Below are 43721 nucleotides of genomic sequence, written 5' to 3' on the forward strand. Positions count from 1 at the left end.
GTTTTATCTGATATTTTAGGTGATGAAGATCATTTAGGAGATATGGATTTCAAAGTAACTGGAACTTCGGAAGGAATTACAGCTTGTCAAATGGACATCAAAATTGACGGATTGAAATATGAAATCATGGAGCAAGCCTTGGCTCAAGCTCGTGATGGACGTTTACATATCTTAGGTAAATTGATGGAAACATTAGAAAAACCAAATGCTGAAGTTAAAGTTCATGCGCCAAAAATTATCATGAGAACAATTCCTGGTAACTTTATTGGAGCTTTAATTGGACCTGGTGGAAAAGTAATTCAAGAATTACAAAAAGCTACGGGTTGTACTATCGTTATTAACGAAGTTGACGAGCAAGGTGTAGTTGAAATTTTAGGTACAGATCCAGATGGAATTGCTGCAGTATTGGCTAAAATTGATTCTATCATTTTCAAACCACAAATGGGAGAAGCTTACGAAGTAAAAGTAATTAAAATGTTAGATTTTGGTGCGGTTGTAGAATATACTGATGCGCCAGGAAACGAAGTTTTATTACACGTATCTGAATTAGCTTGGGAACGTACTGAAAACGTTACGGATGTAGTAAATATGGGCGATGTATTCCAAGTGAAATACTTAGGACTTGACCCAAAAACTAGAAAAGAAAAAGTGTCAAGAAAAGCACTTTTACCAAGACCTCCAAGAGAAGAGAAAAAAGAATAATTTATTTATTTATAGTTTACCAATAACCCCAATTTATAATCTAAATTGGGGTTATTATCTTTAAACATGTATAAATTTGAAGTTTTTTGTTAGTAATTGGTTTTTTTATTTATAGGAATTTTTTAACTTTTGTTATACTTTTAACCTTTAGTAAAAAATTAATTTTACGTCACTATTTTATTTAAATATAATGACAAAAACCGTTTGTATAATTGGAGCTGGAATTGGTGGTCTTGCATTGGCAATTCGACTGGCTAATCAAGGGTTTAAGGTAACCGTTTTTGAAAAAAATAGTTATCCTGGAGGGAAATTGAGTGAACTAAATATAAATGGATTTCGGTTCGATAAAGGGCCATCTTTATTTACAATGCCTTCGTTAATAGATGAATTAACTAGCTTACAAGAAAGCACTCATCAATTTGAATATCAGAAATTAGATGTCATAACTAATTATTTTTATTCGGATGGAACGCAACTAAAAGCTTCAGCTAATTTAGAAGAATTCGCACAGGAAGTACATTTAAAACTTCACGAAAAAAAAGAAACCGTTTTAAAATACATCAAACGCAACGCTTTTTATTTTAAAACCACAGAAGATTTATTTTTAAAGCAATCGCTTCATCAACTGAAAAATTTTATTAATTTTAAGACGTTAAAAGGGATATTATTTTCTCCATTTTTAGGATTATTCAGTACGATGCACGAAAAAAATTCGCAAACATTTTCCAATCCAAAAACGGTACAGTTATTTAATCGATTTGCGACTTATAATGGTTCAAATCCCTATAAAGCGCCGGCTTTGATGAATATGATTTCGCATTTAGAGTTCAATCTTGGGGCTTATTTACCTAAGAAAGGCATGCATCAAATTACAACACATTTGGTTAATCTCGCTGAAGAAGCAAATGTAACTATCAATTATAATGCAGCTGTTGAAACCCTAGTCGTAGGATCTAATAACCGCATATCTGCAATTAAAAGTAGCGGAGTCAGTTATCCTTTTGATATTGTTGGGAGTGATGTAGATATTCATGTGCTTTACAAGTATTTATTGCCAAAATCTTATACTCCTAAAAAGCTAATTAAACAAGAAAAATCAAGTAGTGCTTATGTTTTTTATTGGGGAATTAATAAAGAATTTGCGGCGTTAGGACTACATAATATTTTGTTTAGTGATGATTATAAAAAAGAATTTGATCATTTGTTTTCAAAACAATTTCCAACTGATGATCCTACGATTTACATCAATATTACATCAAAATATTGCAAAAATGATGCGCCGGAAGGTTGTGAAAACTGGTTTGTAATGGTCAATGTACCGCACAATAAAAACGAAAGTATAGATTATGCAGCAACTATTCGAAAAAATGTTGTTGCTAAAATTAATGCGATGTTGAAAACTGATATTGAAAAATACATCATTTCAGAAAGTACGCTAAGTCCCATTGATATAGAAAACCAAACCTCTTCATACGGCGGATCGCTTTATGGCAATTCGAGCAACAATAAATTTGCAGCATTTTTAAGACATGCTAATTTTTCATCAAGCATTAAAAATTTGTTTCTTGTGGGAGGAAGTGTACATCCAGGAGGAGGTATTCCATTATGTCTTTTTAGTTCAAAAATAGCCAGTCAACTTATAGTAGAACAAGAATTGAAATGAAAGAAACGTACAAATCCTATTTTTTATATTTCTTGATTCTGGTCTATGTTTCAGGATCAATTGGATTTGTAATGAATCCTGCTTTTTTTAGCCCTTTTACACCGTACACCTTATTGCTTACTTGTTTAGTTTTTTTAATTCATACTCCGTTAGCCGATAAAAATTTCATAATAGCCTTTTTTTCTATTGCTTTATTAGGTTTTATTATAGAAGTAATCGGTGTGAAAACGGGATTGATTTTCGGAAAATATTCCTATGGCGATGGATTAGGAATTAAATTACTTGAAGTCCCACTAATCATTTCTATCAATTGGGCAATGCTTATTTGTGCTGGTATTAGAATAGTAAGTAGTATCTTTGCAAACAAAATAACAGTATTGGCTGTAGCTGCTTTATTAGTTACACTAATTGATTTGCTTATAGAACAAGTAGCACCAAAACTCGATTTTTGGCAATTTGAAAGTGGACTACCAGGTATTCATAATTACTTGGGTTGGATTGGAGTTGCTTTTTTTATATCTTACTTTTTTTATCCTATCCTAATTAAAAGTAATCGAACGGTGTCTTTGATTATATTGATTTTACAAATTATATTTTTTACTTCATTATTTATATTTATTTAACATGGAAATACTAATTAATTGTAGCATTGTTTTAGTTACATTTATTCTAACCGAATTTTCGGCTTGGGCAAACCACAAATACATTATGCATGGCTTTATGTGGTATTTTCATGCAGACCATCATAAAAAAGACCATAAAAGTTGGTTTGAACGAAATGATTTGTTTTTTATCATATATGCCGTGCCAAGTTGGCTACTTATTATGTTTGGAATGATGAACCAATATGCGTGGTACACTTGGGTTGGTTTTGGAATCTTGCTTTATGGTTTGGCTTACTTTGTGGTACACGACTTAGTAATTCATCAACGTTTCAAGGTGCTAACTAAAACAAAAAATGTCTATGTTTTAGCGTTGCGTAGAGCACACAAAATGCATCACAAAAATATAGGAAAAGAAGGTGGCGAAAGTTTTGGAATGTTGATTATTAAGAGAAAATATATTCAAGCTGCCTTAAAACAGACTAAAATCGCAAACGCATAAAACAGCAAGCATCTGAATAAATATCTTAGTTTATTGCATAAAGTTTTATATTTTACTTTGGTTTATTCTATGTGTTTTTCATAAGCTGTTCATAAATTAAACTATCGAATGGAAAATATAATTGCTGCCAATTGCCCGATTTGTAAAAAAACCGAAAGTTCTTTTTACCTATCTACAAATGCGCTAATGCATGAGCCAAATAATGAGCTTTATACATTTGATATTTGTACTAATTGCGAAGCTGTATTTTTAACAAATCCAGTATCTCCTGAACAATTAGAGCATTATTATACAGCCAGTTACTTGCCTTATAGAGGAGCCGAAGCCTGGGGAAAGTACAGTTCATTTGTAACCAATAGTCAAAAAAAATTAGATTTAAAACGTGTTACTCTTGTAAAAAAACATCTTAAAAAAAACAATCCTAACCTTAATGTACTTGATGTAGGATGTGGCAATCCAAGTTTTTTGGAAATTTTAGAACAAAAATCAAAAGCAAAATGCACTGGAATTGATTTTTCAGATTCAGGCTGGAAAGATAAAAGTTTTCCCAACTTAGAACTTAAAAAAATCGCAATTGAAGATTATGTTTCTGATAAACAATTTGATGTAATTACACTTTGGCATTATTTAGAACACGATTATAACCCGAGTCAAACCATAGAAGCGCTCTATAATTGTCTTAAATCTGGAGGAAAATTAATTATTGAAGTACCTGATTATACTAGCATTAGCGCAAAAATTCAAAAATCATATTGGCAAGGTTGGCATAGTCCAAGACACATTTCGTTACTAACCAAAAAAAGTTTTGACCTTTTGTTTCAAAAAGACAAATGGGAAATTAAAAAACATTTACGATACGGAACTCTTGATGCGTTTACCCTATGGTGGCTTGGCAGAATGCAAAAAAAAGGAGTTGATTGGTCTGGCAGTATGTCTAAACATTTTTGGTCGCTTGTGTTTTTAAAAGTGGTTACATTTCCAATTTTTGCATTTGAAAAACTAGTTCCAATGGGCGTACAAATAGTTGTGGTTGAAAAAAAATAATCTAAATCAGGATGCTAAATCCTTCTAAAATATAATATAAACTAATGAGCCAAATAACCACTTGTACTTTTTTTAAATTGGAAACTTTTTCCAATAAACTTTGGGCATTTTCGCAAATGCAATTAGGTCATTCACATTTCAAAAATATTGAAGGATTAGTGTTCTACAAACTATTAGGCTCAGGTGCTGAAAATGGTTTTAGTTCAAAACCAAACTTTGGTACGTATGCCTTATTATGCATTTGGGAATCAGAAATAAAGGCTACTGCTTTTTTTGAAAACAATTCATTTTTCAACAATTATAAATCGAGAAGCGCCGAGTCATTCACAGTTTTTGCACACGCAGCGGAAGCGCACGGAATATGGGATGGAAAACAACCCTTTGTTTCGAGTGCCACTTTGGCTTTAGATAAGCCAGTTATGGTTTTAACAAGAGCCAGTATTCGGTTTTCAAAATTGATTTCTTTTTGGAGAAAAGTAGGCCAAGTAAGTAAAAGTTTAGAAGAGTACGATGGATTAGCGCTTTCAATAGGCGTTGGCGAATGGCCTTTAATCCAACAAGCTACTTTAAGCATTTGGAAAACGCAAGCTGAGATGATTGATTATGCCTATAAAAACGAAAAACATAAAGAGGTGGTTCGTCTTACCAGAAAACTAAAATGGTATAAAGAAGAACTATTTGCAAGATTTATTCCTTATAAATTTTTAGGGAAGTGGAATGGTAAAAATGTTGGCAATTTTTTAGAAATTTAATTATTTAATGTCTTAATTTATTGTAATCAATAGATTTAGAAATTGATTTATGAGTTGATGTTTAACTTTTTGTTATTTTTTGTAACTTTTTTATTTTTCTTACGTATAATAAATAGAACTAATAAATTGAGGGGGAAATTCAATGAGACAACTTAAAATAACCAAGCAGGTAACCAATCGTGAAACGGCTTCATTAGATAAATACTTACAAGAAATTGGTAAAGTAGATTTAATTACTGCCGATGAAGAAGTAGAATTAGCACAACGTATTAAAGCCGGCGACCAGCGTGCTTTAGAAAAATTAACGAAAGCGAATTTACGTTTCGTAGTATCGGTTGCCAAACAATATCAAAATCAAGGATTAACGTTACCCGATTTAATTAACGAAGGAAACTTAGGTTTAATTAAAGCCGCACAACGTTTTGATGAAACACGTGGTTTCAAATTCATTTCATATGCAGTATGGTGGATTCGTCAATCGATTTTACAAGCGTTAGCAGAACAATCTCGTATTGTACGTTTGCCTTTGAACAAAATTGGTTCTATCAATAAAATCAACAAAATGTATGCTTTGTTAGAGCAATCTAATGAAAGACCACCTTCTGCTGAGGAAATTGCAAAAGAATTAGATATGACCGTAAATGACGTAAAAGAGTCTATGAAAAACTCTGGTCGTCACTTATCAATGGATGCACCACTTGTAGAAGGAGAAGATTCTAACTTATACGACGTATTACGTTCAGGTGAATCACCAAATCCAGATAGAGAATTAATTCACGAATCACTTCAAACTGAAATTGAACGTGCTTTAGAAACGTTAACTCCAAGAGAAGCAGACGTAGTGCGTTTGTATTTTGGCTTAAGCGACCAGCATCCAATGACGTTAGAAGAAATTGGCGAAACTTTCGATTTAACTCGTGAGCGAGTTCGTCAAATTAAAGAAAAAGCAATTAGAAGATTAAAACATACTTCAAGAAGTAAAATATTAAAAACATATTTAGGATAAATTTAGTCGTAAAGTCTAAAGCCGAAAGTCTTAATGTTAAAACTCCGGAATCACTTTCGGAGTTTTTTTTAAAATATACATTTTTGCACAAACAATATACTTAAATGAAAAACACACTTATAGCTCCTTCGATTTTAGCAGCAGACTTTGCTAATTTACAACGCGACATTGAAATGATTAATGCCAGTGAAGCCGACTGGTTTCATATTGACATTATGGATGGCGTTTTTGTACCGAATATTTCTTTTGGAATGCCCGTTTTGCAAGCTATTTCAAAACACGCTACCAAAACTATAGATGTGCATTTAATGATAGTAGATCCTGACAGATACATAACTACTTTTGCTAAATTAGGAGCGAATGTATTAACAGTTCATTATGAAGCTTGTAATCATTTACACCGAACGCTTCAGGCAATTAAAGCAGAAGGTATGAAAGCTGGAGTTGCTATAAACCCTCATACAAGTGTGAAAGTTTTGGAAGACATTATTCAAGATATTGACTTAGTATGTATTATGAGTGTAAATCCAGGTTTTGGCGGACAAAGTTTCATTGAAAAAACGTATGACAAAGTCAGCCAATTAAAAGAAATGATACAAAGATGCAAAGCCAACACCATTATAGAAATTGATGGTGGTGTAACCAATAAAAACGCAAAACAATTAGCCGACACAGGAGCCGATGTTTTAGTAGCTGGAAGTTATGTTTTTGGTGCACAAGACCCAATCGCAACTATTGCCGATTTGAAACAAATTACAAAATAAGATTAGATAAAATATATGCCACAAAACTTTTGAAGTAAAATATCGACTAGTTTTACTGTTGGGCAACTTATTATTACAGGAATTTTAGTAGCCTTATACACGGTTTTCTGGTAAACGCAACTAAGCAGAAAAACAAAAACCTTTGCTGAATAAATTGGCAAAGGTTTTTTTATTTTTAACTGCCACGCAAAAGGATTCGCTTTCGGCGGTGCAGGTCTTTTTTATTCGTTCAGTCTGTTTTTCAAATCCATTCGTCCGTGTAAAATTCTGATAATTTCAATTTCGTTTTCATTAATTAAATGATAAAAAATGATATGTCTTCCAGAATGTAAACCAAATAAATTTTTGCTTATAGTAATATATTCTTTTCCTATTTCAGGATTTTTTCCGATTTCTTTACAAGAAAATTTCAGCATTTCATAATATTTGTCCGCTTGATTTTCAGACCATTTTTCAAAAGTATACTCCCAAATAGCATTCAAATCGTCAATGGCTTCTTGTTTTAAAATAACATTAGCCATTTTTTCTTTTTGCTGCTTTAAGTTGTTTTAAATTCTCTTCAAAGTCAAAATTTTCAACTCTTGGACTTTCCAACCCTTTTTGAATTGCATTTTTCAAAGCAATAGCTTTACTTTCTTCATCTTCTAAAAGTCGAAGTCCTGCACGAATCACTTCACTTACATTTTTATAGCGTCCCTCTATTACTTGACTGCTCACAAATTGGTCAAAATAATTTCCGAGTGATATTGATGTGTTTTTCATTTTTTTAAACTTTAATCAAAGTTACCAAAAATTGGTAAATGTGCAAATTTTTAGTTTCATTTTTTGGATTTGAGTGTTTTTTTTGCCTTTGTGTGGCGCAAAGTCAGGAGACTTTGCGAAGCGGGGTGACTACATATTTTCTAATTAAGTTAAAAGTTCAATGCGAAACGGCAATTCCACTAAATCCTTACATCTTGTGTAACGGCTGTTAGCCGTTCATTCTTTTTTTTATTCGTTCACTCTTTATTCTTTCTGCTTGTTCAAAAGCTTCAATTCTTGCTTGTTCAATTGATAATGAATTTTGTCGCAATTGCATTTTTGCTACTTCTTCAAATACTTTTCTTCTATTTTCAGACCATTCTTCACTAATTAATATTTTTTGCTTTTCAAATATTTTTTCAACCAGTATTTCATTATTTTCTTTTAAATTTTCGTTTTTCATTTTAAAGAATTTTCTAAAAGTAACTTTAAACCATTTTCAATCGAATTTATTACATTTTGCTTGTTTTCTGCCAAGTAAAAAGTTTTATAACTATCAATTATTTCCGATAATTCCAATCCACTATCTTTCGCCTTTTTCAAGATTTCAAGTTTTTCATCAATATTAGTTTTGTCATATTCACTTGAAAAAGGATCAAATACAGTTCTTAAAGTTCTATGTTTCCATAAACTTCCTTTACCAAAAATTGCGTCTAATTTTTCTTGATAATGCATAATTATATTTTGTTGAATTCTCTAAATTCTTCTAAAATTGGAATTTTTCCTATGTTTCTTTTTCGAAAATCTTGTTGATACCAAAAATATTCTTCATAAGTTTTGATTTTACTCCAAGCTGGTAAATTTTTATTAAAAAATCTTTCTTGAATGATACTATCAATTGGAATGTGGAAAAATTTAGAGTTGATTTCAATTTTCGGTATTTTACTCTCTCCAAACAAAAGCCAATATTTCAAAGACATATTTATCCATTTTTGAGCTTGTCCGAAAGTAAGTTCGTTCCATTCAGATATTAATTCACTACACATTTTTTTGTGCAACTTATCAAATTCAGTTTGTGTCAAATTTGAATTTTTTATAAGTTCAATTAATTTTGTTCTCAAAAAAAGTTCAGTTTTAGCTCTTTTAGCATTTCGTTCTTCTGTTTTGCAGTTTTCAGGCAAGACTAATGTTCTACTAAAATCTAAATATGCTCTTTTAATTCCAGCAATTTCAAAATCTTTATCCGTTTTAAAATAAAGTCTGATTAGAAAATTTTCTCTTTCTTGTTCCGTTAGAATTGATTTAATTTAATATGTTTTGTTTTTAGAATGACGGCAACCCCCTGGCTGCAGTGCGAATCCTTTCGGTGGGTTAACTTGTGGCTATATATTATTTTATTTGATAAAACATTTAAAAATTTAATTTCTAAATATTTGTTAATATTTTGTTTGTATAACCACGCGAAAGGATTCGCGTGGGAGCAGGGGCTGGTTATAATTTCACTCTACAGTTTTAACTACTGTACCATACATTTGAAAGTAAAAATATGCAAAACCGTTTGTGTCAAGGTCAATATCTTGACGCATATTGATTATAGCATTACCACCTAGCATACGAGCTCGTTCTTTCATCTCCTCAACGGCAACAAAAAATGCTTTTTCAAAATCATTTTGCCCTACAGACCATTCTCCCCAAAGAAAACCCCAGTCAGCTCGTTCTCCTGAAATAGAACCTGATTTTTTCTGATCGTCAATTTGAGCTTTGTATTTTTTTACTAGTGTACCTAAAGCACTACCAAACATACCCTTATTTGAAACTTGAAAAAACACAGGGCCAATTATTTCATAATTAGTTTTTAAATCTCCTGTAGTAACAGTAACGTCAATTTTATTCATAGTATTAGTTTATTTTGTTTTAGATGCACTAGTGAAATTTTTGTTTTCGCTATTATAGAATTCAAGGTCACCACTTAAATTTAGTATAAAGTATTCTCCATTAAATCCACCTTCTTTATAGAAATACTTAACTCCATTTTGAACTTTGAGGTCTGTTAACTCTTCTTCAGAAGTTTGACCATTTTTAAATGTTGATTTTAAAAATGTTCTGTTTTCTTTAATGTAGATAATGTAATTAGAAGAAGTATATTGCTCTTCTATCCATTTACCAATTACTTCACCGTCAATTTGTTCGCTTGAAATTTTGTTTGAATTTTCATCCTCTTTTGAAGTTGAACCAATTATTTGTATATCTAATTCTGGGTCAAAATGGCTCGTTGCCCAAGTACTTGAGCCATTCTTCATTCCCGAAAGTATATAGAAAATGTAAAACCTTCGCTGATTGTTTTTTGATTTAAGAAGTTCTTCGGCAAGTGTAGCTATTTGCCCCTCTGTCAATTTTTGTTTGATTTCAAGTGTTAATTGATTTTTTTCAAGAGCATCACTACTTTTGTCTTCAATTATGTTATAAGAAAAGTTGTCGGGTAAAGGCTCTTTTTGATACTTGCCGATTTTTCCGCCATCGCAAGAAACTAAAAGAAAAAGTGTTGTAAAGATTGTAAAGATTAAATTTTTCATTTTTCTATTTTTTAAATTATTTTTTCTGAGTTTTATCTGATAAAATTACCTCCAACGTTCTTAAACTTTGAGTGTGAATAATTTTATAATGTTATATTTTGATTTGTGTAGCTCAAAGCCAGGAGACTTTGCGCAGCGGGTTAATTAATTAAAGATTTTCTGTAACACTAATTAAATTATAGTTTTTGTCACTAACAACTTTTGAACTACCTATAATTAAAGCATTAAATTTGTTTTTCGCTCTGTATTCTATTTTGAATTCTATTTGATTTTCTGGCAATTTTAATTTTTCTGTCGCCTTCAAATAGCTATTCTGATTTAATATTTCTTCTTTATTATTTGCTTTCTCTGCTTTTTTAAGTTGATTTTTAATGTCTGCAATTCTTTGTTTTATGACTTCTCCACCAAAATTATCTTCTTAAAAACTAACAAATTCATAACTTGAAGGATTGTTGAGTCTTGAAATGACTTCTTTTTCGGCATCTTCTTGTAACTTTTCAATCGGTTTTTTTGGTTCGCAACTAATTATTACAAATAAGGTAAATACAATTAGGATAATTTTCTTCATAGTGAAATTTTTATTTATTATTGCTTTTTTTCAGATTTTTAAAAATTATTTGTTTTAGAGATATCAATTTTAAGGTTTTCCACATTATTTTAGAAGTTCGGCGGTAAACTGGCTAACTCATTTATATTTATGCCAAAACCATACTTATTTAACCAATTCTGTTTGTATCTACTATCCATTTATATTTTAAAACCATACAGTATTATTTAGCAATATTTTATAAATCTAACTACTCTCTTTTAAACTAAGTAATCGATAATTAATATTCCCTATCGAATAGTCGCATTATTTTCATATTGCACGAAAACCGAATGTTTAACAAATTAATTTTTAAGTTTTTTTGCTCTTCCCAAAGTTAAATATAAAAAATCACTTTTATCTGTAGAATGATTTCTACAAAAGAGGTGTAGGGTTTTAGGTAAAGGGTAAAAGGAAAAAGGGTAAAAGGAAAAAGGGTGAAGGGAAAAGGGAAAAAGGAAAAAGGAAAAAGTGAAAAGGAAAAAGTGAAAAGTGAAAAGTAGAGAATCTAAAATTCAAAAGATATTAGTGAGTTTGTTTCTTAATTTGAAGAGCAAAATACATTTAAGAAATCTTATAATTATATTTTTTTAAGGATATAACCTTAATTTTATTTTTTTATTTCAGGGTATAACCTTAAAAAACCTTTGCCAATTATTTTGACAAAGGTTTTTTTGTGACCTCGGCAGGGTTCGAACCTGCAACCAACGGAGCCGAAATCCGTCATTCTATCCAGTTGAACTACGAAGCCGATTGTTTTTAGATTTTTAGATTGTTAGATCTTTAGACTGGTTAGATTTTTGGATTTTTAGACTTCTTAGAGTATGGTCTTTTAGAAATTTAGATAAAAACAAAGTCATCTAATCTGTTTAAGAAATCTAACTTTTCTAACCTATCTAACTTGTCTAACCTTTCTAACTTGTCTAACCTTTCTAACTTGTCTAACCTTTCTAACTTGTCTAACTTGTCTAAGAAGTCTAATCTATCTAAACCAATAATTTCTTAACAATCGTAGAAATGGTTTTTCCTTCTGCTTGTCCGCCAATTTGTGCTGCGGCTAAGCCCATAACTTTTCCCATAGCAGCAATACCTGACGCACCGGTTTCTTCAATAATTTTAGCTACGATAGCTTCTACTTCTGCTTCTGATAATTGTGCAGGTAAAAACTTTTCGATAACTGCAATTTGCGCCAATTCTGGTTCGGCTAAATCGGCACGGTTTTGTGCTGTAAAAATTTCGTAACTGTCTTTACGCATTTTTACTAATTTTTGTAAAATTTTAATTTCATCTACTTCTGAAATTTCTTCTTTAGAACCTGAGGCGGTTTGCGCTATTAATATTTCTGATTTAATAGCACGTAACGCTTCAAGAGCCACTGTGTCTTTGGCTCTCATAGCGTCTTTCATGCTATCCATAATTTGTGTTGCTAAGCTCATATATTTTTATTTTAAGTAGTAAATTATTTATTATGCGAAAGTAATAAAAAAATCCCGACTCGTTTATAACTTGTCGGGATTTAATAGTATTTGGTTGGTTATTTTAGATTAATCTACATTATCGTGTAAAAACGAATTGTTTGAACGCAATTGCACGTCGTCATTACTATCCATTCCTAAAGACATACGCGATGGCGGGTTTTGGTTTGGCATACTTGTAACGTCTAATCCTAAACGACGAAAAGCAGGTTCTTTTTCTAAATCGTCAATTCGGTTTGGATTGTTGAATTTATGATTGAAGTTTTTCAATTTGCTTTTACGTTCTTCTGCTCTTGATTTTAAAATTTCTTCAATTGACATTTCTACTGGAGAAACACCATCAAAGCTAAAATTAGGATCAAAACTAATAGGTGCCGCAACTGGCTCTTTTTGTTTGATAGTGAAATTAATTTCTTCATCAATTGGCTCTGCTGCTACTTGAATACTTGCAGCTGGCTGAATTGCTTCTTCAATTTCTTCTTCTAATGTATATTTTATTATTCCTTCTTCTCCAAGTTCGGTAACTGGAAAAAACTGAACCGCTTCGTTTACTTTGATATCTTTAGTTTCTTCGCTTAATTCGAATACCACTGTGTTTTGTGTTGTTTCTGCTTTGGTATCAAACAAATCTAAAGAAAAGTTGAAATCATCCATACCTACAACAAATTCAGGATCTATTACTTCAATTTCTCTTACCGAGTTTGAAATGATTTCAAATTCTTGTACCGGTTGAACGGCTTCAACTACGGGTTGTACCACTGGAGCTGCTGTATTGTAAACAGGTGTAGCCACAACTGGTGTTTGAAATTCTGCTGATACATTTTCAAAAAACACATCTAAATTTTTAATATAATCTGTTGTTGGAATTAAATCTGAAACCGGAGCTTGTACAATTTGTGGTTGTTCCACTTCTAAATCATTTAATTCAAAAACAATTTTAGCAACGGGTTCAGTTACTACTTCCTTTGGTGTTTCTGCTTCAAAAGTTACATTAGTAGCAATTGGCTCTTGAAAAGAAAAGTTAGGAGTAGAAACAGCATTTGGTGTTAAATTATGTTCTACTTTTTGCTCCCCATCTAAAGAATGAATAATCTTTTTTGGTTCTGCATTTACGATTTCTATTTGTTGTTCGATATTAAATCCTGTAGCAATAACGGTTACTGAAATAGAGTCGCCTAATTTTTCATCTTCACCAATTCCCATGATGATGTTTGCATTATGCCCTGCTTCGTTTTGTATGTATTCGTTAATTTCACTAATTTCATCGATAGTAATTTCATCAGAACCAAATGTGATAAGCAACAACACATTTTTAGCACCTGTAATTTTATTATCGTTTAATAATGGAGAATCTAATGCAGATTGAATCGCAATTCTTGCTCTATCCGCACCTGAAGCAACATAAGATCCCATTATGGCTGTTCCGCTATCACTTAAAACTGTTTTAGCGTCTTTTAAATCAATATTCATGGTTAAGTGATTGGTAATCACTTCTGCAATACCTTTTGAAGCTGTAGCTAACACTTCATCGGCTTTAGAGAAACCTGCTTTAAAACCAAGATTTCCGTATACTTCTCTTAATTTGTTATTATTGATAACAATTAATGAATCTACTTGTTTTCTTAATCTTTCCACACCTTCCATAGCTTGGTCGTAGCGATTTTTACCTTCAAACTGAAAAGGAATGGTAATAATTCCTACGGTTAAAATCCCTCTTTCTTTTGCCAATTGAGCAATTACTGGCGCTGCACCTGTGCCGGTACCACCACCCATACCAGCTGTAATAAATACCATTTTAGTATTTACGTCTAGCATTTTTTCAATTTCTTCAATGCTTTCTAAAGCGGCTTGTTGACCGATTTCTGGCTTTGCTCCTGCTCCTAAACCTTCTGTTAGATTTACACCTAATTGAATTTTATTTGGCACTGGACTTGTTTGTAAGGCCTGAGAATCTGTGTTACACACCACGAAATCAACTCCAATGATTCCTTGTTTGAACATGTGGTTGATGGCATTACTCCCTCCGCCACCTACTCCGATTACTTTTATTACGTTTGATTGATTTTTTGGCAAATCAAATGTAATGTTTCCAAATTCGTTGTTGCTTTCCATATATTTGGCTTTGTTTTTTTGTGTTATTTGCTACTTATAACTTTATTCTACATTATCTAAAAACTCTTTAATTTTACCTAAAAGGTTATTAAAGTCGTATTTCTTTTTTCTTTCTGTTGGTTCGTTTTCAACTGGTGTTGAAGCAGGTTCTTCATTTGCTACATTAGTTTCATCTACATCTACTAGTTGTGGTGCAGCTACTACTGGTTCTGGAATTTTCATTTCTACAAACGGAGTAGCACTATTGGTTTGGTTACGTAAACTTTCCATAACTAAACCTACAGATGTAGCATATAAAGGGCTTGATAATTCTTCGCTTGAATTACCAGCTAAATGCTCATTTGGATATCCAATTCTGGTGTCCATACCGGTAATATATTCTACTAATTGTTTAATATGTTGTAGTTGCGAACCACCACCTGTTAACACAATCCCTGCAATTAATTTTTTCTTTGGCTCGTCATGACCGTATAATTTGATTTCAGCATATACTTGTTCAATAATTTCCACTACTCTAGCATGAATAATTTTTGACAAGTTTTTTAATGAAATTTCTTTTGGTTCACGACCTCTTAATCCAGGAATAGAAACAATTTCGTTGTCTTTATTTTCTCCTGGCCAAGCCGATCCGAAACGTGTTTTTAATAATTCGGCTTGTTTTTCGATAATAGAACAGCCCTCTTTGATATCTTCTGTAATTACATTTCCACCGAAAGGAATTACAGCTGTATGACGAATTACGCCGTTTTTAAATACTGCTAAATCTGTTGTACCACCACCAATATCGATAAGTGCTACACCTGCTTCTTTTTCTTCTTCACTTAAAACCGCATCTGCTGAAGCTAAAGGTTCTAAGGTTAAACCCGTTAATTCTAAACCTGCGTTTTTAACACAACGTCCTAAATTTCTTATTGAAGCCGCTTGTCCTACCACGATATGAAAGCTTGATTCTACTCGAGCACCATACATTCCAATAGGCTCTAAAATTTCAGATTGTCCGTCAATTTTAAATTCTTGTGGTAAGGCATGAATAATTTCTTCACCTGGAAGCATGGATAAATTTTGAACTTGACACGTTAATAGTTCAATATCATTTTCTCCAATTACTTCTTCAGGGTTTTTTCTACTGATATAATCGCTATGTTGTATGCTACGAATGTGTTGTCCAGCAATTCCAACCACTACATCATTAATTCGATATCCTGAATTATTTTCTGCTTCCAAAATAGCTGCTTGAATAGACTGAATGGTTTGGGTGATGTTATTGACTACACCGCGATGTACCCCTAAACTTTTAGATTTTCCTACTCCTAGGATTTCTAGCTTACCGTACTCATTTTTCTTGCCGATCATAGCTACAATCTTAGTTGTACCTATATCCAAACCTACTGCAATACTTTCTTTGTTCATCATCTATTCATTATTTTGAACACACTACCTGTTGTGTGAAAATTAAATTTATTGATTTGTACTTGTCAATTATAGAATCTTTCGAAGCGAATTGATAAAACGCTTTATAATTTTTAAATTTCTTTTCGATTAAAATGGGTTTTCCAAAATTGATATCGTAATCGTGTTCTCTTGTTAGCATGTTCATGCTTCCGTTTTTTTGAACTGTGATTGCAATGATATGTTTTTTTAAAAAATCATCTTTCTCAATGGTCTTAAATGTCTCTATGAAACCTTTTTTAAATTCGCCTTCAATATTTCCTTGAACAATAGGAACTCTTGACGAAAAATTATCCGACAATTGAAAAATACTGCCATTTTTATCAACATACAAAACGCGATTTTCATTAACAACTCTTGCGACTGGGGACTTCTGCAAAATTTTAGTTATTAACATACCGTCTTCTGAAATAAACACTTCAGCATTTTCGATAAATGATTGCTTTTTTAAGGCACTTTCCAATTCTTTCAAATCTACTTTATCTTTTTCAATTGAGGAAGTACCTCCCAAATTTTGTATTAACAAGTTATTAACCATCTCATTTGTTAAAAACATTTTGTTATTACCCTGAAAATCAACTTGTATTTTACTAATTTTTCTGTTTTTGCTTCTACTTTGTGTAAAAGAAAACAGAAAAATTAGTACAAAAAGCATCAATACTAATCGAATATTTTGCCAATTAATTTTTTTCATTTAGTACTTTTTTAATATCCTTAACCATTTCACCAATATCTCCTGCACCTATCGTAATATATACTTCTGCAGCGGAATTTTTAAAGCATGTTAATAACTTTTCTTTGGTTACTAACTGTTTCTTTTTTGACGTAATTTTATCTAATAACCAACTTGAATTTACGCCATCAATAGGCAATTCTCTAGCTGGATAAATTTCCAATAACAGTATTTCATCAAACTGCGACAAACTTTCTGCAAAATTTTCAACAAAATCTTTTGTTCTACTATACAAATGAGGTTGAAAACAAGCTATTATTTTTTTGTTTGGATATAATTCTCTTACGGCTTGGTGTACTGCATTTATCTCTGTTGGATGATGAGCGTAATCATCAATATATACTAATTTTTCGTTTCTAATTTGAAATGAAAAACGACGTCTTACGCCTTGAAATGTTGCTAATGCCCTACTGATTTTTATATTTTCTACACCATACGACTTTGCCATAGCAAAAGCCAGTAAAGCATTTGTTAAATTGTGATGACCTGGTAAGCCAAATTTTATATTTTCAATTAATTCAGTATCGGTTTTTACATCAAAAACATAAAAACCATTTTCAATTCTGATATTTTGAGCAACGAAATCAGCGTCTACATTTACAGCAACTGTCTTTCCTTCTAAAGGCAATCCTTTGACAATAAATAAATTATCAGAAGGTACTTTATTTGCAAATTCTTTAAAAGATGCTTCAATAGCAGCGACATCTCCGTAAATATCTAAATGATCGGCATCTATAGAAGTAATGCAAGATAAATTGGGATGTAAATGTAAAAACGAACGGTCAAATTCATCAGCTTCTACTACTGTAACTGTTTTTCCTGTACCGATTAAATTAGAATCGTAACCTTCAACAATTCCGCCTAAAAAAGCAGTAACATCTACACCACTTTCATACAAAATATGTCCTAAAATACTTGATGTTGTTGTTTTTCCGTGTGTTCCAGCAACAGCAAAACAAAACGTATCTTTTGTGATGATTCCTAAAACTTCAGCCCGTTTTTTTACCGTAAATCCATTATCTAAAAAGAAGTTCCATTCGGTATGATTTTTCGGAACTGCTGGCGTAATAACCACTAATGTGTTTTCAGTATTTTTAAAACGTTCTGCAATTAAATTTATATTGTCTTCAAAATGAATTTTAATACCATTTTCTTGTAACTCGGATGTTAATTGTGTTTCTGTTTTATCATAACCCGCCACATTTTTTCCAAGGAACTGAAAATAGCGTGCCAAAGCACTCATTCCGATACCACCGATACCAATAAAATAGACGTTATGTATTTGGTTTAAATTCATTATTTGTTTTTGTAATGCAATTGTGCTTAATTTTTTAATACTTTTTTTATTTCTTCCACTATGGCTTTAGTGGCGTTTGGTTTTGCTAATTGTTTGATATTTTCTGTTAGGTTTTGCAATTTCCCTTGATCTTTAACTACCGCTTCGAATACAATTTTAAATTCGGAATCTAAATTTGATTCTTTAATTAAAATGGCGGCACCTCTTTCTACAATTGCTTTAGCATTTTTAGTTTGATGGTCTTCAGAAACATTAGGCGATGGAATAAAAATGGTTGGTTTCCCAACGATACATAACTCGGAAACTGAAGACGCCCCAGAACGAGAAATTACCACATCAGCTGCTGCATATACCAAATCCATTCTGTCAATAAATGCAGTTACTTGCATGTTTTCTTTTTCGTTATGTTTTGAATATTCATTTAAATAATGCTTTCCGCATTGCCAAATAATTTGAAAATCTAAACTCAATAAAAAATCTAATTCTTTTTCAATTAGTTGATTTATTCTTCTTGCGCCTAAACTTCCTCCTAAAATTAAAAGTGTTTCTTTAGAGGCGTCTAATTTAAAATGAGCAATTGCTTCTTCTTTTTTACTGGCCACTTCCATTAGATCCTGACGAACTGGATTTCCAGTAAAATGTAATTTATCTTTTGGAAAAAAGCGTTCTAAATTTTCATATGCAACACAAATAGAATTGGCTTTTTTGGCTAATAATTTATTTGTAATTCCAGGATACGAATTTTGTTCTTGAATTACCGTTGGAATATGCATTAAAGTTGCCGCCTTAAGAACTGCTCCACTTGCAAAACCACCTGTTCCAATTACCACATTAGGTTTAAACTTTCTTAAAATAAAATACGAGTTAATTAAACTTGAAGCTAATTTTACAGGAAACATTGCATTTTGTAACGTAAGTTTTCGTTGTAAACCTGCAATCCAAAGTCCTTTAATTTCATAACCCGCTTGAGGCACTTTCTGCATTTCCATTTTATCCTTTGCGCCCACAAATAAAAATTTAGCGTCTGGAAATTGTATTTTCAATTCGTTCGCAATAGCAATAGCTGGATAAATATGTCCACCTGTTCCACCGCCGCTAATGATAAATCTTTTTTCCATTACTTTTTATTTATAACCGCATTCATTGGATTTTGTCCGTTTACTAAGCTATCTCCTTTATTATCTAATTCGTTTTCTTGTTTTAAAGATTCACGAATAGAATACTTAATATCATTTATTTTATGCTCGTCTTGCGAAAGTGTTTCTTCTGAATTTTCAGCTTTCATTACCACAACTTCTCTTTCGATTAAACGCTGTAAAGCAGCTTCTTTATCTTGAAAATCTTTTAAATCAGCCGCAATTTCATCTTCTCTTTTGGTGACACTTAATATTATTCCTAACGACAAACACGTCATCCAAATAGAAGTTCCACCACTACTAATTAGAGGCAATGGCTGACCGGTAACTGGTAATAATTCAACCGCTACACCCATATTAATTAAGGCTTGAATTATAATTGGAAAACCAAGTCCGATGATTAATAATTTTCCAAACAAATTAGTTATTTTATTGGCTCGAATTAAAAATCTAAAAAACAACAGCATATAAAAAAACACTAAAACATACCCGCCAATTAAACCGTATTCTTCAATAATAATGGCGAAAATAAAATCGGAAGACGATTGTGGCAAAAAATTCTTTTGAATACTTTTTCCTGGTCCTACACCATTAATTTTTCCAACGGCAATGGCTATTTTTGCATTTTCAATCTGATATTTATCTTCATCTGGTTTATCTGAGGTGAAATTTTCAATTCTACTCACCCAAGTATTTACACGACTAAAGGTTTTATGTTTTGGAAAAGCTTGTGCTAATACGAAAAAAAGCGCCAGTAATGCCACTCCAGAGGCCAACACAATTCCTAAATATCTTAAGGGATACTGGCCAATGTATAACAACATAAAAACCATAGCAAACATTAAGGCTGCTGTAGAAAAATTTGATGGCAAAATGAATATTAAAACTGCACCAACTGGTAACCATATTTGAATAACCGAGTCTTTAAACGTGTATTTGGTTTCGTTAATTTTGGTAAGCGTTCTAGCTACATATACCATTAAAATTGTAAAGGCAAGTGTTGAGGGTTGAAACGAAAAATTAATGAAAGGGATTTCCAACCAACGACTAGCATTCGCGCCACCAATTGTTTTTCCTTGTAATAATGTAAAAAGTAACGCTGGAATAATTATCCAAATCGCAAAAATGGAATATTTTTTAAACTTTTCGAAATGCAATTTATGTATTAAAAATACTATAACTACTCCTACAATAACATGTAAAAAATGCTTTAGTAACAATACTAATGTTGAGCCTTTTCCATTACCAACTGTATATACCAAGTTTGTACTCGCACTATATACAGGTAAAAAAGATACCAAGGCAAGTAAAATTATTACTGCCCAAATGGTTTTATCTCCTTTAAGTTGGTTAATGATTTTGTTCATTTCTTATTAGTTACTTTGATTAAAAAATCAATTATAAATTTTGTACCGCTAATTTAAATTTACGACCTCTGTCTTCGTAGTTTTCAAACAAATCAAAACTAGCACAAGCTGGAGAAAGCAAAACGGTGTCTCCTTTTTCAGCCATTTTATTAGCTATTTTTACTGCTTCAGACATCGAAGTTGTTTCCATAAACATTTCTACTAAACCTTCAAACTTATCGGCTAGTTTTTTATTATCAATTCCTAAGCAAATGATCCCTTTTACTTTTTCGCGAACTAAAGCCATTAATTCATCATAATCATTTCCCTTATCTACACCACCAACAATCCAAACTGTTGGCGTATTTATACTATCTAAAGCAAAGAATGTAGCATTTACATTTGTGGCTTTAGAATCATTAATGTATTGTACATTATTAATTTTCAATACTTTTTCTAATCTATGCTCTGCACCCTGAAAATTAGATAAACTTTCTCTAATAGTAGCTTTTCTAATGTTCATTAATTGCGCAACGGTTGTTGCTGCCATAGCGTTTTTTACGTTATGTTTTCCTTCTAAAGCTAGTTGATGTATTGGCATAATAAAATGATTTTCGTTAAGGTTGATATTTATTTCGTTGTTATCGGTTATGCTTCCGCCTTTGTTTAATTTTTTTGAAATTGAAAAAGGCACTTTGTTTGCTTTTGTATGATGTGAGGCAAACCAATTTGAAATGGCATTATCATCATCATCGTATATTAAATAATCTGTTTCTGTTTGATTCATTGTTATTCTGAACTTTGAATCGATATATAAATTGTAATCGTAATTGTACCTGTCCAAATGATCTGGACTAATATTCAAAATAATTGCTATATCTGGCTTGTAATTAAAAATTCCATCTAATTGAAAACTACTTAATTCTAACACATAGCAATCGTGTTTGTTTTCGGCCACTTGCCAGGCAAAACTTTTACCAATATTACCTGCTAATCCAACATTTAAACCACCTTGTTTAAGTATATGATAGGTTAACAAAGTCGTAGTAGTTTTACCATTACTACCTGTAATTCCGATTGTTTTTGCTGTGGTAAAAGGCGCTGCAAATTCAATTTCTGAAATTACTGGAATTTTCTTTTCTAGTAACTTTATAACTATTGGCGCTTTATCTGGAATTCCAGGACTTTTCATAACCACATCAGCATTCAGAATTAAATCTTCTGTGTGCTTTTCGTCTTCCCAAGCAATTGCATTAATACTAAGAACTTCTTTATAATTTTCTTTTATTTTTCCAAAGTCGGACACAAAAACATCATATCCTTTTTTCTTTCCCAGAATTGCCGTTCCAACTCCGCTTTCTCCACCGCCTAATATTACTAATCGCATTTTATCTTAATTTTAAAGATACTAATGAGAAAATTGCTAAAATGATAGCCACAATCCAAAAACGAGTTACAATTTTACTTTCGTGATATCCCTTTTTCTGATAATGATGATGCAATGGTGACATTAAGAAAATACGACGTCCTTCGCCAAATTTCTTTTTGGTATATTTGAAATAGGCTACTTGTAACACTACTGAAAAGTTTTCGGCTAAGAAAATGCCACATAAAACAGGAATCATTAATTCTTTTCTAACTGCAATTGCAATTACAGCTATAATTCCTCCGATAGTTAAACTTCCTGTGTCGCCCATAAATACGCTAGCTGGATAGGTGTTGTACCATAAAAATCCAATAAGTGCTCCTACAAATGCAGCTATATAAATTGTCATTTCACCCGAATTTGGGATGTACATAATATTTAAATAGTTAGAGAAAATGATGTTACCCGATACAAATGTGAAAATACCTAAAACCAATACTGAAATGGCGGAAGTACCTGCAGCTAAACCATCAATTCCGTCCGTTAAATTTGCACCATTTGAAACGGCTGTTATAATAAAAATTACTACAGGAATAAAAATTATCCAAGCCCAATTTTGATAATCATCACCCATAAAAGATACTAATTCCGCATAATCAAACGTGTTGTTTTTTACAAATGGAATGGTAGTTTCCATTGATTTCACCTCTGGTGAAGTAGATTTAATTACAGTTTCTATTCCTTGCTTTTTAAGCACTACGTCTTCTTTTATTGTTACATTTGGATGAAAATACAATGTTACTCCAACAATAATTCCAAGTCCAATTTGTCCAATAACTTTAAATTTTCCTTTTAACCCTTCTTTGTCTTTTTTGAAAACTTTAATATAATCGTCTAAGAAACCAATACTTCCCATCCATATGGTAGTCACTAAAAGTAAAATGATATAAATATTATCTAATTTTGCCAATAGTAATACGGGAACTAACGTAGCCAAAATAATAATTAATCCACCCATTGTTGGGGTTCCTGCTTTTTGTACTTGACCATCTAAACCTAATTCGCGAACAGTTTCACCTACTTGTTTGTTTCGTAAATAGTTGATAATTCTTTTTCCATATACGGTAGAAATTAACAACGATAAAATCACCGCAATTCCAGAACGGAATGTGATATATTGAAACAAACCTGCACCAGGCAAATTATACGCTTCGTCTAAGTATTTAAAGATGTAGTATAACATAATTTTGGGTTTAAAAGGTTAAAAGTTTATGAGTTTAAAAGGTTTTGGCAGTTTATCCGCACCAATTACACTCCTTACTATTCACTCTTTACTTTTTACTATTTTTCTAATTGTTTTAATATTTCTTGTACGATTTGCATATCGTCAAAATCCTGACGGACTCCGTTTATTTCTTGATAGGTTTCGTGACCTTTTCCTGCAATCAGAATAATGTCGCCTGAATTAGCCATTTGACAAGCGGTTTTTATGGCTTGTTTTCTATCTAAAATAGCTACTGTTTTTTTATAATTCTGAGCCTCCACACCTGCTTCCATTTCATCAATTATGGTTTGAGGATTTTCGGTTCTTGGATTGTCCGAAGTAAAAATGGCTTTATCACTAAAAGATGCTGCAATATTTGCCATAATTGGTCGTTTCGTTTTATCTCTGTCGCCACCACACCCTACGATGGTAAATAATTGTTCGTTTTTAGTGCGAATATTTTCTATTGTTTTCAACACGTTTTCTAACGCATCTGGCGTATGTGCGTAATCCACAATTGCTGTAATTTTGTTAGCAGAAACCACAAACTGAAAACGACCTGAAACACTTTCTAATTCAGACAATAATCTTAATGCTTCTGTACTTTCTATTCCTAATTCTAGTGCAACACCGTAAATGGCTAAAATATTATATGCGTTAAACGAACCAATTAGTTTCGTCCAAACTTCTTCGTTATTGATTTTTAAAACCAATCCCGTTAATTGATTTTCTAATATTTGTGCTTTAAAATCGGCATACGTTTTTAAGGCGTAAGTTTTTTTTCTTGCTGCCGTATTTTGAAACATAACTTCGCCATTTTTATCATCAATATTTGTGATAGCAAAAGCAGATTTTGGCAATCCATCGAAAAATGATTTTTTTACATCTCTATATTCTGCAAATGTTTCATGATAATCTAAATGATCGTGTGATAAATTAGTAAACACACCACCTTCGAAATGTAAAGATTCGGTACGTTTTTGATGAATTCCGTGTGAGGAAACTTCCATAAAACAGAATTCGCAACCAATTTCAACCATTTCATCTAAATATTTATTAATAGTTAGCGAATCTGGTGTGGTATGAGTAGCTTTATATGCTACCTCATCAACCATAATTTTTACAGTTGACAACAAACCTACTTTATACCCTGCTTTTTTAAACATTTGATACAATAACGAGGCGATTGTGGTTTTTCCATTGGTACCTGTAATCCCAACTAATTTTAGCTTTTCTGACGGATTATCGTAATAATTTGCTGATAAAAAGGCTAATGCTTGATTAGAATTTTGCACCTTCACATACGTACAATTTTCTGATAATGTTGTTGGTAAAACTTCACAAACGATAACCGAGGCACCCAATGAAATGGCATTGTCAATAAATTGATGTCCGTCTGAAAGTGTTCCTTTAATAGCTACAAAAACATCATTTTTAGACACTTTTCTGGAGTCGAACTCGATTTTTTCTATAGTCAAATCAGTAGAGCCGTGAACGGATTCAATTGTTACTTTGTATAATATATCTTTTAATAAGCTCACGATAATTCTATTGTTATAATTTGATTCTTTTTAAATACTTCACCAGGATTGATGGATTGTTTTTTTACTTTTCCAACTCCAATAAATTTTACTTTAAAACCTAAATTTTCTAATAAAGAAACCGCATCCATTCCTGCCATTCCTTTTACGTTTGGCACTTTGTTTGTATTTCCTTGCGATTTTTTTTCAAATTCACGATATAAAACTTCTTGTTTTGGACTTTTTAAATTTATGTTTTTAAATTTATTTGTGCTTGGCACATCTGTAAATATTTTTTGTGCAATTCTTTTGAATACTGGTCCTGCCACATCGGCACCATAATATCCTTTTGACTTGTCTGGATTATGAACCACAACAATGCAAGAATATTTTGGTTGATCAGCAGGGAAATAGCCAACAAATGAAGAGGCATAAGACATTTCTGCTTTACCGTAATTTACCTGAGCAGTTCCTGTTTTACCAGCCATTGAAAAATCTGCAGAATATAAGCCTTTACCCGTTCCGTTTTTAACCACATTTTCCAATACTTTTCTAACTTTTAACAAAGTTTCATCAGAACATATTTTCGGATTAATAACTTGTGGATCGAATTTTTTAATAGTTTTATTCCATTCTTTTATTTCACTTACAAAAATTGGTTTTACCATTTTACCATCATTTGCTACCGCATTATACAAGGAAAGTGTTTGTAAAGGCGTCATAGAAACACCATATCCAAATGCCATCCAAGGCAACGTGGTGCCATACCAATTTTTAGCTCCTGGTTGTGGAATTACAGGTTGTCCTTCTCCTTTAATTTGTAAACCCTGTTTTTTATTTAATCCGTAACTATTGATTCTATTGATAAATTGCCAAGGATTATTTTTATAGGCCTGATAAGTTGCTTGTACTAAAATGGTATTTGATGACACTTCAAAACCTTTTGCTAATGAGGCAATTCCGTATCCGTGATGATTTGAATCTTTAACAGGTCTGCCTTGAATCATAACTATACCACCATTAGAATTATAAACAGAACTGGTATCTGCTTTTTTATCATCAATTAAGGCAATTAAATCCATTAATTTAAAGGTAGAGCCCGGTTCGTGAGATTCCGTTAGTGCATAATTTTGAGTTTCGAAATACGAACCATCTTCCGATTTTCCTAAATTAGAAATAGCTTTAATGTAACCCGTGTTGGTTTCCATAACCACTACACATCCGTGGTCTGCTTTGTAAAACTCTAATTGTTTTAATAATGCGTGATGTGCGATATCTTGAATAAAAACATCAATAGTTGAAATTACATCGTACCCATCAACTGGATCTAATTCATTAACGTCAGAAATAGGTTTCCACTGGTTTTTAGCAATTTTTTGCATCCAATGGTGGCCGTTTGTTCCGTTTAAATAGTTACGAAACGCATATTCTAAACCTTTACCTTGATTGCCATCGCGTTCATAACCTATCGTTCTATTTGCAATTAATCCAACTGGATGTTTACGCACCGTTTGCTGCTCGGCAATTAAACCACCTTTATTTGCGCCTAACTTGAATAACGGAAAGTCTTTTACACGCATGTATTCTGTAAACGTTAATTTTTTAGCAACTAAAAAATACCTATTTTTTGTATTTTTAGCTTTTCTTAAATCTCTCTGAAACTCGCCAGAAGATTTTCCTACTAACTTGGATAACGAATCCGATAAACCAACATAATATTTCTCAAAATTTTCATCTGATGGTGTCACCGCATCAAAACGAATGGTATATTCAGGAATAGATGTGGCTAATAAACTTCCATCAGAAGAGTAAATATTTCCTTTATTGGCAGGGATTTCGAAATTTTTAACGGTGCGTTGTTTGGCTAAATTTCTATAATACTCGCCACCAACCCATTGAATATTGAATAATTTAATTGCAATCGCAAAAGAAAACGCAACAACGCAAACCACCACAAATGCTAGTCGGTAAGAAATTATATTGTCGTTTTTTATTGCCATTTTTTTAATTTATCTACAAAACTTTTTTCTTCAGGTTTTCGTATTACAATTTTTTTTGGTGGAACGGTAGAAGGTAAAATTTGCCTTGCTTCCATTTTTTTGGAAACGGTGGACTCCATTTTTAATTTCATTAGTTCAGAACGTGTGTCTACAAATTTGGAACGTAATTCTTTTACTTCATTGGTTAAACTTGTAATTCTATAATTTTTTTCATCGTAGTTATGATTAAAATAGACCATTAACATAGCTAATGAAAAAACGAAAATTATAAATTTCCAAGTTTTTAGTGCATCATCATCAATTAAGAATTTTGCTTTTAATAGACTATATATACTATTTTCTTTTGCCATTATTTTTTTTCTGCTACTCGAAGTTTTGCACTTCTAGCCCTATTATTTATTTCAATTTCTGTTGCTGAAGGCACAATTAATTTTTCAATACTTTTAAAAGGCACTTCAAAATTCCCAAAAAAATCACGTTCAGGTTCGCCTTCAAACATGCCGTTTCTAATAAACCTTTTTACCAATCTGTCTTCTAATGAATGATACGAGATTACACTTAGTCTTCCTCCAGAAACCAATAATTCTTCCGTTTGCATTAAAAATTCTTTTAAAACTTGAATTTCCTGATTTACTTCAATACGAATGGCTTGATAAATTTGAGCTAAAATTTTATTTGCTTTATGCCCTGGCAAAAAACGAGACAAAACCTCTTTTAACTGCTCTGAATTTTTAATTTTTTTATCCGCTCTAGCGGCAACAATAACATTTGCCATAGCGCCACCATTTTTCAATTCGCCAAAATCAACAAAAACACGTTTTAGTTCCGTTTCTGCATAATCGTTTACTACTTCATACGCAGAAAGTGTATCATTTTGGTTCATTCTCATATCTAAAGCGGCATCAAAACGAGTAGAAAAACCTCTATCTGCCACATCAAATTGATGAGAAGAAACTCCGAAATCGCCTAAAATTCCATCTACTTGTTTTACGCCGTGAAAGCGTAAAAACCTTTTAATAAATCTGAAATTTTCATTAATTAATACAAATCGTTCGTCATCTATTGCATTAGCTAACGCATCTGTATCTTGATCAAAACCAAACAATTTTCCGTTTGGTCCTAAATGTTTCATTATTTCTCTAGAATGTCCGCCGCCGCCAAAAGTGACATCAACGTAAATTCCGTCTGGTTTAATATTTAAACCCGCAACTGTTTCTTTTAAAAGTACTGGGTTATGATATTCCATCTTCCTCTTCATTTTGGTTCCCCATTACTTCTTCGGCTAAATCTGCAAAATCAACCATTGCATGATCTAATGCAGTCTCATATACATTTTTGTCCCAAATTTCAATAATTGAAACCGCAGATGACAATACAATATCCTTATCAATTTTTGAAAACAACACTAAATCTTTCGGGATTAACAACCTTCCTGTTGCATCAATTTCAATCATTCTTACACCAGCAGTAAACGCTCTAATGAAATCATTGTTCTTTTTTACAAAGCGATTTAATTTATTTATTTTCTGCATGACTTTATTCCATTCCTTCATGGGATACAATTCCAAGCAAGGTTGAAAAACGGAACGCTTTAATACAAAACCTTCTTCAAAATTACCCAGCTGTTTTTTAAGAGGCGCAGGCACCATTAACCTTCCTTTTGCATCAACTTTGCACTCGTATGTTCCTAAAAATGTATTCAACTTTTATAAATGAATTATTATTGAGACAAATTTAAAAAATATTTTACCACTTTTTACCACAAAATACCACTTTGTTAATAAGTTTTTGATTAAAATAGATAGAATTACCACTTAGATGCTGAAAATAAAGATATTGACAAAGAAATTAAGTTTTTAACTACAGAAGAAATTATTGAAAAAAAGCTGTTAATTAGGTAGATGTTATTCAAAACAAATTGAAAATTAGGGTTTTAGCTAGGAAACAATTTAATAATCTTTAATAGTAAACAAATGTGAAAAAAAAATGTATTTTTGTAAATATTAGATGATTTGATCACGAAGACGTTTTTATGATAAAGAAAGAAAAAAAATATACTTATTTTGAAGCGGGTGAAGGCACGCCAATAATTGTTTTACATGGTTTGATGGGCGGCTTAAGTAATTTTGACGGCGTGGCTAATTTTTTTCCAAGTAAAGGATACAAAGTAATTATTCCTGAATTACCGATTTATAAGCAAAGTTTATTAAAAACTAATGTAAAAGCTTTTGCCAGATATGTAAAAGACTTTATTGTTTTCAAAGGATTAGAACGTGTAATTTTGGTTGGAAATTCTTTAGGTGGACATATTGGTTTGTATTTTACGAAACAATACCCCGAACTAGTTAAAGGATTAGTAATTACTGGAAGTTCGGGATTATACGAAAGCGCAATGGGTGAAAGTTACCCTAAACGTGGTGATTACGAATATATTAGAAAAAAAGCTGAAGATGTATTTTATAATCCAGAAGTGGCAACAAAAGAAATTATTGATGAGGTTTTTGCAACCGTAAACGACAGGATTAAATTGTTGAAAACGTTAACCATTGCCAAAAGCGCCATTCGTCATAATATGGCTAAAGATTTACCAAAAATGCATGTGCCAACTTGTATTATTTGGGGGAAACAAGACAAAGTAACGCCTCCAGAAGTAGCAGAAGAATTTAAACAACTGCTTCCAAATTCTGAATTATATTGGATTGACAAATGTGGCCATGCGGCTATGATGGAAGAACCAAATCAATTTAATGATTTATTGTTTGGATGGCTTAGCGAGAAAAAATTATAAATTCTCTTTTTAGATAAGATAAAAATATCCTACGTCAATCTTTTGAGTAGTTTAAATACTGTAAATCAAATGAAAATTAATACCGCCGAATTTGTAGTTAGTAATTCCGAAGTGGAAAAATGTCCGAAAGACAGAATTCCAGAATATGCTTTTATTGGACGCTCAAATGTTGGAAAATCATCGTTAATTAACATGATTACCAATCATAAAAACCTTGCTAAAACTTCTGGAAGACCCGGTAAAACTCAATTAATCAACCATTTTTTAATTAACAAAAACTGGCATTTAGTAGATTTACCTGGTTATGGATACGCAAAAGTTTCAAAAACCACTAAAGCAAAATTTCAACAATTTATTACTGATTATTTCGAAAGCAGAGAACAACTTATTTGTGCGTTTGTTTTAGTAGATATTAGACACGAACCTCAAAAAATTGATACAGAATTTATTGAATATTTAGGTGAAAGTGAAATTCCGTTTTGTATTGTTTTTACAAAAGCAGACAAATTAGGAAAAACGCATATACACAAACACGTGGAAGCATACAAGAAAAATTTATTAGCCAACGATTGGGCAGAAATGCCTCAATATTTTATTACCTCAGCCGAAAGTGCTTTAGGAAAAGAAGAAATTTTGACTTATATAGATGAAGTGAACCAGAATTTATTTACGGGTTCTGATTTTTAAAATAGGTATACGGATTTTCGGATTATTATAAATTTATTAAACCCTCCAATAGTTTTGAGCTTTTGGAGGGTTTTTTATTTATTTCACCAACAACGAGTGCTGCGTCATCACTTCTGGCTGAACAATTCCCATTAAATCTAAAATTGTTGGAGCAACATCACCTAAAACACCTGATTGAATGTGTATTTTATCGTTATCTACTAAAATTACAGGTACAGGATTGGTTGTATGTGCGGTATTTGGCGAACCATCTGGATTTATCATGGTTTCGCAATTTCCGTGATCTGCAATTACGATTGTAGTGTACTGATTTGCTAAAGCGGTTTCAATGATTTCTTTTACACAAATATCAACAGTTTCACAAGCTTTTATGGCTGCTGGCATACTTCCGGTGTGACCAACCATATCGCCATTTGCGAAATTTAAACACACAAAATCAACCTCTCCTTTTTGTAATTCTGGTACTAAGGCATCTTTTAATTCGAAAGCACTCATTTCGGGTTGTAAATCGTAAGTGGCTACTTTTGGTGAGTTTTTTAAAATACGTGATTCACCATGAAACGGCTCTTCTCTTCCACCAGAAAAGAAAAAAGTTACGTGCGGATATTTTTCAGTTTCTGCAATTCGGATTTGTTTTTTTCCAGATTTAGAAAGTAGTTCGCCTAAGGTTTCAGTAATATTATCTTTATCATAAATTACGTGAACGTTTTTATAGGTATCGTCATAATTGGTTAACGTAACATAATACAATGGCAATTTGTGCATATTTTGTTCATGAAAATCCGATTGTGAAAGCGCTTCAGTAAGCTCTCTACCTCTATCGGTTCGGAAATTAAAGAAAATTACCACATCATCAGGTTGTATTGTTTTCCCTTCTGAAGAAAACAAGGGCTGAATAAATTCATCTGTAACGTTTTCATCATAACTTTTTTGAATGCTTTCTGCCATATTTGATGTTGTTTCACCAATTCCTTTTACTAATAAGTTGTATGCTAATTTTACTCGTTCCCAACGTTTGTCTCTATCCATTGCGTAATATCTTCCAATTACTGATGCTAATTTAGCCGGAGTATTCGATAGAAAATTTTGTAAATCTTGTATGTATTTTTTTCCTGATTTTGGATCAACATCTCGCCCATCCGTGAAAGCATGAACAAACATATTTGTTACACCATTTTCCTGAGCTGCTTCAATTAATCTTCTTAAATGTGAAGTATGAGAATGCACACCACCATTTGAAAGCAACCCTAAAAAATGAACGTTTTTATGATTTATTTTTGCATAATTAAAGGCATCAAGTAACGGTTTTTCATTTTTCAACGTATGATTTTGTACTGCTAAATTTATTTTGGCTAAATCTTGGTATACTATACGACCTGCACCTAAATTCATATGGCCTACTTCTGAATTTCCCATTTGACCTTCGGGTAAACCTACGTGAAGTCCATCTGTACGCAATTCAGCATTTGGATAATTTTTATATAACGAATCTATAAATGGTGTATTGGCATTATCTATGGCTGAAACTTTAGGGTCTGGAGAATGTCCCCAACCATCTAAAATCATTAAAATTACTTTTTTGTTCATCACTATTGTATTTAAGATACGAAGTTACTGATTTTTTTAACGCCGACTTAAAAAAGTTAGTAACGAAAAGGTTTTCTTAATTTAATTGTAGAAAAATAGTAGTGTTATTTTAGAGCATTCTTGGCTTGGTTGTAATCAATAAAATATCGAATACTGATAGAAAATGTATGATTTAAATCTTCATGATTAAATACTTTTTTAGTATTATAAACAAAATTTTTATCTATTGCATTTTGAAAAATACCGGAGGCATTTCTATACAAAAACGACATTTGACTTCCTGGTGCAAACCACCAACTATAAGACAAATCAAAATTCCACAAATTCAAATTTTGGTTGGCATTATCTTTATAAGAATACGCTTCAGTATATCCGTTTTCTAATAATTTATAGTACGAATTGTTTTCCGAAAACGACCAATAATGTCTTAATTTTAATCCAAAATTCATTTTTGCAGTGATGGAATATTTACCTTCTAAACTCGTTTCTAAAGTTTGATTGTCTCTTTTTGCGAAAATAATATCATTTCCTACTCGATCTACGCGACCTAAGTCTTGATATTCGTTGTTAAAGTTATTGCTGTAAATTAAGGAAATTTATCGTTAAATCGATATCTTGGACTTATATCAATTCCCCAATACCACCAACCTTTTGTTTCTGTAATTCCAATATTTGGGTTGATATCAAATGCAAATTTATTGTTGTAATTGGTAGAAATAAATCCCCACATACCATAATTTTTGGGGAAAATTACAAATCTTCCTTGAGCTTGTGGATTGTAAAAATTATATCTTTCAAACGGATTTAAATTAATACCGATACCTGCGGAATGATTTTTTTTATTGGTTAAATTTAAATTAATATTAAAATTTTGCTCTTGGAGATAGTTGGTCGCTTTATCGAATTGCGCATAGGTATTCAAACTTATTCTAAATGAATTTAATTTTTCTGTCGATTGAAGCAGTCTGTAATTGGCATTCGCATTAATGGAATAATAATTGGCTTGAAAATTAACCCCTAAATCATTATTATCATAGTCTTTGGAAACATATTCTCCAAAAACCGAAAATCTAATTTTTCCTGATGTTTCTCCAAATCCTAAATTTGCCGTAATTCCGTTTTTGTTTTGCAAATTGGCATAATTATTTACATAACTATATTTTAAGGCACCATTTAAATTGTAAGTATTCTTTTTTGTATTTAAATCGAAAGTTGTCGCAGTAACATTTGCATCTCTATAATTTCCATTTCGAGTGACGTTTGTATTAATTAATGATACAGAAGAATTTCCATTAAAACGCTGATCTAAAACCAAAACATTATAATTAGCAAGTGGTTCAACCGTTTCTGTTCTCGTATTTCCGGTATTTACATCCCGAATAACTACATCTGTTTTTTTAGTAACCGTATTTAAAAAACCAATTCCTAAACCGTCTTTCGTTCTACCCGAAACTTTAACGGCATTGACCAAATCAATTGTGTTTGGAAAATCTATGACTTCTTCTGTTTCTGAAATTTCTGGATATTTACTTGCGCGTTGTCCAATTCTTCTTGAATAAAACAAACCACCTTTATTAAACAAATCGGTTCCTTCTGTAAAAAAGGGTCTGTTTTCGTTAAATATTTGTTCAAAAGGTCCTAAATTTAATATCTTATTATCAAATCTGGTTTGACCAAAATCGGGAATTAAAACCATATCTAATGTAAAAGCATCGGTTAATCCGTATTTTAAATCTAAACCGCCTTTTAAAGTTCCGAACGATTTATCTTTACCTAAACTATTTAAATAAAAAGAAGAATAGGGTATCAAAAATAAACGCGTTGGTGTATTAATTTTTTCAATACCAGTTAAAACACCAGCTTGTTGCGTAAAAAAACCTTTTCTATTATCTACAGGATTCCAAGTAAACATTTGTCGGTTTCTTCTCAATTCTCTAAAAAAGTTAATACCCCAAGTTTGTTTCTCTTCCTCAGAAAAACGAAGTGCAGCATACGGAATTTTCATTTCAACTACCCAGCCAAAATCTGTAATTTTTGCTTTGCTTTCCCATATGGCATCCCATGAAGTGTCTTCATTTTCAGTAGTTCTTACTAAATCCATTTGGCCATCAGAAGCACTTACAAAAAAACTAAATTCTTGCTGACCATCATTGAAACCATTAATAAATACACCAAAAAAATCGGTAGCACCAAAATTATCTCTTTCTGAGATTTCTCTTAAAATTTTAGTAGGTTCATTGTCGTATAAAATTGCTCCTATATAAATAGCATCATCATCGTACACTACTTTTACTTCTGTACGAAGTTCGGGTAATTCTGGTTTTCCATTTTCTTGGTTAAACATAACAAAGTTTTTTGCTATAGCCACATTTTTCCAATCCTCTTCATTAAGTGAGGCGTCAATTTTAATAAAATTTTTAATTTTAATAGTACTAATTTCCTTTTTATTGTTTACTGGAGAAAATGTATTTGGTGTTGCCATTTCTTGAGCAAAAGAAATTTGAAATAAAAAGAGTATGCTAAGAATTTGAAAAGGCTTCATAAAATATTTTGTGAATAAAATTGATTAGTATAACTATTGCCAAATTTGTTTCATTATCAAATGTTAATTTTTATAATTAATTTAAATATCTACTTTTTTAAACAAAAATCTTCAATCAAAAATAAATAATTGCCGACAAAATGTATAAAATAAACGTTAAAAAACACTAATTTATTTTTTTTATTCAAAATTACTATTATATTTGCCTGTGTTCGTTTTAAAAAATCAACAATAAATACAATGCGTTATACATTTTTACCTTTTATTTTTTTAAGTTTTATGTTGCTTTTTTCAGTTAATGAAAATCTGGTAAATACAACTTTTAAGACCAATGAATTTGCAACAAATGTTGTAAATCCAATTGCTATGGTGAAAAATGAGGCAGATATTATTAAAGAAAAATCGGAGTTATTATATTGTGAAATTCAACCTGAAGGATTTTCATTACCAGAATTAGAAATTTTTACAAAAGCATTTGAAGGGTACACGGCTATAGAAGCGCAAGGGAAAATTAAAAATAACATTTTAACAATAATTGATTTCAGTTTATCTTCCACAAAAGAAAGAATGTGGGTAATTGATATGGTTAACAAAAAAGTGATTTTACAAACATTAGTTTCTCATGGTATAAAATCTGGAAAAGAATTTGCCAAATCATTTTCCAACCAAAATGAATCATATAAAAGTAGTTTAGGTTTTTATTTAACCGGTGAAACCTATATTGGAAAACATGGTATTTCGTTAAAATTAGACGGCTTAGAATTTGGACTTAACGATAAAGCAAGAGAAAGAGATGTAGTAATTCATGGCGCTGAATATGTTTCTAAAAAACTAGCAAATAAACAAGGGTACTTAGGCAGAAGTCAAGGTTGTCCTGCTGTAGCAACTGCAATTGCTCCAAAATTAATTCAAACTATTAAAAACAAATCAATATTGTTTATTTATCATTCAAGTAGAATGTACGTTAATAAATCTAAATTAATTTCTTAATCTATCGTACAACATTTTATCTAAGTTGTACATGTCATCTCTAAATTGCAACTTATCATTTTTTAACCAACCTGTCCAATATAATTGGTGAACATAAATAGGTTCTTTTACTTTTATATAATAAGGTTCTTTATTTTTTTTGATAATTGAATCTATTTCGTTTCCATTTGCCCATCGTTCATCATCCTGTTTATTTAATATTTTTTTAGCTAAATCAACTGGATTTTGTACCCGAACACAACCCGAACTTAATGCCCTATATGACAAATCAAAATAATCTCTGTGATTGGTATCATGTAAATACACCGAATGATGGTTAGGAAAATTAAATTTCACAACACCTAGCGAATTATTGTACCCATGATTTTGAACGTACCTGTAACTTGAAGCTTTTGCAGGATTCCAACTAGCTGGAGAAACAATATTATTTTTTCTGTCATAAATAAGAATTCTATTTCTTGTGAAATAACTTCTATTTGCAGCTGCTTCAACGGATAAATCTTCTTTAATAATAGTTGGCGGAACCGTCCAAGTAGGATTAAATACAAAATTAGACAACTTCGAATCTAAAATTGGTGTCATCCTTTTGGGTTTGCCACAAACAATTTTATGTGTAGCTAAAGTATCCTGATTCTTGATGAAATGCAATGAATATGCCGGTAAATTAATTATTAAGTATTGCTCGCCAAAATCTCTTGAAAACCAGCGCCAACGCTCTAAATTGGCTAAAATTTGTGAACGTCGTGTTTCTACATTATAATTTAATGCTTTGATTGTGCCATAACCAATAACGCCATCTGCTGATAAACCATGTCTTGCTTGAAATTTTTTAACGGCTTCAAGCATTGAACTATCGTAAATTGAAGAATAATTTGTGTTTTTTTCGTCTAAATCTTTCCAATATACCAATCGTTTTTTGATTTCTTTTACTTCAATTGAAGTATCATTATATTTTATTTTTATCGTTTTTTTTAACGAATCGAAATTACTTTCTGGTATTTTATTTATAAGAACTAACGCTTCTTTTAAGGATGTATAAATTGGATGATTTGGTAATAAATTTTTAATAGAAGATGCTACATTTTTTGAAGAAATTGCGACTTTCAAATGGTTTGCCGTAGAAAATGGTTTGTCAAATAAATCCCAATTTTCATACACCTCATCAGGATTTAATTTTCCTCTGAAATAATGACTACAAAGTTTATCATACGTTTGGGTTAACAAAATATCGTAAGCTAATTTTTCTTCTAAAGACAAAGAATCTAGCTTTACTTCTAACTGAAATATTTTATTAATATTGTAATCTTGAGGATTTAAACCTTCGTATTTTGATTTTTCTATTTGTATGATTAAATCTTCTCTATTTTCTGCATCTACCCATATTTCGTGATTTCCAAATGCAGTATAAATACCTTTTATACTATCCGATTTATCTGCTAATATTTCTTCAGGAATGGCATGAATAGTAATTTTTCTAATGGTGTCAAAATAATCTTCACTCACTTTGAAATCGTTTTTTTTACAAAGTTTAAAAGACACAATGGAAACAATTAGTACAAGACTAAAAAACAAAATCTTTTTCATTCAATTCAAATTTATCAAATTTACCAAAAAATACTGGTATTATATATGAAAAGCAAAAATGATTCCAATTTACATATTAAAATATTTATACATTAAAAAATGTGTGCCAATCTCTGGAATTTCAAACGAAGCACCTTTTTTAATACATCCCAATTTTTCATAAAAAGATACCGCGGTTTCTCTTGCGTTAAACCAAAGTAATTCAACTTGATTTGATTCAATAATATTGAAAATCTCTTCAAGTAACAACTTTCCAAAACCAGCACTTTGGTACTCTTCTAAAATTGCCATTCCACGCAATTGAAATTGATTTTTTATGTCGAAATTTTTATTATTTGTTTTAAAAACTGAGGCTATTCCAATTATATTATTTTCAATATATAATCCAAAATGAGTAGTATCAACAGCATCATCACCTAAAAAAGAGCACGTTTCAATAGGTTTTCCTTGCCGTAAGACGGCGCTTCTAACTGGAAAAGTATCTAAATAATTAATTTTTTTAATTGAAATTTTGTTCATAACGTGTTATATATTAATAAATTACAAGATTGTTTTTTATATTTTTTATTATTTTTATTAAAAAACTTGCAACTAATCGGTTTTTCATATTATATTTGCACTCACCAAAATAAAATGCGAAAGTAGCTCAGTTGGTAGAGCGTCAGCCTTCCAAGCTGAATGTCGCGAGTTCGACCCTCGTCTTTCGCTCTGAAATATATTGATTTTAAAATTCTACCATGCGAAAGTAGCTCAGTTGGTAGAGCGTCAGCCTTCCAAGCTGAATGTCGCGAGTTCGACCCTCGTCTTTCGCTCTAAAGTCTCAAATTTTTTTGAGGCTTTTTTATTTTAAGTCACTTAAATCCGTTCCTGTTTCAATTTCAATTGGTTCTTTTCCTTGCTGAAAAAGTCGTGAAGGCAAATCACCTTTTAACGTAATTTTATTTCCTAATACTTCTAACCAGCTCCCTTCTCTTAATCCTAAAACCGATTGCGGATTATACTGATGAAATTCTTTTATTCTCGTTTCTCTCGTTTCTCCCATATGTTGAGAACCTTCTATTGGATCTAAATAATGAGGATTTAAATTAAAAGAAACCAATCCTAACGTTCTAAAACTCGGCGGATACACAATCGGCATATCATTAGTAGTATTCATAGTTAAACCACAAATGTTACTTCCCGCGCTTGTTCCTAAGTAGGGCGTTCCGTTTTCAACCGCTTTCTGAATGACATCTAATAAATTATATTTGTACAACATATCTACTAAAACAAAGGTGTTTCCTCCGCCAGTAAAAATGGCTTCTGCGTTTTGTATCGCTTCAATTGGATTTTCAAATTCATGAATTCCTTTTACTTCAATATTTAGTTGTTTAAAAAACGGTTTTGCTTTTTCTGTATATGCATCGTGAGTAATTCCGTCAGGTCGTGCAAAAGGAATAAACACTATATTTGAAATAGTTGCAAAGTGTTCTTTCAAAACAGGCAATAAATAATCTAAATAGATGCCGCCGAATAAGGTGGAAGTGCTTGCTATAATTACTTTTTTCATATGCTTTACTAATTTTACACTATTCTTAACAAAATTTTATAAGGATTGTAATTTTGTTCTTTTATTTTTACAAAAAATTAATTCTTTTACTTATCAAAAAATATATACAAATAGCTTTTATTCTTCTCTTTCAAATTGTAGTTTCGCAAAACGATTCTATAATTAAGGGCAAAATCATTGTGGAAACCAACGACAACGACGGAATTACTATTGTAAATATTTCTAACAAAACTAATACAATTTCCGGAAACGGTGGCTATTTTAAAATAAAAGCCAAAGTAAATGACACTATTATGTTTAGCGCCATACATTTAGTTGGCAAAAAACACATCATTACAAAAAAAGATTTTGGTAGAGATTTACTTTTTATAAAATTAGACATTTACACGCGTCATATTAAAGAAATTATGGTTACGAATGCTGACGATATCACTGCGGAATCTTTAGGTTTAGTTCCAAAAGGACAAAAAAAATATACGCCTGCAGAAAGACGTTTGAAAACCGCAGGTGATTTTAATGGACAATTTGGCTTAAATACAGCTTTTAGTGTTGATCCCTTATTAAACGCTATTTCTGGCAGAACCAAACAGTTAAAAGCAGAATTAGAAGTAGAACGAAAAGAATTTTTACAATATAAAATAAATACTAACTTTGATTCCGAATATATTATGAATCAAATGCACATTCCAGAAGAATATGTGCAAGGATTTGTTTTTTATATTGTAGAAGATGAAGAATTAAAAAACGCAGCTAAAGCAAAAAACAAAACGCTAATTGCTTTTCGAATGAGCGCGCTTGCTGTTGATTTTTTGAAATTGAAAAATTTACAACCCTATTATCCAAAACCAGTTGAACCAGAAAAAAATACAGAAGAAAATTCTATTCCAGAAACAGAATCAAAATCTAAAAAAAATGAATAAAATAAAATTAAGTTTACTGGTACTACTGTTTTCAATTTTGAGTGCTTTTACTTTGCATAAATTTTATGTTGGTGTTTTTCAAATTGATTATTTTAAAGAAAAAAAAGAGGTTCAAATTACAGCACGTTTATTTATTGATGATTTAGAAAAAGCCTTATATAAAAAATACAACAAGCATATTTACATCACTACAAAAGATGAAATTGCTGAAGCTAATACTTTAATTGCTAGTTATTTATCGGAAAAATTAAAAATTAAAATTAATAATAAAGTTCAAATACTACAGTTTTTATCTAAAGAACAAGAAGATAATATTGTAATTTGCTATTTAAAAATTCCTTTTAAAGACAACCTAAAAGAATTAGACATTTACAACAATGTTTTATCCGATATTTTTATTGAGCAACAAAATTTAGTACATTTGAACATTAATGGGAACAAAAAAACACTTTTGTTTACCAATACAGAAACCAACCAAAAACTAAAATATAAATAATTATGAAAAAGTTAATTTTTATTGTTTTCCTATTTTTTGCATCATTAACCGGATTTGCACAAGAAGTAAAAAAAGAAGAAACAAAAAAAGAACCACAAGGGCACACTGACATTAATAAATTCAGTCAAATGTATGCTGAAATGGCTACGCCTAATATGTTCAGAACGGCTTCTGGTGCGCCAGGTCCTGCCTATTACCAACAACGTGCGGATTATAAAATTAATTTAGAATTGGACGATAAAACCTCCAAAATGTATGGAAGTGAAACCGTTACGTATTACAATAACGCACCAGAATCTTTAGATTATTTATGGGTGCAATTGGATCAAAACATCGCCAGAAGAGACTCACAAACGCCTTTAATTGATTCTCAAACAATGCCACAAGCTACCTCAGCTGAAAACTTCGCCAAAACATACATGGGTAAAGGTTTTGATGGCGGATTTAACTTAGAATACGTTAAAGACGACAAAGGTAACGCTATGAAATACATCATAAACAATACTATGATGCGTATTGATTTGCCAAAATCCTTAAAAAAGGGAGAAAAAGTTGTTTTTTCAATCAAATGGTGGTACAATATTAACGATTATATGAAAGATGGCGGAAATGGTCGTTCTGGATATGAAGTGTTTCCGGATGGAAATAAAATTTATGTTATTGCACAATTTTATCCAAGAATGTGCGTGTATAATGATGTTGAAGGATGGCAAAATATGCAATTTTGGGGAAGAAGTGAATTTGCTTTAACTTTTGGAAATTACGATGTTAAAATTACCGTTCCAGCCGATCATATTTTAGATGGAACTGGTGTTTTACAAAACAGAAGTGAAGTCTATACTTCAGAACAAGAAAAAAGATGGCAATTAGCCGAAAATTCTTTTGATAAACCTGTAATAATTGTTAATCAAGCGGAAGCAACTGCTGCAGAGAAAAGCTTCTCAACTAACAAAAAAACTTGGCATTTAAAAGCTGAAAATGTTAGAGATTTTGCATTCTCAACTTCTCGTAAATTTATTTTAGATGCAATGGCGGTTCAAGTTGGAAATAGCAAACCTATGGCCATTTCTATGTATCCAAAAGAAGCCAATCCGCTATGGGAAAACTTATCTACAATAGCAGTAGCGCACACGTTAAAAACCTATTCGAAATATACATTCGAATATCCTTATCCAAAAGCCATATCAGTTTCTGCTGAAGATCAAGGAATGGAATATCCAATGATTTGTTGGAATTATGGTCGTCCAGATGAAAACGGAAAAATTAGCGACAGAGTAAAGTACGGAATGTTAGGAGTTATTATTCATGAAGTAGGACATAATTTCTTTCCAATGATTGTAAATTCTGACGAAAGACAATGGACTTGGATGGATGAAGGTTTAAACACCTTTTTAGAATATTTAACCGAACAAGAATTTGATAAAAATTTCCCAGCAGATAGAGGCCCAGCAAAATCAATAGTGCCCTATATGAAAGGAAATCAACAGTTTTTAGAACCAATTATGAGCCACGGAGATGTGGTGTATAATTTTGGCGCAAATGCTTATGGAAAACCTGCAACAGGATTAAATATTTTGCGTGAAACCATTATGGGGCACGAATTATTTGACCATGCATTTAAAACGTATGCCAACCGTTGGAAATTTAAACATCCTACACCAGAAGACTTTTTTAGAACCATGGAAGATGCATCTGCAGTTGATTTAGATTGGTTTTGGAAAGGTTGGTTCTACTCTACTGATGTAGTAGATTTAGGTATCAAAAATGTAAAACAATTTTATGTAACTGAAGATGCTTCTAAAGAAGCTGCTGCAGCGGTAAACAGAAGAGGAAGAAGAATGCCTAATAGCGGACCAATGATTTATTTAGTAAATAGTGAAAGTTCGGAATTAAAGCCAGAATCAAAAACAGCACTTGAAACAGAAAAAGTAATAGCTTTAAATGACTATTTAAACAAAAATTATAGTACTGAAGAAAAAGCGGCTTTAAAAAAGCCAAAATATTTTTACGAAGTAGAATTTGACAAACCAGGAAGTTTAATGATGCCAATTATTGCCGAATTACAATTTGAAGACGGCACTTCAGAAACACATAAATTTCCGGTTCAAATTTGGAGAAGAAACAATACTACTGCAAAACGTGTTTTTGCAACAGAAAAAAAAGTAGTTAAAATTCAATTGGATCCAAAATTAGAAACAGCTGATATTGATGTAACCAATAATACTTGGCCAAAAGAAGCCGTTGTTGATAAATTTGAACAAATAGAAAAAAAATAAACTATTTTGAAATAAACATATTGAAAATACTTTTAAACCATTAAGGTAGTAAGATAATTAAGATTTTTAAAGACTTAATGAAACTTAATTTCTTAATGGTTTTTATTTTTTAACAAAAAAACACTAAGTTTTACTACATTTGTAATTCATTAAACACAAAACTATGTTTGGTATTGGCGGAGGCGAAATATTTTTTATATTACTTGTAATTCTAATGCTATTTGGATCAGATAAAATTCCAGAAATTGCAAGAGCATTGGGTAAAGGTATGGCGCAATTAAAAAACGCAACCAATGAAATTAAACACGAAATTCAAAAAGGCACAGAAGAAAACGGACTTGACTTAAAAAGTTTAACTGGCGGTATTACAGATGAAATTGCAAATGCAAAAAAAAGTATGACAGAATATATAAATCCTGTTGAAATTTCAAATCCAATAACTGAAATCAAAGAAGAAATTGAAAATGTAACCGGACCAATAAAACGTCAAATTTAATGGTGGAAAAATTAATCAATTTAGATAAAAAATTATTTATATTTCTTAATAATTTAGGTTCTAAACCATTTGATGAAATATGGTTACTTCTAACAAATCAATTAAATTGGCTTCCGTTTTTCCTAATTTTACTATTTATTTTATATAAAAAATTAGAAACAAAAAAATTGGCAATAGCTATTCTAATACTAGCAGCATTAATTACGTTTACTAATGAAATTACGGATGTAATTAAATTTTCAGCACAACGTATTCGCCCTTGTAATGATGATACATTAGCTGGCTTAATAAGAGTTGTAAAAGACAGCGATACCTTTAGCTATTTTTCTGGACACGCATCAAATTCAACAGCATCTATGATGTTTGTATACTTAATTCTTAGAAAATATTACAAATACAGCTACTTGATTTTTCTGTATCCTTTAATTTTTGCCTACAGTAGAATTTATTTAGGACTTCACTTTCCTTTAGATATTATTTCTGGGTATGTTTTTGGTGGATGTACTGGGTTTGTTTTTTACAAAATATACAATAAAATTAAAAAAAAATATGCAGCAAATTCCTAATTTAACTTCTTTACGGTTTATTTTAGCGTTACTTGTTGTGCTTTTTCATACACCCGAATTTTTCGCAAATAGAAATTTACCTTATTTTAATGATTATTCTCTACTTTTAAAAGGGAATGAAAGCGTTTGGATGTTTTTTTCGTTAAGTGGTTTTTTAATAATCCGCCAGTTATTCAATGAAAAAATAAAAACAAATTCTATTAATCTGAAAAGGTTTTTTCTAAATAGAATATATAGAATATTTCCATTATACTATTTAGTATTAATATATGGCTTTATTCATTACCAAATTATTTTACCAAAATTGGGGTTTCAATTCGAAAATTCATATAATATTTTAGAAGGAATATTGCTTTCAGTAACATTTTTTTCAAATATTTTTTTAACATATTCGCCTGGTGGAATTATAGAAATACTATGGTCCATAGGAATTGAAGAACAATTTTACATAGTAATTGCACCTTTATTTTATTTCATACCAAAAACGAAACTAAATACTACTTTAATATTATCAACTGTGATTTATTTACTTCTTTTCGTAAGTAATATATTTCCTTTAATGACAGAATATAAAATGTATTTTTTCTTTTTTACATTTAGTGGGCTT

The 43721-nt window shown here is 31.3% G+C and carries 43 protein-coding genes, 3 tRNA genes and 1 pseudogene; 19 read left to right on the forward strand and 28 right to left on the reverse strand.

Annotated elements, in window-relative coordinates; genetic code table 11:
- The 8 genes from ABWP78_RS06735 to rpe all read left to right on the forward strand — a co-directional run.
- The coding region (locus tag ABWP78_RS06735) for a KH domain-containing protein (RefSeq protein ID WP_353170013.1) at nucleotides 1–702 on the forward strand (702 nt) is incomplete at its 5' end.
- 190 nt (nucleotides 703–892) lie between these two features.
- Nucleotides 893–2365 carry a 1-hydroxycarotenoid 3,4-desaturase CrtD gene (gene crtD / locus ABWP78_RS06740; protein ID WP_353170014.1) on the forward strand — a complete coding sequence of 491 codons (1473 nt, stop codon included), beginning with the start codon at nucleotides 893–895 and terminating at the stop codon, nucleotides 2363–2365.
- Nucleotides 2362–2988: a carotenoid biosynthesis protein gene (locus ABWP78_RS06745; protein ID WP_353170015.1), complete on the forward strand. Its 627-nt coding sequence runs from the start codon at nucleotides 2362–2364 to the stop codon at nucleotides 2986–2988. Before crtD ends, ABWP78_RS06745 begins: the two co-directional genes overlap by 4 nt.
- Before the next feature lies 1 nt (nucleotide 2989).
- Nucleotides 2990–3469, forward strand: coding sequence for a sterol desaturase family protein (locus ABWP78_RS06750; protein ID WP_353170016.1), 480 nt, complete (start codon nucleotides 2990–2992; stop codon nucleotides 3467–3469).
- A gap of 108 nt (nucleotides 3470–3577) precedes the next feature.
- Nucleotides 3578–4513: a class I SAM-dependent methyltransferase gene (locus ABWP78_RS06755; protein WP_353170017.1), complete on the forward strand. Its 936-nt coding sequence runs from the start codon at nucleotides 3578–3580 to the stop codon at nucleotides 4511–4513.
- 44 nt (nucleotides 4514–4557) lie between these two features.
- A complete protein-coding gene (locus ABWP78_RS06760) occupies nucleotides 4558–5265 on the forward strand; it encodes a DUF3291 domain-containing protein (protein WP_353170018.1) in 708 nt (235 codons plus the stop codon).
- 142 nt (nucleotides 5266–5407) lie between these two features.
- Complete coding sequence (locus ABWP78_RS06765) at nucleotides 5408–6271, forward strand: sigma-70 family RNA polymerase sigma factor (protein ID WP_026718320.1); 864 nt, start codon at nucleotides 5408–5410, stop codon at nucleotides 6269–6271.
- Nucleotides 6272–6375: 104 nt separating this feature from the next.
- On the forward strand, nucleotides 6376–7035 hold the full coding sequence (rpe, locus tag ABWP78_RS06770) for a ribulose-phosphate 3-epimerase (RefSeq protein ID WP_353170019.1): 660 nt from the start codon (nucleotides 6376–6378) through the stop codon (nucleotides 7033–7035).
- 221 nt (nucleotides 7036–7256) lie between these two features.
- Here rpe and ABWP78_RS06775 read toward each other — a convergent pair whose 3' ends face one another.
- From ABWP78_RS06775 to mraZ, 23 genes are all read right to left on the reverse strand, one after another.
- The gene (locus ABWP78_RS06775) at nucleotides 7257–7556 is read right to left on the reverse strand and encodes a type II toxin-antitoxin system RelE/ParE family toxin (RefSeq protein ID WP_353170020.1); all 300 of its coding nucleotides are present in this window, start codon (nucleotides 7554–7556) and stop codon (nucleotides 7257–7259) included.
- A complete protein-coding gene (locus ABWP78_RS06780) occupies nucleotides 7549–7797 on the reverse strand; it encodes a type II toxin-antitoxin system ParD family antitoxin (protein ID WP_353170021.1) in 249 nt (82 codons plus the stop codon). The genes ABWP78_RS06775 and ABWP78_RS06780 overlap by 8 nt, the downstream gene beginning before the upstream one ends.
- A 208-nt stretch (nucleotides 7798–8005) precedes the next feature.
- Entirely contained in the window at nucleotides 8006–8239 is a 234-nt protein-coding gene (locus tag ABWP78_RS06785; RefSeq protein WP_353170022.1) for a hypothetical protein, read from the reverse strand.
- Nucleotides 8236–8511: a hypothetical protein gene (locus tag ABWP78_RS06790; RefSeq protein WP_353170023.1), complete on the reverse strand. Its 276-nt coding sequence runs from the start codon at nucleotides 8509–8511 to the stop codon at nucleotides 8236–8238. Before ABWP78_RS06790 ends, ABWP78_RS06785 begins: the two co-directional genes overlap by 4 nt.
- Before the next feature lie 2 nt (nucleotides 8512–8513).
- On the reverse strand, nucleotides 8514–8822 hold the full coding sequence (locus tag ABWP78_RS06795) for a hypothetical protein (RefSeq protein ID WP_353170024.1): 309 nt from the start codon (nucleotides 8820–8822) through the stop codon (nucleotides 8514–8516).
- A gap of 453 nt (nucleotides 8823–9275) precedes the next feature.
- Nucleotides 9276–9671, reverse strand: coding sequence for a heavy metal-binding domain-containing protein (locus ABWP78_RS06800; protein ID WP_291241272.1), 396 nt, complete (start codon nucleotides 9669–9671; stop codon nucleotides 9276–9278).
- A gap of 9 nt (nucleotides 9672–9680) precedes the next feature.
- Nucleotides 9681–10349 (reverse strand): hypothetical protein, encoded by a 669-nt coding sequence (locus ABWP78_RS06805; RefSeq protein WP_353170025.1) that lies wholly within the window; start codon nucleotides 10347–10349, stop codon nucleotides 9681–9683.
- Nucleotides 10350–10767: 418 nt separating this feature from the next.
- Nucleotides 10768–10917: a hypothetical protein gene (locus ABWP78_RS06810; RefSeq protein WP_353170026.1), complete on the reverse strand. Its 150-nt coding sequence runs from the start codon at nucleotides 10915–10917 to the stop codon at nucleotides 10768–10770.
- A gap of 695 nt (nucleotides 10918–11612) precedes the next feature.
- Nucleotides 11613–11686, reverse strand: a tRNA-Arg gene (locus ABWP78_RS06815).
- A gap of 235 nt (nucleotides 11687–11921) precedes the next feature.
- Nucleotides 11922–12371: a GatB/YqeY domain-containing protein gene (locus ABWP78_RS06820; protein WP_353170027.1), complete on the reverse strand. Its 450-nt coding sequence runs from the start codon at nucleotides 12369–12371 to the stop codon at nucleotides 11922–11924.
- Between the two features lie 108 nt (nucleotides 12372–12479).
- Nucleotides 12480–14522 carry a cell division protein FtsZ gene (gene ftsZ, locus ABWP78_RS06825; RefSeq protein ID WP_353170028.1) on the reverse strand — a complete coding sequence of 681 codons (2043 nt, stop codon included), beginning with the start codon at nucleotides 14520–14522 and terminating at the stop codon, nucleotides 12480–12482.
- Between the two features lie 42 nt (nucleotides 14523–14564).
- Entirely contained in the window at nucleotides 14565–15932 is a 1368-nt protein-coding gene (gene ftsA / locus ABWP78_RS06830; protein ID WP_353170052.1) for a cell division protein FtsA, read from the reverse strand.
- 10 nt (nucleotides 15933–15942) lie between these two features.
- Nucleotides 15943–16665, reverse strand: a complete 723-nt coding sequence (locus tag ABWP78_RS06835; RefSeq protein WP_353170029.1) for a cell division protein FtsQ/DivIB — start codon at nucleotides 16663–16665, stop codon at nucleotides 15943–15945.
- A complete protein-coding gene (gene murC / locus ABWP78_RS06840; protein ID WP_353170030.1) occupies nucleotides 16652–18001 on the reverse strand; it encodes a UDP-N-acetylmuramate--L-alanine ligase in 1350 nt (449 codons plus the stop codon). The genes ABWP78_RS06835 and murC overlap by 14 nt, the downstream gene beginning before the upstream one ends.
- A gap of 26 nt (nucleotides 18002–18027) precedes the next feature.
- A complete protein-coding gene (gene murG / locus ABWP78_RS06845) occupies nucleotides 18028–19119 on the reverse strand; it encodes an undecaprenyldiphospho-muramoylpentapeptide beta-N-acetylglucosaminyltransferase (RefSeq protein ID WP_353170031.1) in 1092 nt (363 codons plus the stop codon).
- Nucleotides 19119–20504, reverse strand: coding sequence for an FtsW/RodA/SpoVE family cell cycle protein (locus ABWP78_RS06850; RefSeq protein ID WP_353170032.1), 1386 nt, complete (start codon nucleotides 20502–20504; stop codon nucleotides 19119–19121). Before ABWP78_RS06850 ends, murG begins: the two co-directional genes overlap by 1 nt.
- 31 nt (nucleotides 20505–20535) lie before the next feature.
- On the reverse strand, nucleotides 20536–21870 hold the full coding sequence (murD, locus tag ABWP78_RS06855; RefSeq protein WP_353170033.1) for a UDP-N-acetylmuramoyl-L-alanine--D-glutamate ligase: 1335 nt from the start codon (nucleotides 21868–21870) through the stop codon (nucleotides 20536–20538).
- Nucleotide 21871: 1 nt separating this feature from the next.
- Entirely contained in the window at nucleotides 21872–23092 is a 1221-nt protein-coding gene (mraY, locus tag ABWP78_RS06860; protein ID WP_353170034.1) for a phospho-N-acetylmuramoyl-pentapeptide-transferase, read from the reverse strand.
- A gap of 98 nt (nucleotides 23093–23190) precedes the next feature.
- Entirely contained in the window at nucleotides 23191–24654 is a 1464-nt protein-coding gene (locus ABWP78_RS06865; protein ID WP_353170035.1) for a UDP-N-acetylmuramoyl-L-alanyl-D-glutamate--2,6-diaminopimelate ligase, read from the reverse strand.
- On the reverse strand, nucleotides 24651–26633 hold the full coding sequence (locus ABWP78_RS06870; protein WP_353170036.1) for a PASTA domain-containing penicillin-binding protein: 1983 nt from the start codon (nucleotides 26631–26633) through the stop codon (nucleotides 24651–24653). The genes ABWP78_RS06865 and ABWP78_RS06870 overlap by 4 nt, the downstream gene beginning before the upstream one ends.
- Nucleotides 26624–26983, reverse strand: a complete 360-nt coding sequence (locus ABWP78_RS06875; protein ID WP_353170037.1) for an FtsL-like putative cell division protein — start codon at nucleotides 26981–26983, stop codon at nucleotides 26624–26626. Before ABWP78_RS06875 ends, ABWP78_RS06870 begins: the two co-directional genes overlap by 10 nt.
- On the reverse strand, nucleotides 26983–27891 hold the full coding sequence (gene rsmH / locus ABWP78_RS06880; RefSeq protein ID WP_353170038.1) for a 16S rRNA (cytosine(1402)-N(4))-methyltransferase RsmH: 909 nt from the start codon (nucleotides 27889–27891) through the stop codon (nucleotides 26983–26985). The genes ABWP78_RS06875 and rsmH overlap by 1 nt, the downstream gene beginning before the upstream one ends.
- Nucleotides 27866–28336: a division/cell wall cluster transcriptional repressor MraZ gene (gene mraZ / locus ABWP78_RS06885; protein ID WP_353170039.1), complete on the reverse strand. Its 471-nt coding sequence runs from the start codon at nucleotides 28334–28336 to the stop codon at nucleotides 27866–27868. The genes rsmH and mraZ overlap by 26 nt, the downstream gene beginning before the upstream one ends.
- Before the next feature lie 329 nt (nucleotides 28337–28665).
- Between mraZ and ABWP78_RS06890 the strand changes: the two genes are divergently transcribed.
- Nucleotides 28666–29421: an alpha/beta fold hydrolase gene (locus ABWP78_RS06890; protein ID WP_353170040.1), complete on the forward strand. Its 756-nt coding sequence runs from the start codon at nucleotides 28666–28668 to the stop codon at nucleotides 29419–29421.
- Between the two features lie 69 nt (nucleotides 29422–29490).
- The gene (gene yihA / locus ABWP78_RS06895) at nucleotides 29491–30108 is read left to right on the forward strand and encodes a ribosome biogenesis GTP-binding protein YihA/YsxC (protein ID WP_291241254.1); all 618 of its coding nucleotides are present in this window, start codon (nucleotides 29491–29493) and stop codon (nucleotides 30106–30108) included.
- A 78-nt stretch (nucleotides 30109–30186) separates the two neighbouring features.
- Here the strand turns inward: yihA and gpmI are convergent, their stop codons facing one another.
- Nucleotides 30187–31695: a 2,3-bisphosphoglycerate-independent phosphoglycerate mutase gene (gene gpmI / locus ABWP78_RS06900; protein ID WP_353170041.1), complete on the reverse strand. Its 1509-nt coding sequence runs from the start codon at nucleotides 31693–31695 to the stop codon at nucleotides 30187–30189.
- Between the two features lie 104 nt (nucleotides 31696–31799).
- A pseudogene (locus tag ABWP78_RS06905) lies at nucleotides 31800–34237 on the reverse strand (DUF5916 domain-containing protein).
- A 240-nt stretch (nucleotides 34238–34477) separates the two neighbouring features.
- On the opposite strand from ABWP78_RS06905, the gene ABWP78_RS06910 reads away from it, so the two are divergent.
- Complete coding sequence (locus tag ABWP78_RS06910) at nucleotides 34478–35227, forward strand: murein L,D-transpeptidase catalytic domain family protein (RefSeq protein ID WP_353170042.1); 750 nt, start codon at nucleotides 34478–34480, stop codon at nucleotides 35225–35227.
- On the opposite strand, the gene ABWP78_RS06915 is transcribed toward ABWP78_RS06910, so the two are convergent.
- Together ABWP78_RS06915 and ABWP78_RS06920 are read right to left on the reverse strand one after the other, a co-directional pair.
- Entirely contained in the window at nucleotides 35216–36811 is a 1596-nt protein-coding gene (locus ABWP78_RS06915) for a L,D-transpeptidase family protein (protein WP_353170043.1), read from the reverse strand. The two genes, ABWP78_RS06910 and ABWP78_RS06915, sit on opposite strands and share 12 nt — an antisense overlap.
- A 69-nt stretch (nucleotides 36812–36880) precedes the next feature.
- Nucleotides 36881–37330, reverse strand: coding sequence for a GNAT family N-acetyltransferase (locus ABWP78_RS06920; protein WP_353170044.1), 450 nt, complete (start codon nucleotides 37328–37330; stop codon nucleotides 36881–36883).
- A 116-nt stretch (nucleotides 37331–37446) separates the two neighbouring features.
- Between ABWP78_RS06920 and ABWP78_RS06925 the strand changes: the two genes are divergently transcribed.
- Both ABWP78_RS06925 and ABWP78_RS06930 read left to right on the forward strand, forming a co-directional pair.
- Nucleotides 37447–37519, forward strand: a tRNA-Gly gene (locus ABWP78_RS06925).
- 31 nt (nucleotides 37520–37550) lie between these two features.
- Nucleotides 37551–37623 (forward strand) — tRNA-Gly (locus ABWP78_RS06930).
- 29 nt (nucleotides 37624–37652) lie between these two features.
- Here the strand turns inward: ABWP78_RS06930 and pepE are convergent.
- Nucleotides 37653–38360, reverse strand: coding sequence for a dipeptidase PepE (pepE, locus tag ABWP78_RS06935; RefSeq protein ID WP_353170045.1), 708 nt, complete (start codon nucleotides 38358–38360; stop codon nucleotides 37653–37655).
- A gap of 179 nt (nucleotides 38361–38539) precedes the next feature.
- Here pepE and ABWP78_RS06940 point away from each other — a divergent pair, with 179 nt between their 5' ends.
- The 6 genes from ABWP78_RS06940 to ABWP78_RS06965 all read left to right on the forward strand — a co-directional run.
- Nucleotides 38540–39280: a hypothetical protein gene (locus ABWP78_RS06940; RefSeq protein WP_353170046.1), complete on the forward strand. Its 741-nt coding sequence runs from the start codon at nucleotides 38540–38542 to the stop codon at nucleotides 39278–39280.
- Nucleotides 39273–39776 carry a DUF6702 family protein gene (locus ABWP78_RS06945; protein ID WP_353170047.1) on the forward strand — a complete coding sequence of 168 codons (504 nt, stop codon included), beginning with the start codon at nucleotides 39273–39275 and terminating at the stop codon, nucleotides 39774–39776. The genes ABWP78_RS06940 and ABWP78_RS06945 overlap by 8 nt, the downstream gene beginning before the upstream one ends.
- Nucleotides 39777–39778: 2 nt before the next feature.
- Entirely contained in the window at nucleotides 39779–42052 is a 2274-nt protein-coding gene (locus ABWP78_RS06950) for a M1 family metallopeptidase (protein ID WP_353170048.1), read from the forward strand.
- Nucleotides 42053–42215: 163 nt separating this feature from the next.
- Nucleotides 42216–42548 carry a Sec-independent protein translocase subunit TatA/TatB gene (locus tag ABWP78_RS06955; protein WP_353170049.1) on the forward strand — a complete coding sequence of 111 codons (333 nt, stop codon included), beginning with the start codon at nucleotides 42216–42218 and terminating at the stop codon, nucleotides 42546–42548.
- On the forward strand, nucleotides 42548–43114 hold the full coding sequence (locus ABWP78_RS06960) for a phosphatase PAP2 family protein (protein ID WP_353170050.1): 567 nt from the start codon (nucleotides 42548–42550) through the stop codon (nucleotides 43112–43114). Before ABWP78_RS06955 ends, ABWP78_RS06960 begins: the two co-directional genes overlap by 1 nt.
- A partial coding sequence (locus ABWP78_RS06965) for an acyltransferase family protein (protein ID WP_353170051.1) occupies nucleotides 43098–43721 on the forward strand: 624 nt, incomplete at its 3' end. The genes ABWP78_RS06960 and ABWP78_RS06965, both read left to right, overlap by 17 nt.

The organism is Flavobacterium sp., from assembly GCF_040402955.1.
GTDB lineage: Bacteria > Bacteroidota > Bacteroidia > Flavobacteriales > Flavobacteriaceae > Flavobacterium.

Coding starts and splice junctions, on each gene's coding strand:
- crtD (WP_353170014.1), top strand. CDS start 893: ATGACAAAAACCGTTTGTATAATTGGAGCTGGAATTGGTGGTCTTGCA.
- ABWP78_RS06745 (WP_353170015.1), top strand. CDS start 2,362: ATGAAAGAAACGTACAAATCCTATTTTTTATATTTCTTGATTCTGGTC.
- ABWP78_RS06750 (WP_353170016.1), top strand. CDS start 2,990: ATGGAAATACTAATTAATTGTAGCATTGTTTTAGTTACATTTATTCTA.
- ABWP78_RS06755 (WP_353170017.1), top strand. CDS start 3,578: ATGGAAAATATAATTGCTGCCAATTGCCCGATTTGTAAAAAAACCGAA.
- ABWP78_RS06760 (WP_353170018.1), top strand. CDS start 4,558: ATGAGCCAAATAACCACTTGTACTTTTTTTAAATTGGAAACTTTTTCC.
- ABWP78_RS06765 (WP_026718320.1), top strand. CDS start 5,408: ATGAGACAACTTAAAATAACCAAGCAGGTAACCAATCGTGAAACGGCT.
- rpe (WP_353170019.1), top strand. CDS start 6,376: ATGAAAAACACACTTATAGCTCCTTCGATTTTAGCAGCAGACTTTGCT.
- ABWP78_RS06775 (WP_353170020.1), bottom strand. CDS start 7,556: ATGGCTAATGTTATTTTAAAACAAGAAGCCATTGACGATTTGAATGCT.
- ABWP78_RS06780 (WP_353170021.1), bottom strand. CDS start 7,797: ATGAAAAACACATCAATATCACTCGGAAATTATTTTGACCAATTTGTG.
- ABWP78_RS06785 (WP_353170022.1), bottom strand. CDS start 8,239: ATGAAAAACGAAAATTTAAAAGAAAATAATGAAATACTGGTTGAAAAA.
- ABWP78_RS06790 (WP_353170023.1), bottom strand. CDS start 8,511: ATGCATTATCAAGAAAAATTAGACGCAATTTTTGGTAAAGGAAGTTTA.
- ABWP78_RS06795 (WP_353170024.1), bottom strand. CDS start 8,822: ATGTGTAGTGAATTAATATCTGAATGGAACGAACTTACTTTCGGACAA.
- ABWP78_RS06800 (WP_291241272.1), bottom strand. CDS start 9,671: ATGAATAAAATTGACGTTACTGTTACTACAGGAGATTTAAAAACTAAT.
- ABWP78_RS06805 (WP_353170025.1), bottom strand. CDS start 10,349: ATGAAAAATTTAATCTTTACAATCTTTACAACACTTTTTCTTTTAGTT.
- ABWP78_RS06810 (WP_353170026.1), bottom strand. CDS start 10,917: ATGAAGAAAATTATCCTAATTGTATTTACCTTATTTGTAATAATTAGT.
- ABWP78_RS06820 (WP_353170027.1), bottom strand. CDS start 12,371: ATGAGCTTAGCAACACAAATTATGGATAGCATGAAAGACGCTATGAGA.
- ftsZ (WP_353170028.1), bottom strand. CDS start 14,522: ATGGAAAGCAACAACGAATTTGGAAACATTACATTTGATTTGCCAAAA.
- ftsA (WP_353170052.1), bottom strand. CDS start 15,932: ATGAACAAAGAAAGTATTGCAGTAGGTTTGGATATAGGTACAACTAAG.
- ABWP78_RS06835 (WP_353170029.1), bottom strand. CDS start 16,665: ATGAAAAAAATTAATTGGCAAAATATTCGATTAGTATTGATGCTTTTT.
- murC (WP_353170030.1), bottom strand. CDS start 18,001: ATGAATTTAAACCAAATACATAACGTCTATTTTATTGGTATCGGTGGT.
- murG (WP_353170031.1), bottom strand. CDS start 19,119: ATGGAAAAAAGATTTATCATTAGCGGCGGTGGAACAGGTGGACATATT.
- ABWP78_RS06850 (WP_353170032.1), bottom strand. CDS start 20,504: ATGAACAAAATCATTAACCAACTTAAAGGAGATAAAACCATTTGGGCA.
- murD (WP_353170033.1), bottom strand. CDS start 21,870: ATGCGATTAGTAATATTAGGCGGTGGAGAAAGCGGAGTTGGAACGGCA.
- mraY (WP_353170034.1), bottom strand. CDS start 23,092: ATGTTATACTACATCTTTAAATACTTAGACGAAGCGTATAATTTGCCT.
- ABWP78_RS06870 (WP_353170036.1), bottom strand. CDS start 26,633: ATGGCAATAAAAAACGACAATATAATTTCTTACCGACTAGCATTTGTG.
- ABWP78_RS06875 (WP_353170037.1), bottom strand. CDS start 26,983: ATGGCAAAAGAAAATAGTATATATAGTCTATTAAAAGCAAAATTCTTA.
- rsmH (WP_353170038.1), bottom strand. CDS start 27,891: ATGAAGAGGAAGATGGAATATCATAACCCAGTACTTTTAAAAGAAACA.
- ABWP78_RS06890 (WP_353170040.1), top strand. CDS start 28,666: ATGATAAAGAAAGAAAAAAAATATACTTATTTTGAAGCGGGTGAAGGC.
- yihA (WP_291241254.1), top strand. CDS start 29,491: ATGAAAATTAATACCGCCGAATTTGTAGTTAGTAATTCCGAAGTGGAA.
- gpmI (WP_353170041.1), bottom strand. CDS start 31,695: ATGAACAAAAAAGTAATTTTAATGATTTTAGATGGTTGGGGACATTCT.
- ABWP78_RS06910 (WP_353170042.1), top strand. CDS start 34,478: ATGCGTTATACATTTTTACCTTTTATTTTTTTAAGTTTTATGTTGCTT.
- ABWP78_RS06915 (WP_353170043.1), bottom strand. CDS start 36,811: ATGAAAAAGATTTTGTTTTTTAGTCTTGTACTAATTGTTTCCATTGTG.
- ABWP78_RS06920 (WP_353170044.1), bottom strand. CDS start 37,330: ATGAACAAAATTTCAATTAAAAAAATTAATTATTTAGATACTTTTCCA.
- pepE (WP_353170045.1), bottom strand. CDS start 38,360: ATGAAAAAAGTAATTATAGCAAGCACTTCCACCTTATTCGGCGGCATC.
- ABWP78_RS06945 (WP_353170047.1), top strand. CDS start 39,273: ATGAATAAAATAAAATTAAGTTTACTGGTACTACTGTTTTCAATTTTG.
- ABWP78_RS06950 (WP_353170048.1), top strand. CDS start 39,779: ATGAAAAAGTTAATTTTTATTGTTTTCCTATTTTTTGCATCATTAACC.
- ABWP78_RS06955 (WP_353170049.1), top strand. CDS start 42,216: ATGTTTGGTATTGGCGGAGGCGAAATATTTTTTATATTACTTGTAATT.
- ABWP78_RS06960 (WP_353170050.1), top strand. CDS start 42,548: ATGGTGGAAAAATTAATCAATTTAGATAAAAAATTATTTATATTTCTT.